This is a genomic window from Streptomyces sp. 8N706 (assembly GCF_052245415.1).
GTDB lineage: Bacteria > Actinomycetota > Actinomycetes > Streptomycetales > Streptomycetaceae > Streptomyces.
The window spans coordinates 111622-168173 of record NZ_JBQQBW010000002.1; the positions used below are offsets into that span (position 1 = coordinate 111622).

Sequence of the window (56552 nt, forward strand, 5' to 3'; positions counted from 1 at the left end):
CTGGGGCGAGATGACTTTGATCATCGCCTTCGCCCACTGTTGCTGGCGCAGAGTCTGCGGGTGGCAGCGCTTGGTCAGCGCGAGCAATTCGGCGTCCTTGGCCGCCTGCGCGGTCTGGGCCAGCAGTTCCCAGTCCAGGGAAGCCGCGGCGGCCTTCACATACGTCGTGCGGAGGCCGCGCAGGAGCAGCAGGCCGGCTTGGGCGCGGCGGCCGGCGAGTTCGCTGCTCTTCTCGCGCAGCCATGCGGCCGGGGACCACTCATCGTTGGGCTCGTGATCGAGGCGGAGGCCGTGGTCCGCGGCAGTCTCGGCGAGCTCGCGGACGTGCTGACGGGACCAGGCCGCGAGATCGCGGGCCACGTGGTGGACCTCGTGGTCGGACTTGTGCCTCTCGGACAGACGCAGCAGTTGCAGGGCGAGGGCGTTCTCGCTGCGGTGCACCTCGTACAGGATTATCCGGAGCTTCATCGGGCGCGTCCCGGAAAGGTTGGGGGCAGGTACTCCTCCGCTTCCCCGGCCGCGCCACCGCGGGTGGCAGGAGCGGCGTCGGCCGTGATGGGGGCCGACGCCGTGGTGGTGGGCGCGGGTGCCGGGGTGCCGGTGGCCTTGATGCGTCGCAGCCGGGCTGCGGCGGTCTTGAAGATCGGCTGTTTGGACGCCGGATCCCAGTCGGTGAGGGTCAGTTCGTTGGCTGCGCGTCCTTGGCTGCCGGGGCGGTATCCAGGGGCGGTGTCCCAGTAGCCGTAGTGGAAGGGCAGGAACAGCACCTCCTCGCGGATACCGCTGATGCGGGCCTTGGCCCGTACCGCGCCGCGCGGGGTGGTGATCTCCACGATGTCGCCCTCGCCAACACTGTGCGCGGCTGCATCACGGACGCTGACCTCCACCCATACCTCGGGGGCCGCATCCTGCAGTTGCGGGGCCCGCGCGGTCTTGGTCCGCGTATGGAAGTGGTACAGGGTGCGGCCTGTGATCAGCCAGTACGGGTACTCATCGCTGGGCGTCTCGTGGGGCGGCAGATAGTCGGCAGCCTTGATCACCGCCTTGCCCTCGGGATTCAGGGCCCGGTACTCGGTTTCCTCCAGCGGCGCCCCGGTGACCAGGTCTCGCCCGTAGCTCTCGCAGTCCTCGGGCTTGCTCCAGAACCTTCCCTCGGCATAGAGGCGTTCGGTGCCCTCCGGATGGTCCTCGTTGCACGGCCACTGGATGCCGCGGCCGCCACGCAGCTTGTCGTAGGTGATACCGGTGTAGTCGCAGGGACGGCCCCGGCTGCATTCCTTCCAGCCCTCGAAGGCTTCCTCGGGGCCGCTCCAGGGAACCAGTGGTCCCCCGTCCTTGTCGCGAAGGTCCAGCCGCCGGGCGTAGTCGCAGAAGATCTCCAGGTCGGAGCGGGCCTCCCCGGGCGGCTCGACGGCCTTCTCCGAGAGGTGGACGGTGCGGTCGGCGTTGGTGAAGGTGCCGGTCTTCTCACCCCAGATGGCCGCGGGCAGTACGACGTCGGCGAGTTGTGCGGTCTCGGTCAAGAACGCGTCCTGAACGACGAGGAAGAGGCGGTCCTGGGCCAGGATGGAGCGGATGCGGCTCAGCTCCGGCAGCGAGACCGCCGGGTTGGTGCCGCTGACCCAGAGCATGCCGATGGTTCCTTCCTCTGCGTAACGGAACATCTGCATGGCGTGGGTGGGCGGGGCGTAGTGCGGGATGTGCAGGGGGTCGACGTTCCACACCCGTGCCAGGTCCGCCACGTGCGCGTCGTTCTCCCAGTTGCGGAACCCGGGCATGTCACCATTGGCGCCGCATTCCCGGGTGTTCTGGGCGGTGGGCTGCCCGTTCATCTGCAGCACCCCGCATCCGGGACTGCCCAGCATGCCGCGCATCAGGTGCAGGTTGTTGACCTGTACAGCAGCGGCGGTGGCCTGGTGCGACTGGTAGAACCCCTGGAGAACCGTGGACAACAACCTCTCGGCGGTGCCCAGGACACGGGAGGCTTCGGTGATCTCCTCAGCGGGGACGCCGCAGATGTCAGCGACCTTCTCCGGGGTGTAGGGCTCCAACCGGTCCTTCAGTTCCTCGAAGCCCACCACGTGCCGGTCGATGTAGTCGCGGTCGGTCCAGCCGCGGTCGATGATCTGTCGCAGCAGCCCGTTCATCAAAGCCAGGTTGGTGCCGGGGCGCGGTGCCAGGTGCACGTCGGCCGCTTGCGCCACCACGGTGGGGCGGGGGTCGACGCAGACCAGCGTCGGCGGATTGGGGCCGGCCAGCCGGTCCAGTACCCGGGTCCACAGAACACTCTGGGTCTCGGCCATGTTGTGGCCGAACAGAGCAATGGTGTCGGCGTGGTCGATATCGGTGTACGAGCCGGGCTGCCCGTCGCAGGAGAAGGATTCCTTCAGGGCCTCTGCAGCGGTCGACGTGCACAGCCTGGTGTTGCCGTCCAGATGATGGGTGCCCAGACCGCCCCGGGCGATCAGAGCCAGGGTGTAATACTCCTCGGCGAAGAGCTGACCGGTGGTGTAGAAACCGATCGACGACGGCCCTCGTCCGTCCATCAGTTCCCGCGTCCGGGAGACCACCCGGCTCATCGCGGTGTCCCAGTCCGTCTCCACCAGCTTGCCGCCCTCCCGTACCAGCGGCCTGGTCAGCCGGTCCGTGGAGGCATTGGCCTGCCAGCCGAACAGGTCCTTGGGCCCCAGCCGCCCGTGGTTGACCCGGTCGCCGGCCCTGCCCCGTACCCCGACGATCCGCCCGTCCATGACAGCGATGTCCAAACCGTCCCCGTTGGAATGCATGACCGACGCCGACTGCACCCACCGGTCCACCCGCTCAGAGGTAAGGCCCTCCTCCAGCCGACTGTCCACCCGTACCGGCCACTCCTCCCCCCGCCCATAGGGGGTGCGCGTCCCCCACGGCTCCGCGATACGGTCGCTCCGGCCCATCACTGCCCTCCACTCCACGGCTGCGACCGTGCATGGGTGCCCCCGGATGGCGGGAACCACACCCCCGGTTCCTGGCCGACCGCCTCCGCTGTCGTGGCCTCGGACGCGCCTGATGGGCGCCCATGGGGACCGTGGCGTCATGTCTCGCAGTTCTATCGGGAACGGGATTCGCGTGTCCTCGAGCGGTTCTCCTTGCGGATCGCTTCCAGCAGTTCGGACTTGCTCATTCCTGACCGGCCGCTGATGTCCAGACGCTGGGCCAGTTCGTACAGGTGCTGCTTGGTCGCGTTCTCGTCAACGCCTTCACCACTGGGGGCCGGCTTGTGTCGCGGCGTTGCGGCGCGCGGGTCCGACGGGCCCTTACGGCCCCGTTCCTTCCGCTCCCAGTGGTCTGCAACCTTCTCGTATGTGTGCTTGAGCGCGCTGAAAGCGACCCGATGGGCCCGCTCGCCCTCCCCGTACTGCTCCACAGCCGAGTCATGGGCCTTGATCCAGGTGCGCTGCGCGTCCTCGGGTGAGCGCTCCAGCGTCGAAGGAAGCTCTTCGCGTCCTGGCATGGTCCACCTCCGATGCGATGCAGGACGGGTGCCCTGGCCGCTCCGGCCGAAACGGCCACCGCCCTGCGCTTGCTGGCACCCCCGCGTCGTTCCGGCCTGCGGACGCAGGCCGGGACGCAGGCCGGGGTGACGTTCTCCGTACCGGATCGCTAGATGCCGTCACACCGCTCAATCTCGCCTGCCTCCGCAGCCCGACGGCGCCGCCGCCGTCGGGCTGCGGAGGCCGGACAGGCTGAGGGGACGCCAGGCCCTCGGGCCCTGGCTCCCGGTTCAGGCCCTGGATTGCCGGCTGGGGTGCTGCGCTGATGAGGCGCCGGGGCGGCGCAGCGTGGCGATCACCTCGTTGTCGGAGACCTGGGCGAATTCTTCGTACCACTCTCCGACGGCCCGGAACGAGCCTGGCTGATGCAGGCAGACGAGGTCGTCGGCATCCGGCCTGACGGTCTCGGCGGATTGCAGAGCGCAGACCGGCACGGCCAGGATCAGGCGGGCCGGATTCTTGGCCCTCAGGTGGCGCAGGGCGGCGCGCGCGGTGACACCGGTGGCGAGCCCGTCGTCGACCAGGATCACGGTCCGGCCCTCGACATCGGGCGCGGGGCGTCCACCGCGGTACAGCTCTTCACGGCGGTGCAGCTCGGCCCTTTCCCGGGCAACATCGGCGGCAAGGTCGTCCTCCACCAGGCCGAGCATCTCCAGGGCCCGGCTGTCGTACACCGGGGGGTCCTCGCCTGCGATCGCCCCGATGCCCATTTCCGGATGGCCGGGTGCGCCGATCTTGCGGGCCACCAGCACGTCCAGTGGCGCGTTGAGAGCTCGGGCGACTTCCGCCGCGACGGGGACGCCCCCGCGCGGCAGTGCCAGAACGACCGGGTTGGCGATTTCGCCGTCGGCTGCCCATTCGAGAAGCCGGAGGCCGAGTTCCTCGCCTGCGTGCCGGTGGTCGTGGAAGCGCATAGGTGGTCCTCCTTGACATGCCTGGCCCGTGTTGCACACCGGTGGGCCAGGTCTCCTCCTCGCCTGTGCCGGCAGTGGCGGTGGAACGGGGTGAGGGCACTGATGCGATCGAGGAAGCAGCAGGCGTCATAGCGTTCACCGGGCGTGGTGGACACATGGTTGCCCCACTCCCGGCTCCGGACGGTGGACGACCCCGATCGCACGGTGGCCGCTTTCCTCCCACAGCCAGCGGCCCTGTTGATCGGCCCGGAACACGCGCCAGGCGCTGCCTCGTCGGGCAGCGCCCGGTGCAGCAGCTCCTCGAGGCCGACTTGCGGGCCGCCAGGGCCTGTATCGCGTCGGCGCGGCCTCGCCGGCGGTCGGAGGCGATCACAGCGCCTTTGTCGGGAGCCGAAACCGACCAGGACGACGCCGTCGGCGGTGTGGTGTTCCCCCACCAGATGCCAGAACCACTCACACGCCGCCACGGACGTCCTCCAAGGCACCCGGCTCCGCGAACAGGAGCGTGGCTCCAGGACCACATCCACCTGCTCCCTCTGTCCGGTCAGCAGATCCCTCAGCACACCACCGCCCAGGCCCGCGGAGGCATCGCCAAGTCGTCGGCGATCCGTCGGTGGGGTATAAAAAACCGCCTCCGAGGCCAGCACCGTCATCGTCTCCCTCCGGCCGTCCGTCGCAGTGCGAGTAGCCCTCCCACCGCCCGGTATGCACGCTGGTGGCCCGATGGGTTCCAGCCGCGGCCCTTCTCGTTGGGACGTGGCGGGCCCTTCGCGCTTCTCACAGTGATCAGCGACGACCAGGCGCAGGACAATGTCCCGGTCCGTGACCAGACCACGGAGCTGGTCACCCTCAGTAACAAGCACAGCGTCGATGTCTTCGTCGGCCATCTGCCTGGCAACGGCAACCACCGGTGCCTGCATCTCCACCGACACCGGGAGGTGCCGTCATGATCTGGCGAACTCGCTGCACCATCGTTCTCTCCTCGCCGTAATGAGGTAAGCGGGTGTCACTGGTGGCGCCCGCCACGCTGTACCCGGGTACGCCGTCCTCACGACCTCGAAACAGCTCGATCCGCCCGTATAGCGGCCGCCGAAGAGGAGGGGCCGGGGCTTCCACTCTGCTGCGGACCGGCCACAGGCAGCCCCTGACCGCGCCGGCCTTCGCCGCCATGGCACGCATCCACCACAGCGGGCGACGGTGTCGATCAGGCCGACGTTCGCCGCGCCCGGCCGGTCCCGCTCTCGCAAGGCGATCCGGCGAAGGTTGTTCCGGCCGACGAGGGCCCGGCCTGTTGGCGCTACTTGAACGTCCCCACTGCTGCCAGGGAGTTCCCGGACCTGCTCATGTCCCCGGACCGCACCAGGGTCCTTGCTCAGCGACGTGGCCGAAGTTTCCGGCCCGGCGCAGAATCGCCCGTTCCCCCGGGGGTATTCATCTGGCTCCAGATGCTGGCCAACTCCCATGGGGAACGGGGTACTTCGTGTACCGGCATGTGCTCACGCGGGCGAGTCAAGTGTTGTCGTGTGTCCTGTCAGTGCTGCTGGGCCTGTCGATGAACTACGCGACGAATGTCGAGAACCCGCCGTACGCCCTCGCCTTCCTGCAGCGGTGGTCGATCCCCGCCCTGGTGTTCACGGGCGGGGTCTTCATCGCCTTGAGCTGGTGGCTGAGCCAGTTGGACGATCCCATCACGACCCGAAAGCTGTCCTGGTCCGCGCCGATCTCTCCCTATCCCGGACTCGAAGCCTTCGACGAACGCTACAGCAGTGTCTTCTTCGGGCGGGACCAGGAGATCACCGCCCTCAGCCGCAGGATCAACCCTCCCTCCCGGGCACAGAGTTCCCCGACTCTGGTGCTCACCGGCCCCTCGGGGGCGGGCAAGTCCTCCCTCCTCCGGGCCGGTCTGCTCCCGCAACTTGCCCGGCGAGCCCAGTGGATCACCGTCGGCCCGTTCACACCGGACACCAACCCCTTCACCGGGCTGGCGCAGGCGTTGAGCATCCTGCTGCCGCGCACCACCTCGGCGGCGCTGGAGGCCGAGCTGCGCGACGGGGGCGCGGCCTCCTTGTGCCGCCATCTGGACGCGGTGCGCGCTCGGCACCGCGGAGGCCCACGGCCGGTGCTCATCGCCATCGACCAGGCGGAGGAGCTGCTGACCCTGGTCGCCGACGAGGAGCGGGACGCGCTGCTCGACCTGCTCGACGCGGCGCTGGCTGCCGACCAGCGGCTGAAGGTGCTGTTCGCCTTTCGCTCCGAGTTTCTGACGCGCCTTGGGTCGCTGCCGCAGGCCCACCTGTTCCGGGACACGTTCATCCTCGGACCGGTGCGCCGTAGGTCCTTGTTCACGGTGGTCGCCGAGCCGGCCGCACGGGCGGGGATCGCCTTCGAACCCGGGTTGGCGGATCTGATCGTCAATGAGGCGAGCGGCGGTGACGCGCTCCCGCTGCTTGCCTACACCCTGCACGCGCTGGCTCCCGAGCCGGGTCGTGGTCAGCAGATCACCGTTCAGGATTATGAGGCGATCGGCGGGGTGGCCGGGGCGCTGACCGAGCGGGCCGACCTCATCCTGGCCGACCTGACCGCAGCCGACCCCGACGCTCCGGTGCTGCCGACCCTGTTGAAGTTCGTGACCATCACCGAGGGCCAGCCCTCGCAGCGCCCGGTTCGGCGGGAGACGCTGGGGCCGAAGGAACAGGACGTCGTGGAGGCGTTTCTCGCCGAGCGACTGCTGGTCAGCGACGGTGACGGCAGCGAGCCGGTGCTGCGGGTGGCCCACGAGGCGCTGTTCCGGCAGTGGGATCCGCTCAAGCAGGCCATCGAGGTGGTCGCCGTGGATTTGGCGTTCGCATCCGATGTGGAGCGCTGGGGCGCCGAGTGGGCCGCGGCAGGCCGGCACGACTCGTACCTGCTGCGCGACGAGCGGCTGCGCCGCGCGTTGGCATGGATGACGCGGCAGCCCGACGTCGCGGCCGACCGACCGGTCGTGGCGGAGTTCCTGGAGGCCTCCCGTCGGGCCGATGAGGCTGCTATGCGCTGGCTGTCCGAGTCCGTCGCACAGCGGTCTCTCGCTGCTGTCGAGGACGATCCCGAATACGGTCTGCTGCTGGCCTTGGCCGCGCTCGAGGAGGCCGCGGACACCGACCTGGCACGGCTCGCGCTGGTCACCGCACTGGCCTCGACCCGGATGTGCATTCCGCTGACGGGCCACACGGATTTCGTTCAGCGGGTGGTGTGGTCGCCGGACGGTCAGCGCCTGGCCTCCGCCTGCTACGACGGCACGGTTCGGGTGTGGCGGGCTGGAGACGGATCGGTGAACCTGGTCATCGAGGCAGGCAGCGGCTTCGTGCACGGGGTCGCCTGGTCGCCGGACGGCCGGCAGTTGGTGACGGCGGGACACGACGGTACCGCCCGGATCTGGTCGTCCGACGACGGATCTCCCGGTGCGGTACTGACCGGCCACGCCGACAACATCCGCGGTGTGGCCTGGTCGCCGGACGGGAAACGCCTGGGCACCGCGTCGCAGGACGGCACGGTCCGCTTGTGGGACGCGGCGACGGCGCGGCAGATCGCCGTACTGACCGGCCACGAGGGCTTCGTCCACGGGGTGGCCTTCGCGCCGGGCAGCGATCGCCTGGCGACGAGCGGTCTGGACCGTGTGGTGCGCATCTGGGACGTGGCCGACGGGACCGAGCTGGGCACGCTGGAGGGGCACCAGGAACTGGTGCGTACCGTCACGTGGTCGCCCGACGGGCGGTTCCTGGCCAGCGCCGCGTACGACCACACGATCCGCGTGTGGGATGCCGCCACGGGTCAGGAGACCCTCGTCCTGCCGGTCTCCAAGGACCTGGTGCAGTCCGTCGCGTGGTCGCCGGACGGCACGCGGCTCGCCTCGGCGGCCAGCGACTGCACCGCGCGCGTGTGGGATGCGGCCACGGGGACCGAACTGCTGGCCCTGCACGGGCACCACAGCGTCGTGCGTGACGTCGCCTGGTCACCCGACGGCGCCCGGATCGCCACGGTCGCCAACAACGGCTCCGGCCGGATCTGGGATCTGATGCGCCCGGACGACGTGGTCGTGCTGCGCGGCCACGAGGCGCTGGTCGAGGCGGCCGCCTGGTCGTCCCAGGGGCGGCAGATCGCCACCGCCTCGTTCGACGGCACCGCCCGTGTGTGGGACGTCCAGGCGGGGACGGCGCTGCACACCTTGGAGGGGCACCGGGATCCGGTCCGGGACGTGGCGTGGTCGCCGGACGCCCAGTTGATCGCCACGGCCTCCAACGACCGCACGGTGCGCATCTGGTCCGCCGCGACGGGCCAAGCCCTGCACACCATCCAGGCACACCGCGACCGGATCGAGGGCATCGCCTGGTCCCCGGACGGCACGCGGGTCGCCACCACCTCCAACGACCGCACCGTGCGGGTGTGGGACACCCGCACCTGGTCGCTCCTGCGCACGCTGGTCGGCCACATGGACCTGGTCCATGACGTCTGCTGGTCACCGGACTCCACCCGGCTGGCCTCGGCCGGGGTACCCGACCGAACGGTGCGGGTCTGGGACGCGGACACCGGAGCGGAGCTGCACTGCCTGACCGGGCACGCCGACTTCGTCCAGGCGGTGGCCTGGTCCCCGGACGGCAGCCGTATCGCCTCCGTCTCCAACGACAAGACCCTGCGGATCTACGCCGCCGAGAACGGCACCGAGCTGCGCGCGATGGGTGGCCACGACGGCATCATCCGGGATGTGTGCTGGTCTCCGGACAGCCGCTTCACCGCCACCGCCTCCGCGGACGGCACCGCCCGGATCTGGGACGTCGACCAGGGCGTGGAGCTGCTGATCCTCGGAGTGCACTCGGGCGGAGTCGAGAGCGTGGCCTGGTCGCCGGACGGCGCACGGGTCGCCACGGCCGCCCAGGACAAGACCGTCCGCATCTGGTCGGTCGCCCCGGATCTGCGGACCCTGATCGACCGGGCGCACAGCCGGACCAGCCGTGCGCTCAGCAGAGAAGAACGCCGGCGCCATGGCCTGCCGTAGTGCCCCGCGATCCGGCCTGGTACGCCTCGTGGCGGCTGGGGTTCCGCCGCTGAACGGCTGTGAGGCGAGTTGCCCGTGGCCCCGGTGGTGCACCGCAGCCTCGACGTCGGTGACCAGCGCACCTGGTGGCCTGTGAGCAGCACGTACGCCGACAACGCGGGCCCAGCTGGAACGGAATCCGCGAGGGCGGATCGGTGAAGACGGAGGAGGACCCGCTGGACCTGATGACGGGGACGGCGGCGCGCCCGGGGGGATGGAGTCGATCCGCAACGTCGAGGAGGCGGTCGTCAAGGCTGGTGGCGCGGCCCTGCGATACGGCTGGTTCTACGGTCCGGGCGCCACGGATGACCTGGTCGAGCCGTGCGCAAGCGGCAGTTCCCGCTCGTCGGGCGCGGCACCGGCCACAGGTCGTGGATGCACCTCGATGACGCGGCGAGCGTCACCGTCCTGGCGTGGAGAGCATGAGGCGAGGGGCGGGTTCAACATGGTCGACGCCGCACCGTCGACCGCATGAGATTGCTTGTTCTATTTCTATGTCATGCTGGCACGCACGGGGATGTATGACCGCGTTGCCCTGTGTCGGCGATGGTTGAGCGTTGACAACGAATTCTGAGCCGCCGCGCCGCAGAATGAAGCATGAGCGACCGAGCCCAGCTGTTCAGACCGTGGCTGCGGACGATGACGGCGCGCGATCCTGACGAACCGCATCGGGGAGCGACCCCGCTCGAGCTGCTCTTCGACCTGTGCTTCGTCGTCGCCGTCGCGCAGGTCGGGGCGCAGCTCCATCATGCGGTGAGCGAGAACCATGCCGCGACCGGAGTCCTCAGCTATCTCGCCGTGTTCTTCGCCATCTGGTGGGCGTGGATGGGCTTCACCTGGTTCGCGTCGGCGTACGACGTGGACGACGTGCCGTACCGGCTGGCGACCTTCGTGCAGATCGCCGGGGTCCTCGTCCTTGCCTCCGGTGTACCGCGGGCTTTCGCCCAGCATGACTTCGTCCTTCCGGTCGTCGGCTACACCGTCATGCGCCTGGGCCTGGTGTCGCAGTGGCTTCGGGCCGCCCGGGCGCACCCGGAAGGCCGGGCGACGGCCATGCGCTTCGTGGTCGGCATCGTCGTGGTCCAGAGCGCCTGGATCGGCTGGCTGTTCATGCCGGTCGGCTCACGGATGCCGCTCTTCGCACTGCTGTCACTGTTCGATCTCGCCGTCCCGGTCTGGGCCGAGAGCGCCGGGCGGACGGCCTGGCATCCGCATCACATCGCCGAGCGGTACGGACTGTTCACGCTGATCGTCCTGGGCGAGTCGGTGCTGGCGGCGACCACGGCCGTGCAGCACGCCGTCGGCGCCGGCGAGGCGACCGGGGGTCTCTACACCGTGGCGGCGGGCGGTCTGCTCATCGTGCTGTCGCTGTGGTGGCTGTACTTCGCCAAGCCCGCCGAACGCTTCCTGAACTCCAACCGGGCCGCCTTCGTCTGGGGTTACGGCCACTACCTGGTCTTCGGCTCGGCAGCCGCGACCGGCGCGGGCCTGGCGGTCAACGTCGACCACGCCACGCACCACACTCAGATCTCGGGAGCTGCCGCGGGCGCGTCGGTCACGATTCCGGTGGCGGTCTTCCTGCTCGTGGTTTACCTGCTGCACATCCGCCCCCAGCACGCCTTCGCTCTGCACGCGCTGCTGGTGCCGGGCACCGCGGTGGTGGTCCTCGCCCTCACCTTCACCAGCGTTCCGGTGCTTGCCACCGGTCTGGCGGTGGCCGCGCTGGTCGCGGCGTCCGTGGCGGTTGCCCAGCGCCGAGAGCCGCACCCGTCCCCCGCCTCCCGGGCGGTGTGAATCCCCAGGGCGGACGGCCGCCCGAGCACGGCGGTCGTCGCCGGCTTTGAAGCCCCACAGCAGGAGCCCGGCTCCGGACGGCGTCGAGCCACCGCGGTGCGGTTCGCCGAGCGACCCTGCCAGTCGTGGCTTGCGTGGTGGCGGCGGCTGTCTCATAGTCCGAGGTATGGACGCGCGCGAGACGGCGCTGCGACAGGCATACGGCCATGCCGTCCGCTGGCTGGCGAGCCTGTCCGATCGCCGGGTTCCCGCCCGCGCTTCGGTCGAGGAGATCGTGCGCGCGCTCGGTGTCGAACTGCCCGACGGTCCGAGCGCTCCCGCCGACGTCGTCGACCTGCTGGTCACGGCCTGCGATCCGGGGCTCACCGCGTTTCCCAGCGGCCGTTTCTACGGGTTCGTGGTCGGGGGCACTGAACCGGCCGCGCTGGCCGCAGACTGGCTGGTCAGTGCCTGGGACCAGAACTGTGTGATGCGCGCCGTCTCGCCCGCGTACACGGCGGCGGAAGACATCGCCGGCGCGTGGTTGCTCCATCTGCTCGGCCTGCCGAGCGACAGCGCCGTCGGCTTCACCACAGGTGCCACGATGGCGAACTTCACCTGCCTCGCCGCCGGGCGCGACGCGGTGCTGCGGCGCACCGGCTGGAACGTCGCCCGCGACGGACTCTCAGGTGGGCCAGCTGTACACGTCATCGTCGGCGAGGACCGCCACATGACCGTCGACCTGGCGCTGCGTTACCTGGGACTCGGCAGACCCGAACTGGTCAGAGCGGACGATCAAGGACGCATCGAGCCCGAGGCCCTGCGGCACACCCTGGCGGCCGGCGGGCAGAGCCCCACGATCGTGATCCTCCAGGCCGGAGACATCCACTCCGGCGCCTTCGATCCCTTCGTCGAGACGATCCGTGCCGCTCGCGAGGCAGATGCATGGGTGCACATCGACGGCGCCTTCGGACTGTGGGCAGCCGCCTCCCCGGTTTACGCACACCTGACGGCGGGCTGCGCATACGCCGACTCCTGGGCGACGGATGCCCACAAGACCCTCAACGTCCCCTACGACTGCGGCCTCGCCATCGTGCGCGACCCGTCCGCGGTCCGGGCAGCGATGGGCCTGCACGGCGACTACCTCATCCAGGACGAACACGGCGACCCCATCGACAAGGTCCCCGAGCTCTCCCGGCGCGGCAGAGCCTTCACCGTGTGGGCCGCACTCAGGTCCCTCGGCCGATCGGGGGTGGCCGACCTCGTCGAGCGGCTGTGCCGCCACGCCTCCGCCTTCGCTACCGGCATCTCCGAGATCGAGGGCGCGGCCGTCCTCAACGACGTGGTATTCACCCAGGTCTGCGCCGAGTTCGGCAACGACGAACGCACGGAACGGGTGCTCACCCGGCTGCTCGACGATGGCACTGCGTGGATCAGCGGCTCCACCTGGCACGGCCGGCGCGTCATGCGGATCTCGGTGAGCAACTGGTCGACGACCGACGACGACGTGACGCGCACACTCGACGCGATCCGGCGCGCATCCATCAGCACCTGATGCGGAAGCCGCCATCCCGAGGCGGCCGCCCGAATCGACCAGGGAGCACGAACCGATCTGGACACCGGGAACGGGTGGCGAGCGTGGCCGGGTCTGTGGCCGGGCTCGTCGGCCCGGCGATGTCGGTCAGTCAAGGCCAGGTCCGGTCGTCCTCCGGACGGCTGGACCTGGCGGGACACCGACCTTGTGGCGCCGCGCCGACCTCCGGCGGCGTGCGTCGCCGACGCCCCGCCCAGGAGACCCGGACCGTACCCCACGGGGGCGCCCGGCCGGATATCGCCGCGGACGCGGGAAGGCCAGTGCTGTGGGCGCGACAGCCCGTGGGGCGAGGCCCCGTCGCCGAGGCGGTGTCCACGAAGGCGCACGCGGGAAGAACACCCCCGGCCTGCCCCTCCCAGGCCGATGCTTCCGCCGCCACGTCCGGGCGCACCTCAACTATCTTTGCTGATGCTCCACGCCCTGATCGCTCCCTTCGCTATTCTCGTGGCGAGTGTCAGAAAGTCCTGCTTGACGGCCTCCGGGGTCTTCTCCGGCGGGAAGAACGGTTCGATCCGCGCGTCCAGGGACTCGTCGGTGGACAGCAATTCCTTGTAGCGCTCGTAGACCTTGGCGATGTCCCGCCGGACCTCCTGCGAGCCGGACTTTCCGGGCCTGGCGAGAAGCCGGTTGTCATTGGTCGCCGCGATGGAGGCCACGTCCATCAGGAAGCAGTCCAGAAGATCGGTGACGTCCTGCACCTTGGCACCTGGCACGTTGTCGCGCACTTCCTGCCAGAGCAGAGTCGCCATTTCCAGGGTGACGTTCTTGTAGACCTCGTAGCGGGGGCTCCTCGGAATGACGCCGAGCACGTGGTCTGCCTGTGCCGCACCGTCCGTGTTCATCTGCTTGGTTTCTTCAAGACCCGGAACGGGGAAGGGCAATCCCTGGAAATTCGGCTCCTCCGTTCTGACGTCCTCCCTCGCATCTGCCACGGGATGTATGCCGAATTCATGACAGAGCATACCGGCGATGTAGCCGATGTCATAGTTCTCGAAGTAGTACGAGGCAAGGAGGACGGTTACGCTGTCTCCTCCACCGGATTTCACCTCGGCCGGAGACTCCGTCGTGCGCTTCTCCAGTACGATGGCGCAGCGACGATCGCCGAGAAACTTTTTGATGGCACCGTGCGAGGACAGCAACTCAAGAATGCGTGTTGCCTTGTCGACGTACTCCGGGTACTTCACCGCCACATTGGTGAACGCGATTCCTCCGCTCGCCAGGCGCGCCCGCTGGATGGGGAGTTCGGTGCGCTGCGCCGGTTCCCTTCCGCCTTCGCCGGCGAGACCCTGACGATTCTCATGGGGCACCGGCCCGGACATGGCGCGGATCGCGTTGGCCTCGGCAGCGCGCTCGAACCGGTCTTCAGGGTCGGATACCTTCAGCCCGCTGCCGTTGTCCGTACCCGTGACCGGCCCGGTGCGTTGCTGGATGACGTGGGTGAGCTCGTGGGCCAGGGTGCGTTTGTCTCCGCCATCGGCGCCGATGACGACATGGTTGCCGGAGGTGTAGGCGCGCGCCCCCAACTCGGCGGCTGACCTCCGGGCAGCGGCGTCCGTGTGGAGGCGGACGTCGGAGAAGTCGGCGCCCAGGCGCGCCTCCATCTCCTCCTTGACCGGTGCGTCCATCGGCCGGCCGGAACTCCGCAGGACGCCGTCGACGGAGGAGCGCTGTACGGGTGACGTCTCCTGGTGGCCGCAGCCGGCGCTGTGTTGGTGCCTGACCTGCTGGATCGTACGACTCACAGCCGTGTTGCCCGCGGTGCGCTGCAGGGACAGGAGGGTCTGCAAGGACATCCCCCCGGCTGCAGAGCCAACCTGAGGCACGGCAACCCGCGCCGCCGTACGGCTTGGCGTGTCTTTCCCGGACTTCTTGCCGGAATCTCTTGCTCGCATGGGAGAGGACCTTTCGGAAGAAGATGACTGACTGCCTGCATACACAGCTGACGAGGGGTCGGGCCAGGTACGCCAGGGCAGTGTCAGGTGCCCTGGCGGCCATCGGTCCACCCGGACGGCGAGGGTTTCCGCTGCCCACTCCAGGAATGCGGCCCCCGGACGCGCCCCGCGTTCCCGCACTTTGCCGGCCGTGCGCTCCAGCAGCCGGGCTGTCTGCTCTGGCCGCAGTTCGGCGGAGATGAGGCCCGGTGCTCGGGATGGAGAGCCTGGCCGGTGCCGTCGGCCGGCACCTGGTGGACTCGTCTGCGTCGGCGAAGAGGTTCAGCACGGCAAGACTCGCTCCGAACCGGTCCGGTGCAGCGCCGTGCCGGAGTCCGAACGACACCTCAGGGCGCCGCGCTGAGGCGCGGGTTGATCATCGACCTGGTCCAGAATCGGTGCGCGGAGCGGATGGAGGGCAGCAAAGGTGAATGGGGCCTCGAACTCCGTGCCGGAGGCGTGCAGGGAACGAACCGCCCGAGGGAGGCCCGGCCGATGGCTTCGCGTGCGAGTGCTCCACCCGTCAGGCGTCGAAGCGACGGCGGGAGGCCTCGATGTGACCGAGGTACTGGTGGGTCCAGCCGCACATTCCATCGACCGTCGCTCGTAGGGCTTGCCCCGGCTCGGTGAGGGTGTACTCGACCCGCGGTGGCACGGTGGGGTGCACGCTCCGCTCGACCAGGCCGTTGCGCTCCATCATGCGCAGGTTCTGGGTGAGCATCTTGTGGCTGATGCCCTCGACCTCATTCCGCAACTCGCCGAAGCGCAGGGTGCGCTCACCCAGAACCTCAATGATCAGGAGCGCCCACTTATTGGCGACGTCCGAAAATATTTCCCGCGCCAAAGAGTCCGCGCGCGTCAGGTCTGCTTCCTTGGGCGCGCCCCTGAACTGCTTGGTCACCATAAGGTTCCCCAGTCACTAAAAAGTGCGTTCTTTCGTGTCAGCGGCCACTCTCCTACGGTTCCTGAGTAACCACAAGAGACCAAGAGCGTCTTGGTTCAGCGGCAGCGAGCCCACGGGCTCTCATGACAAGGAGGCAGGCAGCATGGCCATCACCCTGGTAAACCCCAGCGGATTGCCGGAGATCGATGCCTACCGGCAGGTGTCGATCGCGACTGGGTCGAAGCTGGTCTTCATCGCCGGGCAGGTCGCCTGGGATGCCGAGGGGGTCACGGTCGGCGAAGGTGACCTCGCCGCGCAAGTCGAGCAGTGCTACCTCAACATCGGCACCGCCCTGGCCGAGGTCGGCGGCTCCTTCGACGACGTGGCGAAACTGACCGTCTACGTCGTCGACTGGACCCCCGACAAGATGCCCCTGTTCCTGGAGGGGGTCACTCGGGCGGCCGCGAAGCTGGGGGCCACCCCGGTCCCGCCGGGCACGCTGCTGGGCGTTGCGGCACTGGACGTACCCGACCATCTGGTCGAGATCGAAGCCACCGCGATCATCGACTGAACAGGCGTTGGCCCTGGGCTTGTTCTTGACCTCGGGCCTCGAACGGTGGCCGTATGGCGGTACTGGCCTGGTTGGCCGGGTTGGCCGGGCTGGCCGGAGCATCGCGCCCCGGCCAACCAGGCCAGCCCGGCCGGTCAGAGCTCAAGCCACCGTTGCGGTCACACAACGATCGCGACGGCTTCCAGTCGACGGGACTGGCCGGTAGTTCCGGCCACCTCACCGTTGCAGCGCGAGCCCTGCCAACCCACGTCCTGCAGATGCGCGTTGTAACAAACGCTTCCGGTTGACACTGCCACCGTGATGGCTTCCAGCCGCCGGGACTGACCAGTGGTTCCGGCCACCTCACCGTTGCAGCGCGAGCCCTGCCAACCCACGTCCTGCAGATGCGCGTTGTAACAAACGCTTCCGACGTCGGAGGAGACCGCGATCACGATGGCCTCCAGTCGGCGGGACTGGCCGGTGGTTCCGGCCACCTCACCGTTGCAGCGCGTGCCTTGCCAGCCGACGTCCTGTACGTGTGCGTTGTAACAGACGGCACGGGCGGCCGTGCCCGTGGCCCGCAGGCGGGCGGCTTCCTTTTGTGCCTCCGCTTGTACCTCGGCTTGTACCTCGGCCGTGGCAGCGGCCGTACCGGACGGATCCGCTTGCTCGGCCGCCGCGGTCGGTGCGGACAACCAGGTCAAGCCGAGCAGTAAGCTCATGATCGCGGACAGTCGCACAGTCCTAGCTTCCATCACGTCTCCTCGATCGTGGTTGAAGCGCAAGATCCTGCGGTGGCGCGTGGAACGGTGACGGAGCATGCCGGAGGCAGCCGGCAAGACCACGTCATGGGTGTGATCGACGAGCGTTTCGGCGACCGCCCGAGCCAGGTGTACGGCAGCGGCTCACCGCACGGCGAGTACCCCCTCCGCATGCCCGCGGTCCATGCGCCAACCCCCTCGCAGTGCGAGCGTCACGCAGTAGAGAAGGGTCTCTTGAAGCCCTCATTCAGGCACCGCTTCACGCTCGCACCGAAACCTTTCGCACCACGAACCGCAGGGGCAAGCTGGGTCTCGGTCATATTGCGACCAAGGGTCGCCCCACCACCGGGGCGGCACGCACGGTCAGGTGACAACCCGTCGATGACGCGGCGGGCCCGTCCAGACCGGTTGACCGCGCGACTCGGCAGCGTTGGTCCCGTCCACGATCCACAGCCTTCCGCGACGTCGACGACGACGCCCCCGCTCGCACAGGCGGCCTGACGGGCAGGGTCTTGCCGCAGGGCCGGCCAACGGGCCCACTCCGGGTGATGAGTGCGGCGTTGGAGCGAGGGGGCCGATGGAGCCGCCGCAGGACAACCCAGCGAGTGTCGGCAAACGGTCGTTGGCCCCCGGCATGACCGTGTGCGCGCTGATCGCCACGGTCGCGCTGCGGCTGACCGGGTAAGGCCGCACAGCCGGCCGTCAGGAGGAACAGTCCGACGGCCGGCTGACGGCTGCCCGCGTACGCGCGGCGCCCGTCGCGATCGCAGATCGCTGATACGTCTCAGATCCCGGCTTCGCCGGCGATTCGGCAGGCCTTGTCCACGAGCGCATCGATACGTGCCACGGTGGGGGTGCCTGTGATGCTCTTGTTCTTCGGTTCTTCGATCGCCCGCCTCATCACGCCCTCGGCAATGACGGCCACCTTCCACAGTCCCAGCACATGCCAGAACTTCAGTGCCGCCGGGTCCCGGCCTGTTTCGGTCAGGTACACCTGAGCGAGCTCGGAACGGTCCGGGAAGCCTTCGAGGACGGAGGCGGCGAAATCGCCTCCGGTCTCCTCATCTCCCGGTTCCGGCCAGTACGCCAGCAGGCTGCCCATGTCCGCCAACGGATCCCCCAATGTCGACAACTCCCAGTCGAGCACCGCGGTCACCTCCCCGCCGTCGTAGGAGGTGATGACGTTGCGCAGATGGAAGTCGCCGTGTACGAGCGTCAGTTCGCGCTGCTCCGGGACAGCTGCGGCAAGGCGCCGGGTGAGGTCCTCGAGGGCGGGCAGCTCGCGGGTCCTGGACTTCTCCCACTGGCCCGACCACCGCTTGAGCTGACGCTGCGCATACGGTTTGTGGCCGGCCAGACCGGTCAGCCCGGCCGTCTCGAGATCGACCGCGTGGATCTTCGCCAGCGTCCGCGGCAACGACATCCCGATCGCCCGGCGGCGCTCGGGCGTCAACGACCGCGCGATCGGCATCGTGTCGACGACCTGGCCGTCCACGAACTCCATGAGCAGCAGCGGGACGTCCGTCACGGCGGGATCATCGGTCAGCCCGAGCACCCGCGGGGTCGGGACGGCGGTGCCCTCCAGCGCGGTCAGGATCCGCGCCTCGCGGGCCACGTCGTGCGCCGACGCCAACAGGCGACCCAGCGGTGGGCGCCGCAGCACCCATCTGCGGCCGTCCTGGTCCCGTACGAGATAGGTCAGATTCGACTGGCCGAGCCCGATCCGGTGGAAGACGGGCGGCCCGGCGAAGTCGACGCCGAGGGTCTCGAGCCAGCGGCTCACCGCCCCGGCGTCGATTCCGACGATGTCCGCGCTAGACACCGATGCCGACTCCTTGTCTGAACGGGAGCGCGTCACCGAGCAGGTGCCCGCCGTCGATCACCATGGTCTCGCCGGTGACCCAACTCGCGGCGTCCGAGACGAGGAAGGCGACCGCCGAGGCGATGTCGGCAGGCTCCCCTATGCGCCCGAGCGCCGTCGAGGCAGACACGGCCTGCTCGTGCTCCTTCCACAGGGCCTCGGCCAGCTTCGTGCGCACCACACCCGGTGCCACCGCGTTGACGCGAACCTTCGGCGAGAGTTCCAGGGCCAGTTGCTTCGTGAGATGGATCAGTGCCGCCTTCGACGCGTTGTACAACCCGATGTTCGCCTCGAAGGCCATACCGCCGACCGACGCGGTGTTGACGACCGCCCCGCCGTGCTCGCCCATCCAGGCCCGCGTGGCCAGACCGGTCCACAGGACGGGAGCCCACAGGTTCACGTCGAAGGTCTTGGCGAACCGCCCGTGGTCCTGGTCGAGGACCGGTCCGAACGCCGGGTTGGTCCCCGCGTTGTTGACGAGGATGTCCAGACTTCCGAAGCGCTCGAGTGTCAGGTCCACACAGCGCTGGGCCGCCTCTTCGTCGACCGCGTGCGCACCGACCCCCAGCGCTGCGCCGCCCACCCGGGCCGCGGCGGCGTCTGCCGCCTCCTGGGACCGGGAGGTGAGGACGACGTTTCCGCCGGCCGCGGCGATGGCCTCGGCGATCGCCAGCCCGATACCGCGCGAGGCGCCGGTGATGACGGCGGTGCGACCGGTGAGATCGAGTCCTGCCATCTCAGCTCACCGCTGCCGTGGCCGCGTCGCGGTACTGCCGCAGCTCCTGCCTGGCGATGGCCCGCTTGTGCACCTCGTCGGGACCGTCCGCCAGCCGCAACGTCCGCAGATGCGCGTACATCATCGCCAGCGGGAAGTCATCGGTCACGCCAGCTCCCCCGTGTACCTGGATCGCACGGTCGACGACCTGCAACGCGATGTTCGGGGCGGCCACCTTGATGGCCGCGATCTCGGTGCGCGCCTCCTTGTTCCCGACCGTGTCCATCAGATACGCGGCCTTGAGCGTGAGCAGGCGGATCATCTCGATGTCGATGCGCGCTTCCGCGATCCAGTCCTGGACGTTGGACCGGTCGGCGACCGGACGACCGAACGTCACCCGTGACTGGGCGCGCCGGCACATCAGCTCCAGCGCCCGCTCGGCGGCGCCGATAGCCCGCATGCAGTGGTGGATACGACCGGGCCCGAGCCGGGCCTGGCTGATCGCGAAACCCTCCCCTTCGCCCTTGAGTACGTCCTTGGCCGGCACCCGCACGTCGGTGAAATCGATCTCGGCGTGCCCCTCACGGTCCTGGTAGCCGAACACCGGCAGCCCGCGCATGACCGTGATCCCGGGGGCGTCGATCGGGACGACCATCATCGACTGCTGCCGGTGCGGGGCAGCGGTGGGGTCCGTCTTCCCCATGACGATGAGCACCTTGCAGTTGCGGTGCAGGGCATTGGACGCGAACCACTTACGGCCGTTGAGCACGTACTCGTCACCGTCGCGGTCCATCCGCAACTCGATATTGGTGGCGTCGGAGCTGGCGACACGCGGCTCGGTCATCGCGAAGGCCGAGGCCATCGTCCCGTCGAGCAGGGGCCGCAGGTACTTCTCCTTGTGCTCGTCGGTGCCGAAGAGCGTGAGCACCTCCATGTTGCCGGTGTCGGGAGCGTTGCAGTTGCACGCCTCGGAGGCGATGTGGCTGCGCCCCATGATCTCGGCCAGCGGCGCGTACTCGAGGTTCGTGAGCCCCGGACCCCATTCCTTGTGCGGGTGGAAGAGGTTCCACAGTCCGCGCTTGCGCGCCTCCGCCTTGAGTTCCTCGATGATCGGCGGGTGGAAGTTCGGGTCACCCGAGGCGCACATCTGCTCGTGGTAGACCGCCTCGGCGGGGTAGATGTGCGAATCCATGAACTCGAGCAGATCCGCCTGGTACTTCTTGGCGCGGTCCGACGTGTCAAACAGGGACATCTGAGCTCCTGACGGGTAGGGAGGGAAAACTCGGGGGGCGCTTGTCGAGGTGACTGGCCACGCCTTCGACGAAATCGGCCCCGCGGAAGGCCTGGAGCATGGCGCCTTCCGCCCGGGTCACGGAATCGGCGTAGGTGCCGTCCGCGTCGTTGCGCAGTTGCTTCTTGATGGTGGCCATGGACGCCGGGGAGCAGCGCGTCGCCAGATCGGCGGCGTACGCGACAGCGGCATCGACCACACTGCCGGTGGGGACCAGGTGGTCGAGGAGTCCGATACGCAGTGCCTCCTCGGCGTCCACCATGCGACTGGACAACAGCAAGTCCGTTGCCCGGCTGTGCCCGACGAGCCGCGGCAACAGCCAGGAGATCCCGTACTCGGCGATCAGCCCGCGCTGCGCGAATGCCGTGGTGAACCGGGCCGAGGGCGAGCCGAAGCGAATGTCGCAGTAGAGCGCCTCCACCATGCCCAGGCCCGCGGCCACCCCGTTGACCGCACCGATCAGCGGTTTGCGCAGGGTCAGCGGCACGTCACGCGGCCGGCGCCGCGCCCTGTCCGCCTCGGAGACCTCGCCGACCGCCTGCAGCCGCTGGAGATCGGCGCCGGCGCAGAATCCGCGTCCCGCGCCGGTGACCACGACGGCGCGTACGTCCGGGTCGTCCTCGGCGGCGTCGAGCCGCGCGAAGTAGCGGTTCTCGAGCTCGTCGGTCCAGGCGTTCAGCTTGGCGGGCCGGTTGAAGGTGAGCACCAGCACGGGCCCGCGGTGTTCGGCGAGGACGAGCTCGCCCGGCGCGCCGGTCATGCCTGCGCCAGCAGGGAGCTCTGGTAGCGGCGCATCCCGCGCAGCCATCGGTCGTAGTCCGAGCCCTTCTGCCGGTACATGTCCAGAACGGCTTCGTGCGGCAGGATCAGGAACCGCTCGTCCTCGATCGCGGCGAGGACGGCGTCGGCGACCTCGGCCGGCTCGAGGACGTCACCCGCGGACGTGACGGCCTGCGTGGCCGCTCGCCCCAGGGCGTCTCCGGAGTCCTTCCCCAGGGACAGCATCCTGGTGTTCACCCCCATCGGGCACAGACAGCTGACGCGGACCCCGCGATCGCCATAGGTGACACTCAGCCATTCGGCGAAGCCGACGGCCGCGTGCTTGGTGACGGCGTACGTGGCGGAGCCGATCTGGGTGAGCAGCCCGGCCGCCGAGGCGGTGCTGACGAAGTAGCCCTCGCCGCGCTCGAGCCACCGCGGCACCAGCAGCCTCGCCGCACGGATGTGGGCTCGAAGGTTCACATCGATCGAGAGGTCCCAGTCCTGCTCGCCCGCGTCGAGGCCCGGTGCCCCGCCGATGCCCGCGTTCGCGAAGTAGAGGTCGACCGGACCGAACGCGCTCTCCGCCAGGTCGATCAACTGCTGGATCTGGGCGGTGTCCGACGCGTCCGCGCCGGCGCTGACAGTGCTTCCCGGATGGTCGGCGTTGGCTCTCTCCGATACCGCCCGCGCGGTGTCCGCGTCGAGGTCTGCGACGACGACCCGAGCACCCTCGCGGGCGAGCCGGGTGACCAGCGCGCCGCCGATGCCGCCACCGCCACCGGTGACGATGGCGACTCTTTGTGCAACGTTCACAGCGAACCCTCTCCGTGGCGGGGCGTGCGGTGCCAGGGCGCGGCCCCGAGATGAAGTGACCGTGGTCTGCACCCTGTATATTTGAATCTGAAGTCAAGTTCAACTCCCTGGTGCGCCACATCACGCGGAGAAGGCCCCGAGCAGGGCCTGTCGCGAGGGTGGATCAGGCTTCGGCCGGCGGGGAATGCCAGGGCGTGTGCGGGAAGTTGCGCATTTCATGGCTCGAGGACCCGCGCCTCGCCCCCTGTCCGACGAAGCTCTCTCCGACCTGCCGGGCGGGCATCGGTTAGGCGTCCTCGCCACCACCAAGCGCAGTGGTCACCCCACCTGACCACCATGCTCCATGGCTGGAACCCTGACGCGTGCGTCGTCCGGTCTCCACCACGGCGGACTGCATCATCAAGGTCAAACACCTGAAGCATGACCCGGCCCTGCAATGCCTGGTGGCGACGTGTGGTCGTTCGCTGTCGTCGAGGGCGAGGCAGAGGTCTCGGACATCACGACTGTTGCGGGTGATGCGGTCGGGCGGGAGCTGCTCGCGGTGGTCTGGGAGGCCGCGAAGCCCGAGGGCGAAGGGGCGCTTCTGGAGCAATGGGTCCACGAGCGCCGGCTGGTCGTCCGACTGAGCGCGCACCGACTGTATGGAACGGCGCTCGACGTCACCGGCCAGCACTCCAGCCGTAGGTGTGGATCCCGGTGGGCTGCCATCGAGAAGCAGCCGAGTACGGGAAAAAGTGAGCGGAGTGAGGACTCACTCATTGACGGAGTGAGTCCTCACTCCGTATTCTCGCGGTCATGACAGCACCTCAGGAGAACCAGACCACCCGCCGCCGCGCCCCCGGCATGTCGCCGGAGCAGCGCCGCGAAATGATCATCCAGACTGCGATCCCGCTGATCGCCGAGTACGGCGCCGCGGTGACGACCGCGAAGATCGCCCGCGCCGCGGGCATCGGCGAAGGCACGATCTTCCGGGTCTTCGCCGACAAGGACGAACTGCTGCAGGCCTGCATGGCCGAGGCGCTCTCCCCCGAGCACGCGGTCCGCGAGCTCGACGCGATCGACGTATCCCAGCCGCTGCCCGACCGGCTCGCGGAGGCGGCCGAGGCGCTGCAGGCGCATATGTCCAGGATGGGCGCGATCGCCGGCTCGCTGGGGCATCGCGGCGGCAAGCACCCCGGCACGGTGCGCGGCGCGGGCCGCCACGAGTCGACGACCCGTATCCGCGCGGCCCTCGCGGAGCTGCTGGAGCCCGACAAGGCCGCCCTGCGCCGACCGCCGGAGCAGATCGCGGCCCTCTTCTTCGGACTGCTCTTCACCCAGCCGCGTACGGAGGACGAGCCCGACCTGACCCCGCAGGAGCTGGTGGAGGTCTTCCTGCACGGGGCGCTCTCGGGGGGCGCCAAGTGAGCGCGCGGAGAAGGCGCCTGGGGGTTACGGCCCTGGCCGTCCTGGCCCCCGTCCTGGTGTGGCTGGTCGCGGACCCACTGCTGGGACACCGGCTGCGGATCGCCGACGGCGAGCAGACGCTCGACATCGGCGCCGTGCCCGTGGCGGTCGTCGCACTGCTCGCGTCGCTCTCCGGCTGGGCACTGCTGGCCGCCCTGGAGCGGTTCGGGGCGCGGCGCGCCCGCGCCATCTGGACCGGGGTGGCCGGCGCCGTACTGGCCGTGTCCTTCCTGCCGTTCATCGGCGACGGCATGGACGGCGGCACCCGGGTCTCCCTCGCTCTGATGGACCTGGCGGTGGCGGCGGTGCTGATCCCGGGACTGGGCGGCAGGTCCCCCGGGGCGGGACCCGGTGCCGCCAGGGGGTGACCGCCGGCACCAAGTACGCCGCGAACAGCGCCAGATGGAGGCAGCCCTGCTAGGGCGTGTTTCGAAAGTCCCTCCCCCAGACTCCGTCCGGGTGGGGGTGCCCCCGGCCGAAGGCCGGGGGAGTGCCCCCAGGTCCGCGACGCCTGGCACGCACTCCCCCAGCTGCCGCTGGGTGGGGGTCCCCCCGGCCGAAGGCTGGGGGAGTGCCCCCACGCTGCGTTGTCGGGCTCGTCCGAGTACTCCCCTGGCCTTCGGCATGGGGGCCCCCAGTACGAGGACGACCTCCCCCAGCCTCCGGCCGGGGGTACCCCCACCGCCTTGCGATCGCACGCACCTGGGGGCACCGCCCAGCGGTAGCTGGGGGAGCCGCGACCCCCGCCCTTCGGGCGGACGGCGCAACTTTCGAAACACGCCCTAGCACAGCCACACCATGAAGATCCACAACTACGGCTGGAGTACTAGGGTGTGAAGGCTCGCGCAAGCCGGTCTTCGTCGCCGACGCCGCGGCCAGGGTCGCCGAACATGCGTAGTCGCCGGGGCTCCATCCCGGCCGGCGCCCCTGCCGGATCAGCGGTGGGCGGCGAACCGCAGGGCGTTCGCCCAGAGTCGGGTGACCGTGGACACGAGCTCCTCGAAGTCCACCGGCGTACCGTCCTCTCGCCTCTCGCCGAGCACGAAGGCGCTGTAGGCCATGAGGCTGACCATGCCCGACAGCGCACGAGAGGCCATCATCGGATCGATCTCACGGTCCGCGACACCCCTCGCCTGCAGGTCCGCGATGCCGCGGGCGTTGCGGCGGATGAACGCATCCGTGCGCCGGCTTCGGAACTCACGGAACTCCGGCTCCACTTGCGCGACTTGCTCCAGCAGTCCCATCAGCTTCGCGTTCCGTCTGTATGCCTCGAGATACGCGCGATTGCTCGCCTCGAGGACCGCATACGGATCGTCAGTGCCCTGCACCCGGCCCATGCCGGGGTGCATCATGTCCTCCTGCGCCTCCAGCAGGACGGCGGCAAGCACCTCTTCCTTGTTGGCGAAGTAGGTGTAGAAGGATCCCGCCGCGCATCGGGCCTCTTTGGCGATGTCGGCCAGACGGGTGTCGAGGTAGCCGTCCCGTTCGAACACCTTCCGCGCCGCCTTCACCAAAGCCGCGCGGGTCCGCGCTCCGCGCTTCGTCGTCGGCGGCTCGCGAAGTGGCGAGAGGGGCGCCATCGGAGGTGCCTTCTCGCTGTCCTCGGGCGCAGTGGTGTCCATCCCCGAAGTCTACTTGAATCTGACGCCAGCATCACGAATGGGCAAGGTGCGCCCGCTCGGGGTATTCCGGACCGGGTTCCCGACCCGTCCGTGGAGCAAGTGAAGCGGCCGGAGTCCAGTCGCCGGACCACATGGGGATGCAGCGCCGTGACCATCCGTACCGTGGACGGTCACCGACGCGTACCCCGAGGGCGCGCGGCCGTGGCACTGGCGGACGCCACGGGTTCCGCGACGCCGAGGAGGCGACGGCGACGCCGGCTCCCGCGAGCGGCGCGGCGCCGGTCGCACCGAGTCGCCGTACCTGCCGAGTGGGGCACTCAGTGGTGGGATACGGCTGCGGCGCAACACCGTCACATGCGCTGAAGCCGGCTCTTCGCCTCGGCGTACTCACCGGCGAGGCGCTCGACGACCGCTGCGGCAGGAAGTACCGCCCCGACCGCGCCGACGCCCTGACCGGCGCCCCAGACGTCCCGCCAGGCCTTCGCCCCTTTGATGTTCTGGTTTCCGAAGTCCATGGCGGACGGATCGGAGCCGGGCAGTGCGGCCGGATCGAGCCCGGCGGCCTCGATGCTGCCGCGGAGGTAGTTGCCGTGCACGCCGGTGAACAGGTTGGAGTACACGATGTCCGCAGCGGTGGAGTCCACGATCATCTGCTTGTACTGGTCCTCCGCGTTCGCCTCGTCGGTGGCGATGAACGCCGAACCCACGTAGGCGAGGTCCGCGCCGGCGGCCTGCGCCGCGAGGATCGAGCGGCCGTGGGCGATGGAGCCCGACAGCAGAAGGGGGCCGTCGAACCAGTCGCGAATCTCCTGGACGAGCGCGAAGGGTGATTGCGTGCCGGCGTGCCCGCCCGCGCCCGCGGCCACGGCGATCAGGCCGTCCGCGCCCTTCTCCACCGCCTTGCGCGCGAACCGGTCGCTGATGACGTCGTGCAGCACGATGCCGCCGTAGGAGTGGACCGCATCGTTGACATCGGCCCGGGCGCCGAGAGAGGTGATGACGATCGGCACCTTGAACTCCACGACGGTCGCGAGGTCCTCCTCCAGACGTGAGTTGGTCTTGTGCACGATGAGATTGACCGCGAACGGCGCGGACGGCGCCTCGGGACGGTCGGCGTCGTGCTTGGCCAACTCCTCCGTTATGCGCTGCAGCCATTCGCGCAGCGCCGACTGGGGCCGCGCGTTCAGCGCGGGGAAGGAACCCACGATGCCGGAGGCCGACTGGGCGATGACCAGCTCCGGATTGGACACGATGAACATCGGCGATGCGACCACGGGCAGGCGAAGCCGGTCCTGCAGGATGGAAGGCAGGGTCATGAGCAACAGGCGTCTTTCTTCTGCGGGGGACACATCTCGTCGGTCGACGGATGTTCAGTGGCGGCGGGCGGGTACGTCGTCGGGCGCGGGCTCGCGGGTCAGCTCCGTACGGTCGATGGAACGCTTGAGGATCTTCCCGCTCGGGCCCTTGGGCAGCGCGTCGACGAACCGGATGATGCGCGGGACCTTGTAGGCGGACAGTCGCTCTCGTGTCCAGCTCGACACCTCAGCGGCACCGAGTTCCGAACCGGGCCGGGCCGCGACGAGCGCGGCGACCTCCTCGCCGTAGTGGTCGTCGGGAACGCCGATCACGGCTGCCTCGATGATGTCCGGGTGCTCGTAGAGAACTTCCTCGACCTCACCGGGATAGACGTTGTAGCCACCGCGGATGATCAGGTCCTTGATCCGGTCGACGATGCGCAGGTCGCCCTCCGGGTCGGTTTCGCCCAGGTCGCCGGTCCGGAACCAGCCGTCGGGCGAGATTGCCGCGGCGGTGTCCGCGGGGCGGTTCCAGTAGCCCCGCATCACCGTGGGCCCCTTGATGTGGACCTCGCCGACGGTACCCGGCGGGCACTCGTTGCCGTCGATGTCACGCACCTGGACCTGCAGCCGCGGGACCGCCCGCCCGGTGTACCCGGTCTTGCCGCCGCGGTCGATGTCGTTGAAGGTACCGAACGCCGTGGTCTCGGTGAGCCCATAGCCTTCGAGGATGGTGCAGCCGAACCGGGTTTCGAAGGCCCGGGCGATCTCCCCGGGCAGCGACGCGCCCCCGGAGACGGCGACGCGGAGTTGGGCGAAGTCCGCCGGATTCGCATCACCCGCCGCGTGCAGCATCGCGTTCCACATGGTCGGTACGCCGGCCATGATGGTGAGCCGGTCGCGGCGCAGCATCTCCAGCATCGACGCCGGGTCGAATCGGGCCAGCAACGACATCGAGCCGCCCACGGTCAAGGTCGCCATCATGACCGACGCCTGGCCGAACACGTGGAACAGCGGGAGTCCGGTACCGGTACGGTCGGCGCTCGATCCGCGGCTGCACTCGGCGCCGATCTCCCCGGCGGACAACAGGTTCCCGACCGTGAGCTGGGCGCCCTTCGGCCGCCCTGTCGTACCCGAGGTGTACAGGATGGCCGCGGTCTCGTCGCGGTCCCGGTCGGCGACCGGGACGGGGGCGGCATCGGTGACCGTCGCGCCCGGGGACAGCGTCCAGGAGGGCACCTTGATCGCCGAGGCCGCCTCCGCGACGGCCGGGCCGAGGGCGTGCCATACGATCGCCAACGAGCACCCGGCGTCGCCGAGGACGTACTCGGCTTCGGCCCGGGTGGACATCGTGTTGACCGGCACCACGACGCAGCCCGCGGCCTGGATCCCGAGGTAGGCCACCACGAACTCGGGCACCGACGGCGCCGCCAGCAGCACCCGGTCCCCGGGAGACAGGCCCGCGGCGGCCAAGGCGCCCGCGTACCGTACGCTCGCGTCGCGCAGTTGCCGGTAGGTCCACTGATCCGCGCTGCCGCGCAGCGCGATGTTGTCGGGAGTTGCGGCCGCGTGGCGGCGGACCGGGTCGAAAACACTGGCCATGGGCGGTGCCTTCCGGGGATGTGAACAGGTGATGCGGTGCGGATGTCACCCTCGCCCGTCAGTAGAATTGAATCCGGACTCGAATTCAAGTCTTTGGACGGCGGAAGTGGCCGGAGGTGCGCACCGCCCAGGCATCCCGCCCGTGGACGACGACGACCACCGTCGCGAACCGCGTACGGCAGCTCGACCGGAAGGATCCGGCCGGCGGCAGGACTTGAGGAGGGTGCAGGCGCCCGGCCGCCTGGCGCGCGGAGACGGTACGGGGACAGAAGGGCATGAGCACCGCACAGGGCGGGCGCCGACACTGCCGCTCGGCCCGCGTGCCGTGCCGATCCGGGGCATGACCGGCCTCCCCCGACTGGTCGGCCGGTCGATCGGTCAGGCGGTGATTTCGAAGCGTTCGGCGAGTTGGCGGCGGGTGTCGGCGGCACCGGTGTGCAGCACGCCCCCGATTCCGATCCGCGCCGCTCCGTCGAGGTTCTGCCGCAGATCGTCGATCATGACTGCCTCCTCGGGGGCGACACCCAGGCGTTCACACGCGATCGCGTAGATCCGCCGGGAGGGTTTGCGGATCCCGACCTGGGCGGAGATGACGACCGCGTCGGCCACAGCGGCGAGATCGACGCCGTCGTAGGTTCCGGTCCCGAACGAATTGGATACCAGCGCAACGGGATACCCGGCGGCGCGGAGATCACCGAGCAGGGCGAGCACATCCTGATCGATCGACATTCCCGCTTGCATCCGGGCCGTGAGCCCCTCCGCCTGCACGTCGGCGCCGTGGGCGCGGAGACGCTCGGCGAATCCTCGCTCGAAGGCTTCGGCATCGATACGGCCGGACTCGTGGTCGGCCAGAAGGGTGCGCGATGGCTGATCCCGGCTGAGGAGGTCCAGCGGCAGGCGCGGGTCGCCGCCGAGCGAGGCGCCGAAGTCGGTGAAAGCCCGCAACACACTGGAGGTGATGACCCCACCGAAGTCCACGAGGACCGCGGTTCGGGCCTTTTCCACCACGTTCGACACAGTACCCACACCCTCTCTCACGGCCGGCTTTTCACCGGCCTCATGCAACGGCAGCCATGTCCCGCCGGCCTCATCGCGCGGCCTCGCGGAAGCCCGCGGAAGAATGGGGGCGGGCGGGCCCCTTTTCGTCGACTCCGCGACCCCGACGGCCGGGTCCCGGCCTCGTGGAGAGGCAGGGACCGCGGAGGAATCGGAGGACGGGCGGGTGCCGCGACCACCGGCCGGCCCTTGCCTGCGCCGCCGGCCGGGACGCGGACCTCAAACGACCTCGAACAGCCCGGCTGCGCCCATTCCGCCGCCGACACACATCGAGATCACCACATACCGGACACCGCGGCGCTTGCCCTCGATCAGGGCGTGCCCCACCAGGCGGGCACCGGTCATTCCGTACGGATGGCCGACCGAGATTCCGCCGCCATTGACGTTGAACCGCTCCGGGTCGACGTCCAGTTGGTCACGGCAGTACAGCGCCTGGGAAGCGAATGCCTCGTTGAGTTCCCACAGACCGATGTCGTCGATGGTGAGGTCGTGCTGCTTCAGCAGCTTCGGAATGGCGAACACCGGGCCGATCCCCATCTCGTCCGGCCCGCAACCGGCAACGGCCATGCCCCGGTATACGCCCAGCGGCTCCAGGCCGCGGCGCTCGGCTTCCTTCGACTCCATCAACACCGACGCCGAAGCGCCGTCCGACAACTGCGAGGAGTTGCCCGCCGTCACGCTGGAATGCGCGGTCACCTGACCGTCCGGCAGTACCGGCGCCAACCCGGCCAGGCCCTCGAGCGTGGTCGACGCGCGGTTGCCCTCGTCCCGGGTCAGGGTCACGGCCTCGTCCCGCACCTCCCCGGACTGCTTGTCCAGGACCTTCTTGACGCTGTCGAGCGCGACGATCTCCTGGTCGAACCGTCCGGCCTCCTGCGCCGCCGCGGTGCGCTGCTGTGACAGCAGCGCGAACTCGTCCTGGCGTTCCCGGCTCACGCCGTAGCGTTCGGCGACGATCTCCGCCGTCTGCAACATCGGCATGTAGATACTCGGCTTGTGCTCGACCAGCCAGGGATCCGCCATGCGGTGGGTGTTCATGTGGTCGTTCTGCACCAGGGAGATCGACTCGACACCGCCGCCGACAGCGACCTGCATCCCGTCGCCGACGATCTGCTTGGCGGCCGTCGCGATCGCCATCAGGCCCGACGAGCACTGCCGGTCGATCGTCATACCCGACACGGTGTCCGGAAGTCCGGCACGGAGAGCGGCCTGGCGGGCGACGTTGCCACCGGAGGACCCCTGCTGGAGCGCGCAGCCGAAGATCACGTCCTCGACCTCACCTCCCTCGAGCCCGGCGCGCTGCACCGCGTGCGAGAGGGCGTGGGCGGCAAGTTCCTGCGCCTGGGTGTCGTTGAACGCGCCGCGGTACGCCTTCCCGATCGGCGTCCGTGCCGTCGAAACGATGACTGCTTCCCTCATGTCGCCTCACTGCTTCCTGTCGGTCCGGTTCGTCCGGGAGCTTCAGGGCTGGAATCCCGAGCTCCGTGAGCCGGGCTCGATGCTGGTCGGCCTTGCCGTATGCCACCTGGAGCGCTGTGAGCGGTCAGTGACCGCCTCCTCCTTCACCGATGACGTGCGCCACGGCCGCAGGGTGACGGAGCCGGCCTCCCGATCGGTTATAGTTGAATTCGGCGTCAGGTTCAACTAAGCCCCCGGATGCTCGGGGAAGTGTGGGGCCGCAGGCCGCGGCACCGAGAGCGCCGGGGCCGAGGTCCCTGATCGGGAGGTGCAGCCCATGGCGGTGCCCCGCGGGCCGGAATCAGCCACGCCTGGCGCGGCGCCCGGCCAAAACGCGGCGCGCGGCTGCGGTTGCCGAAATGCCCGTCCTCCCGGCCTTGACAATCCATGTCCACGACTGAAAGCTGACCGACCAGTCGGTATGAAGGGGCGGATCGTGACCCAACTGAGCATCTCCACTGCTGCGGGCGTGTTCGACGCGATCGTGGCGGGTCCCCCCGACGGCCGCCCGGTGCTGTTGCTGCACGGCTTCCCGCAGACGGGGCTGGTGTGGCAACGGCAGATCGCGGCGTTGGCCACGCACGGCTACCGGGTGGTGGCACCCGACCAGCGCGGGTACTCCCCCGGCGCCCGCCCCGAACGGCCCGAGGACTACCGCATCGGCGTCCTGGTCGACGATGTGGTCGCGATCACGGAGGAACTGGGCTGGGCGTCGTTCGACCTGGTCGGCCATGACTGGGGAGGCGCGGTGGCGTGGTGGACCGCCGATGCCCACCCCGGCCGCCTACGGACCCTGACGGTTGTCTCGACCCCGCACCCCGGCGCTCTGGCCACCACCCTGCGCACCGACCAGGACCAGCGCGAACGATCGCACTACATGATCGACTGGCGCGAATCGCCCGCGACCGAAGAGCGCATGCTCGCAAGCGATGCCGAGGAGCTTCGCGCCGCTTACGCCGGAAAGATCCCGCAGGACAGTGTCGAGGCCTACGTGCGGCACCTGTCCCAGCCGGGCGCTCTCACCGCGGCGCTGAACTGGTACCGGGCCGGCCGCCCCGACGGCGCGATCGGCGTCATCGACGTACCCACGCTGTACGTCTGGAGCACGGAGGACAGCGCTTTCGGCCCGGCGGCCGCGCAGGAGACCGGGCAGTGGGTCAACGGGCCGTACCGGTTCGAGACCCTCCAGGGCATCAGCCATTGGGTCCCCGAGGAGGCGCCCGAGACGCTGAGCCACCTGCTGCTCGAACATCTGCGAGCGCACGGCGAGTACGGAACCACAGCGAATACCCCCACTGTCGACTCTCAGAAGAGGTGACCCCATGAAGACAGCACGATCAGCCTGGCGCCGGCTCGAGCCCGTACACGCCATGATCTACTTCGTCCCCGAGGGAAGGCGACGGTACGCGGACCTCGGACTCAGCGGACGCGCCGGGTACTTCGCCTCCCGGAGCGCCGCCTTCGGCCGAGCATCCGCCGAGCTGGTCATCTCGACCTTCTACAACTTCAACCCCGATTTCGTACGGAAGGCGGTCGACGGGGCCTGGGACGCGGCGACGCCGCAGCAGGTACTGGACGCACGGCACGCCGCCGCGAGCGAGGCCCTGCGACGGGCCGGGATCCACGAACTCCCCGCTCTGGACGAGGTCCTGGCGCTGACCCGCAGGGCCGCCGAGGCGGCCTGCGAACACGCGCAGGGCCGCCCGCTGTTCGCCGCGCATGCCGCGCTGCCCTGGCCGGAGGAACCGGTACTGCAGTTGTGGCACGCCCAGACGCTGCTCCGGGAGTTCCGTGGAGACGGCCATGTCGCGTGTCTGCTGAGCGAGGGCGTCGGGGCCTTGGAGTCCCTGGTTCTGCACGCTGCCACCGGTGAGGTTCCCGTCGACTTCCTCAAGGGAAGCCGCGCGTGGCCCGAGGAGGAGTGGGCCGGCACCGCGGAGCGCCTGCGCACGCGAGGTCTCCTGGACGGCGACTCCCTCAGCCCGGAGGGCGTACGCCTGCGCCAGCACATCGAGGACCGCACCGACCACCTGGCCCTTCCCGCCTACGCTGCCCTGGGTGACGCGGACTGCGAACGTCTCGCCGAACTCGCGAGGCCCTTCGGCCGCGCGGTCGTCGACGCCGGCCTCCTCAAGGTCGGCTGACCGAGCCCCTCCCACCCCGTCCGCTCCGTGGTGGTCTGCTCGAACTGCGCGGCCATGGCCAACGGGAGGGCCATGGCCGCCGACATCGATCCGGCAGCGGATCAGGTCGCAGCGGTTCTCCGGACCACCGACGGCGGGCGCTCACGACGCCGGCTCCGACAGTGGCGCGACGGCGAGGTCGATGGTGGCAGACCAGCCGCGGACGCGGCGTCGGCGATCCGGCCCGGCGTCCTTCCGCGAGCCCGGCCCCCCATGGTGGAAGGGGGGCCGCCCAGGAGCCCTGGCATCCTGGCCACCGGGAGCGGCGTACCTACTGTGCGAGGAAGGCCAGCAGCGCCGCGTTGACCTCCTCCGCATGCGTCCACAGGAGGCCGTGAGGCGCTCCGTCGATCTCGACGTACCGCGCGTTCGGCAGCAGTGCGTGGAACGGACGGCCGGTGGCGTCGATGGGCAGGATGTTGTCGGCATCGCCGTGCAGGATCAGCGCGGGGACGTCGATTTTCGGGATGTCGGCGCGGAAGTCGGTGACCCAGGTCGGCACGGCTGCCCTGGAGGCGTACCAGGATGAACCCGCCGCGACGTTCCAACTGTTCCGGAGGGCCTCCGGGGACAGCCGGGTCCCCAGCGTGTCGTCGGTGTTGTAGAAGTTCTTGTAGAAGTCCGTGAAGTAGGCGTACCGGTCTGCGGTGACCGCGGCCAGGATGTCGTCGAAAACTTGCTGGGGAACGCCCGTCGGGTTGTCCTCGGTCTTGAGCAGGAACGGTTGGAGCGAGGCGAGGAACGCCGCTTTCGCGATCCGCTGCGAACCATAGGTCCCGAGGTAGCGGGCGACTTCGCCGGTACCCATCGAAAAGCCCACGAGAACGATGTCGGCGAGGTCGAGCGTGTCGAGTACGACCTTGAGGTCGGCGGCGAAGGTGTCGTAGTCGTACCCGGTGGTGGGCTGGCTGGACCGGCCGAAGCCGCGGCGGTCGTAGGTGATGACGCGGTATCCGGCTTCGAGGAGGGCCGCGCTCTGCTTTTCCCACGAATGGCCGTCGAGCGGGTAACCGTGGATGAGGACGACCGGCTGTCCCTGACCGTGGTCCTCGTAGTAGAGGTCGATGCCGGCGCTGTTCTCGGTACCGACGTGAATGTACGGCATGACTTGCTCCTGGCAGATCGAAGGAATCGTCAAAGGGCTGTGCGCTGATCGGGGATGCTGGAGAACACGGGCTGGGCCCGTGCGTGCCCGGCGCCGTGTCCTAGGCCGGGATCTCGAATCCGAGCGAGTGGAGTGCGGCTCCTGCGGCTTGCTGGTCCTGTTCGAAGGTACCGCCTGAAATACCCAGGCCGCCGATGACGCTGCCGTCCTCGATGAAGGAGTAGCCGCCGCCGACCGCCATCAGGCGGGGGTGGTGCGCGAGGGGCGCGACATTCTGATCTGACACGTAGGAGTTCGGGTGGCGACACGGTAGGACGCCGCGGTCCATGCCGTGTCGACCGCGACCTCGGCGGCCAGGAAGGTGGCGTCATCCGTGCGCTCGAGCGCTTTGAGATGACCGCCGGTGTCGGTGACGGCTACCGCGGAGCCGATCTCGTCGGCGGCCGTACGTACTGCGTCGATCAGCGCGGCGGGAAGCACGCACGTGAATCCACCGCCGGGTCGGGCCCGTCAGCATCACTCTTCTTCGATGTACCCGGTGTCAGGATCGACCTGCCTCAGGAAATCGCGGATGGATTCTTCCAGTTCAGGCACCGTCATGTGGGTGGCCCCATGAAGCGCGCAAGTGAACCCGTAGTCGGGGTTCGGGCCTGTCAGCCAGGTGAAATCGTAGGTGGCGGGACTACCGGCGCGCTCCTTCACATGGAATTGCTCTCCGTCAACGGTCAGCGTTGTCGACGTCAGTCTCGTTCGTGGATCCATGGCATCGAACATGCCAGGCCAGGCCGCGGACCACATCTCTGTGGGGGGACGGGGGCAGGCAACCGGCCGGGGGACCGGGCCGGCTCCGCAGCCCAGCAGGGCCGGCCCCGGCGTCAGGACCGGTCGGCCTCGGCCCGCAGGACGTTGTAGTCCGCGAAGGCCGACTCGACGTCAGCGCGGGTCAGGCCGTAACGGGACAGGTCGTAGACGTGGGGGCGGGTGCCCTTGGGGCGGGCGGTGACCGCAGGGAGCCGGGCGGCTTCGGCCTCGGTCCACCGGGCACCGACGGCGTCGTAGAGCTTCGGGGCGCCCGTGGCCGGGTCGGACCCGAGCCAGGAGTACGGGACGTCCACCAGCGCCCCCCGGGGAATCGCCGCACGGGCAGCGAGGCCACGCGTCACGGCGCGGCTCAGCAGTTCGAGCCAGGTGGCGCCGATGCCGTGGAGGTCCATGCGGCGGACGCTGATGGTCATGCCGTGCTCGATCAGGCTGCAGAACGACGCCATGACGGTGACCGGGTCGCGGTGGGTCCACACGATCGTGGCGTCGGGGAAGACGGTGCGCAGCGCGTCGAGATTCTCGACGTGCATGGGGGACTTCAGCATCCAGCGGCGGCGCGGGCGGCCGTACTGGAGGACCTGGAAGACCTGTTTGAGGTGGCGGTAGTCGGGGACGAAGTCCCTCTGGTAGTGCCAGGCCTGGTACTCGGGTATGCGGGCCTGGGACAGTGGCATCAGGGCGTGCGGCAGGGCGAAGGTGCACTCCTCGGGGCCCTCGGCGACGATGCGGTGGATGTCCTGGAAGCGCGGGGCGAGCAGGTTGGTTCCCTGGACCATCCGTCGCGCGGGCGCGATGGCCTTGCGCCGCTGCCCGGGCGGTACGTCCAGGTCGGGCGTGAGCAGCTCCCACAACAGGGGGCAGCGGTGCTCGTCCGAGAGGGACAGCACGCCGTGGGTGAGCGTGGTCGCGGTGCGCGGCAGCCCCACCACGAACACCGGATTCTCGATGGGCTCCCGCTCGATGGCGGGGTGCTCGGCGACCAGCCGCCGGATCCGGGCCCGGTTGGTGAGATGCCTGCGGACGTGAGTCTGCGCGGACTGCCAACCGAGCGGAGTGAGGTTCTCGTCCCCCGCCCAGTGGCGCAGCAGGAACCGGAAGTCATCGACGAAGCGCTGGTCCCCGTCCGCCTGCCCGGTCATGGCGACGAGCCGGTCGAAGACCCGGTCGGGGTTGCGACGGGAGCCGAAGCCCGGCCGGAGCAGCAGATTGGCCAGGGTGAGGGCGAGAGGGGCGGAGGACACGGGGCGGGTTCCTTTCGGAGGCGGGGCGGATGGGGATGTACCTCATCGAACTGGCTTGCTGCGCCCAAGAGCTGACAAAGGCTGCCCACCTTGCCGACCCGGCAACCTTCCCCCCGGCCGGAGGCAACCCGGGAACACAACCGTTCCCGACGGACGAGGCCCCGATGATCAGACCGAGCCCCGCTTCGGACCCGCCACCGCCACCCCGGAAGGCTCCACCCCGGCAGGCTCCTCTTCGCCGGTGTCACACGGTCTGAGTGTCCTCCTGGAGGCGGGGGAAGAGCGGCTGCGCGGCAGGCAGATTCCCTTCGACGGGTGTCACCTGTTGTGCGATCCGCGCGGCGCCATCGGGGATGAAGCACCGTAGTTCGTCGGCCAGCACGCGGCAGACACGCCCGGCCCGGGCGCGTTTGACTTCACCGCCCTCAGCACCGGCCAACTGCGGTTCCGGGCCACGGGCGATCCGGCGGAACGCGCGAGCGGGAAACTGACCCTGGGCGTCATCCGGGACGAGCTGGTCCGGATCGTGACGCAGCGGGCGGCCGAGGATTCGAACCTGCACTACCTCGACGGCCGCGACCTCTACGGTGAGGCGGACTCGGCCGAGCTTCCGCTGCCCGACCAGCTCCACCCGGATGCCGCCACCCACCGCCGTATCGGCGAACACTTCGCCAAGCTGGCCTTCACCGCCAAGGGCGCTTTCGAGGGTCCGCCGGGTGGCGTTGCCGGTGCGGGCGTGCGGCGGGACCGAAGTGCCGTCGCGCCGTCGCGGGCCGACTGACGTCCCAAAGCGTGTCAGGTGGCGCCCGGCCGCTCGCTTCCGCACGGCTGTCGCCGCCCTCCCGGGCAGCCTCACCCTGGCCGCCACTCCGCGCCGAATCGACAACTGTCCGACGACAGCCGGACCTTCCGGCTCCCGCACGCTCCTGCCGATCCCTGTGAGCACCACGCTCGGAACGGGGTTTCGCGGGAGGACCCGAGCGCGATCGGGGGGTGACGAACACCGGCGCCTCCCACAGATCGGCCGGCACCATGGCGGCCGAAGGGGTTGGTCGAGGCGGTGTCTCACCCCGGGTCGTCCCGCGCAGAGTGCGCCTGTTCTCACACGGTCGGCGTTTCCACGAGGCTGCACATCGTGGTCTGAGATGCTGACGCCGTGTCGCACACGAGAATCGCCCCGGAACCCATAACCGCCGACCCGCCCGGCTCCACAGAAAGTCCGCTGCTCACGCAGTCATGGCTCGACCTGGCCTTTCTGCATTGGGCCGTCGACCCCGCGGACGTCGCGCCGCTCCTGCCGGCCAGGGCCGTACCCGACACCCTCGACGGGGTCACCTACGTCGGCCTCGTCGCCTTCCGCATGCACCGGGTGGGCTGGTTCCGCCTCCCCGGCATTCCCTACCTCGGCACCTTTCCCGAGACCAATGTCCGCCTCTACTCGGTGGACGCCCATGGACGGCGCGGCGTGGTCTTCCGCTCGCTGGACGCCTCCCGGCTGATACCCGTGGCCATCGCGCGTACCGCCTTCCGGCTGCCGTATCTGTGGTCCCGGATGGCCATTGAGCACCACAACGACACGATCACGTACACCAGTACGCGACGGTGGCCGGGGCCGCGGGGGGCGCACTGCCGGATCACCATAGAGGTCGGTGAGAGCGTCGTGGATCCCACGGAACTCGAACACTTCCTGACCGCCCGTTGGGGCATGCACAACGCCTTCTTCGGGCGGCAGCTGTACCTCCCGAACACCCATCCGCGTTGGCCGCTGCACCGGGCCGAGCTGGTCCAGTGCGACGAGAACCTGATCGTGGCGGCAGGACTCCCGGCGCCGGCCGGAGACCCGGTGAGTGTCCTGTACTCCCCGGGCGTCCCTGTCCGTTTCGGACGGCCCAGCCGCCCGCGCGGTATCCCGACGCCGTGACCGCCACGGTCTCCGCCCGGGTGCACGGTGCCACTGCTCGTGGACCGGACACCTACGTCCATCCGGACCCAGGCCCGCCCACCTCAGGTCCGTCCGTCCCCCGGCCCCTCCGCCAGAGGCCCCTCCGCCGCGGACTCAGCCGTCGCGGGCCCGCCCGCTCCGGACGCCCCCGCCCGCAGCCCGTCCATCACGAGGTCCAGCAGTCGGGTCGCGCGCGGCTGCCAGTCGCTGTGCGGGTCGATCTGCCAGAGCCCGGCAATGGCCAGCAGGAAGTCGTCGGGGGTCAGCCCCGGGCGGATGGTGCCGGCCTCCTGGTTCGCGTTCAGCAGGAGCGTGACCGCGTGGGTCACCGGGCCGTGACCCAGCTGGGCCAGGCTGCCGCACGCGCTGGTGGTCTTGCGCAGCGCGTCGGCCAGGCCTGCCTTGGCCATGGCGTACTGGGCCAGGCGGTCCATCCACTCCCTCAGGGCCTGGTCCGGTGGGCGGGTTCGGAGCAACTGGGCGGCCGTGTCGGCGACCTGCTGCATCTCGTAGCGGTAGACCTCCAGGACGAGGGCCTCGCGGTTGGGGAAGTTGCGGTAGAACGTCCCCTGCCCGACGCCCGCCTTCTTCGCGATCGCGCTCAGGGGGGCGTCCGCGGCCCGCGTCAGCTCGGCCAGCGCGACGTCCAGGATGCGCTCGCGATTCCGTTGCGCGTCCGAGCGCAGAGCCACGTTCTTCTCTTCCCGCACTCGTCCTCCTCCCGGAATCACGGCCAAGCCCGACCTTGCCAACCGGACACCTGTCCGCTAAATTCGACGACTAACGGACAGCTGTCCGCTTAGGTCCACCATAGCGGCAGATCCGGCCAGTGTGGCCGACCGGTACCCATCGTCACTGGTTCATTCACCCGCATCCCCCTCTCCTTCCCGGACTGTCTGCCGGGATCGTCTCGTTCCACGCGCATCAGCAATGAGAGAGAAGGCTGATCATGGCCCCATCGAGGTCCAGCGCCATCACCCTGACCATCAACGGCGAGAAGTACACACTGCCCGTCGACCATCGCACCACCCTGCTCGACGCCCTGCGCGAGCACCTTGATCTGACCGGTACCAAAAAGGGCTGTGACCAGGGCCAATGCGGCGCCTGTACGGTGCTGCTCGATGGGCGCCGGGCCGTTTCCTGCCTTCAGCTCGCAGTCGCGGCCGAGGGGCGCGCGATCACCACCATCGAAGGCGTGGCCGATGGCGAGCGGCTGCATCCGGTGCAGCAGGCCTTTCTCGACCTCGACGGCTATCAGTGCGGGTACTGCACACCGGGGCAGATCTGTTCGGCCCTGGCGGTGATCGAGGAACACGCGGCGGGCTGGCCGAGCGCCGTGACCGGCGATGTCCGGCCCGAAGCGGGAGTGCCTGCGCTCACCGCCGAGGAGATCCGCGAGCGGATGAGCGGCAACCTGTGCCGCTGTGGCGCCTATGTGTCGATCGTGCAGGCGGTCGCACAAGCGGCAGAGGCGGCCGAGGCCAAGGAGGCGGTGGCGTGAGGGAATTCGGCTACGAACGCGCCTTCGACGTCTCCGGCGCGGTCGCCCTGCTCGGCGCCGACCCCGACGCCCGCTTCCTCGGTGGCGGCACCAACCTCGTCGACCTGATGAAGGCCGGCGTGGAAAGGCCCGCGCTTCTGGTCGACGTACGTGAACTTCCCCTCGACGGGATCGAGTTCACTCCCGACGGTGGGCTGCGCATCGGCGCGACCGTCACCAACAGCGATCTCGCGGCCCATCCCGACGTACGGCGTCATTACCCGGCGTTGGCGCAGGCCGTACTGGCCGGCGCCTCGGGACAGCTGCGCAACATGGCCACGGTCGGCGGGAATCTGCTCCAGCGGACTCGCTGCGGCTACTTCACCGACCTCAGCAAACCGTGCAACAAGCGCGCCCCCGGCAGTGGTTGCCCCGCCCTCCCGGGCGAGCACCGCAACCATGCGATCCTCGGCGCCTCCGAGCACTGCGTCGCCACCCATCCCTCGGACATGGCGGTCGCGCTCGCCGCCTTCGACGCCGTCATTTCGTATGAAACGGCGGACGGGCCGGGCGAGTTGCCGTTTCCCGAGTTCTATCTGCCCGTGGGCGACACCCCGCACATCGAGACCGCCCTTCCGCCCGGCGCCCTGATCACCGGCGTCACGCTGCCGCCGGCCCCGGTGGCCGCCCGCTCGCGGTACCGGAAGGTGCGCGAGCGCGCCTCGTACGCGTTCGCGATCGGCTCGATCGCCGCCGCGCTCGACGTCCAGGACGATGTCGTACGCGAAGCGCGCCTCGCGTTCGGGGCGGTCGCGTCCCGGCCGTGGCGGGCGCGGGCGGCCGAGCAGGTGCTGATCGGCGGCCCGGCGAGCGCGGAGGCGTTCGCCGCCGCCGCGGATGCCGAACTGGCGGCCGCCGAGGCACTTCCCGAGAACGGATACAAAGTGACGTTGATGCGCAACCTCGTCGTGGCCGTGCTGACCGAACTCACCGAGGAGGCGACCCGATGACGACGCCACCCACGACGAGCGGAATCGCCACTGTGCCGGGAGCCGTCGGCTCCGCCCGCACCCGCATAGAGGGCCGCGACAAGGTCACCGGGGCAGCCCGGTACGCCGGAGAGATCCCCTTCGCCGAACTCGCCCACGGCTGGCTCGTGGTGTCGACCGTGGCCCGTGGCCGTATCCGCTCCGTGGAGGACGCACCCGTCCTGGCCATGCCCGGCGTCCTCACCGTGCTGCACCACGGCAACGCGCCGCGCATCGACACCGACTACGTGGGCATGCTGGGGCGGCCGAACCCGGTCGTCGGGCTCTTCCAGCACGACCGTGTGCCCTTCGTGGGCTGGCCGGTGGCGTTGGTCGTGGCCGAGACGTCCGAGCAGGCGAGGGAGGCCGCCGCGGCACTGGTGGTGCGATACGACGAGGAGCCGCACGACGTCGCCTTCTTCGCCGGACGTCCCGGTGCGTACACGCCGGAGGACAGCCCGATGGTCCAGGCCGAGACGGAGAAGGGGGACGTAGAGGCCCAACTCGGCGCCTCCGCCGTCGTCGTGGACGAGGAGTACACCACCCCGGAGGAGCACCACAACCCGATGGAGCCGCATGCGGCGACGGCTCGCTGGGACGGCGGCCGGCTCGACGTGCTCGACTCCAACCAGGGCAGCACCTGGGTGGCGAGCGAACTCGCGCAGCTCTTCTCCCTCGACCCGGCCTCCGTACGGGTGCGGTCCGAACACGTCGGCGGCGCCTTCGGAGCGAAGGGTCTGAACCCGCACCAAGTGGCCGCGGTGATGGCCACGACCGTCCTCCACCGCCCGGTCCGCGTCGTACTCACCCGCGGACAGATGTTCTCCCTCATCGGTTTCCGCAGCCCCACGGCGCAGCGGCTCAGGCTCGGCGCCGACGCCGACGGCCGGCTGCGCGCGTTCGACCATCAGGCGCTGAGTCTTACGTCGACCGTGCATGAATTCATCGAGTCGAGCGCCATGCCGGGGCGCGTCATGTACGACGCCGAGGCGCATCATACCGGTCACCGGCTCGTACGGCTCGACGTGCCGACTCCGACCTGGATGCGCGCACCGGGCGAGGCACCGGGATCCTTCGCCGTCGAATCGGCCCTCGACGAACTGGCCGAGAAGTGTGGCATGGACCCCATCGCGCTGCGCGCACGCAACGAACCGGAGACGGGTCCCGTGTCCGGGCTGCCGTTCAGCAGTCGCAAGGTGCTCGCCTGCTTCGAGGAGGGTGCCCGCAGGTTCGGCTGGGCGGACCGGGACCCGCGTCCCGGCCTGCGCCGTGAGGGGCGCTGGCTGCTCGGGACCGGAACGGCGGCGGCCACCTTCCCCTCGGGAGTCGGCCCGTCCACGGCGGCCGTGACCGCGGAGCCGGACGGAATCTTCACCGTGCGGATCAACGCGGCGGACATCGGGACCGGGGCACGGACCGCGATGGCCCTGGTCGCCGCGGACGCGCTGGAGGTGGATCCGGACCGCATCCGTGTGCGTATCGCGGACAGCGATCTCGGCCCGGCGATGTTCGCCGGCGGCTCGATGGGCACGCGTTCCTGGGCGTGGGCGGTGAGGGTCGCGGCGGCCGAACTGCGGGAGCGGCTGGCCCTGGGAGGCGGCATTCCGCCGGAGGGGATCACCGCCCGGTCGAATACCGCGGAGGCCATCGGCGCCCTCGCAAAGAAGGAACGGCACTCCTTCGGAGCACAGTTCGCCGAGGTCGCGGTGGATGTCACCACCGGTGAGGTGCGCGTGCGACGGCTGCTCGGCATCTACGCCGCGGGCACCATCGTCAACCCGCTCACCGCCCGCAGCCAGTTCATCGGCGGAATGACGTGGGGGCTGTCCATGGCCCTCCATGAGGAGGCGGTCCGGGACCAGGCCTCCGGCGGCCATGTCGGCGCCGACCTCGCCGGCTATCACGTCGCCGCGCACGCCGACGTGCCGCTCATCGAGGCGGACTGGGTGGACGACCCCGACCCGGACGACCCGGTCGGGATCAAGGGCATCGGCGAGATCGGCATCGTGGGCGTCGCCGCCGCGATCGCCAACGCGGTGTGGCACGCTACCGGCGTGCGCCACCGGGATCTGCCGATCCGTCCGGACCGCGTCCTGCGGGCGGCGGACGAAACCCGGCGCCGGGGAGCGGAGGGAGCCCGGAGTGCTTGACCTTGCCCAGGAGTTGAACCGCTGGTTCGAGGAGGGCCGGGACTTCGCCGTCGCCACCGTCGTCGCCGTTGACGGCAGTGCGCCGCGCGGTCCCGGCGCCGCCCTGGCCGTCGACAGCCACGGCACCGCCATCGGTTCCGTCTCCGGCGGTTGCGTGGAAGGGGCGGTGTACGACCTGTGCGTCCAGGCGCTCCAGGACGGCCGGACGGTGCGCGAACGGTTCGGATACAGCGACGAGGACGCCTTCGCGGTGGGACTCACCTGCGGCGGCGTCCTCGACGTCCTGGTCACGCCGGTGCGCGCGGACGCACCGGTGTTCCGGTCCGGGGTGTCGGCCGCGGACCGGGGAGATGCGGCGGCACTCGCCCGGGTGGCCCGGGGCCCGGGCGAACTGCTCGGCAGGGCGCTGCTCGTGCACCCCGACGGATCGTACGAGGGCAGCCTCGACGGGCCTCCGGAACTGGACCGGACAGCGGCGGCGGAGGCCCGCGCCATGCTGGACACCGGCCGCACCGGCACCGTCCGGATCGCGGAGGACGGGTCGCGCTGCCCGGGCGGCGTGACGCTGTTCGTGGAGTCGAGGGTGCCGCCGCCCCGGATGATCGTCTTCGGCGCCGTGGACTTCGCGACGGCGCTCGTACGGGCGGGCAAGTTCCTCGGCTTTCACGTGACCGTGTGCGACGCCCGGCCGGTCTTCGCCACCCGGGTCCGCTTCCCCGAGGCCGACGACCTCGTCGTCGACTGGCCGCACCGCTACCTCCGGCGCACCGCGACCGACGAACGAACCGTCCTGTGCGTACTCACCCATGACGCCAAGTTCGACGTTCCTCTGCTGGAGACGGCCCTGCGGCTGCCGGTCGCGTTCGTCGGCGCGATGGGCTCGCGCCGCACCCACGAGGACCGGAACCGGCGCCTGCGGGAAGTCGGCGTCACCGATAGCGAGTTGGCCCGCCTGCGCTCCCCGATCGGCCTCGACCTCGGCGCCCGCACCCCTGAGGAGACCGCCCTGTCCATCGCGGCGGAGATCGTCGCGGCGCGCCGGGGCGGGACGGGGTTTCCGCTGACCGGTTCGGAGACGCCCATTCACCATGACACGGACGGGAGGGAGGAGGGCGAGGCACGCTCCCGAACGGCGGCGTGACCGGCTCGGCTGCGAGGCCGTGACAGGTCGCGATGTGCCACGGGCCGGGCAGCCCGGGGCAGTCGGCCGCCGACCGCACTCGGTCAGCGGCCGCTGATCAGTCGCACCCTCCCGGCCGCAGAGGGTGCCGACAGAACGGTGGGAGACGGCCGGGCACGCGGCAGGCGAGCAGTACGAAAGCGACGCCGGACGCGCGTTCATGAGCGGCCAGACCGACCTGCGCCCCGTCCTGCTGCTGCCGGCTGGCGGTGGCGCACCGTCCATGGGGTCGGGTAGGAAGGCGCCGGGGGCGGTGCCGAGCCGCCATGGCTCCCCCGGCCCCGGGTATCAGCCCGGGTCGGCACCCGCAGCGGCTTGCCCGTCGCCCGGCCCTTGATCAGTCCTCGGCAGCCAATCTTCCCTGTAGCGGGCGAGAGCCCAGGACTTTGGCGGTGAAGCTCGCCAATTGGGCCCGCAGTTCTTCGCGGGGCACGTCCTTCTGGCCGACCAGGTGTTCGACGAGGTCGGCTCGGGTGGCAGCGAGCAGTGCATGGGCGGTGAAGTCGCTGTCGGCGAGATCGGGAATCTGCTCCAGTACGACGTGGAGCAGGGTGTGCCATCGCTCGTAGTGCTCTGCCTGGTAGGGGCTGTCGCTCCCGGTTCCCTCCAGGGCCAGCGCAAGGTGGCGGTTGTCGAGCTTGAAGCACAGGACGGCGTCGAGCAGGGCGGGTACGCGCTGAAGCGGCGGAGTGGCGGGCCCCAGCGGTGGCGGGCCCTCCTCGACGGCGTTCCTGACCGGTTCGAGTCGTGTTTCATACAGCGCGCGGATCAGCCCGGTGCGGTCGCCGAAGGCACGGAAAAGCGTTCCCTTGCCGACGCCGGCCGCTGCCGCGATGTCGGCCATGGTGACGTCCTCGGGGCTCTCACAGTGGGCGAAGAGCCTGTCGGCGGCCGCAAGCACGGCGGCCCGGTTACGGGCTGCGTCCTTGCGCGGTTTGCGCTCGGTCATGCGAGTCTCCCCATTTGCAATACGGACCCGTGGTCCGTATTTTTAATCTAAACGGACCTCGGGTCCGAATCGTACGGGACGGAGAAACTCATGCCCGCAAACACCTCACCGGCAGATCTGTACCACCACAGCCTGCAACTGCTGCTGGACAAGGACATCCCCGCCTGGGTCGGCCTGTGGGCCGAGGACGGCATCCTGGAGTTCCCCTTCGCCCCCCAGGGGTGGCCCGAGCGGCTGGAAGGCAAGGAGGCCATCGCCGCCTACATGCGCCACTACCCCGACCACATCGACCTGTATGACTTCCCCGACGTGCGGATCCACCGGACCACCGAGCCCGAGACCATCGTGGTCGAGATGCGCGGCGTGGGCCGCATGGTGGAGACCGACGGCCCCTTCGACATGTCCTACATCGCCGTCGTGGCCGTTCAGGACGGGCGTTTCACCTCCTACCGCGACTACTGGAACCCCCTCGCCGTCCAGGAACCCGGCGCCGACTTCACGGGGAGCACCCGATGACCGCCACCGGCACGACGCTGGTCATCGGCGCCACCGGCACCACCGGCAGCCGTACCGCTGCGCAGCTGATCGCTGCCGGCCACCGCGTCAAGGCCGCCAGCCGTCGCGCCGCCCCCGTCCCGGACGCGGAACCGGTCCGCTTCGACTGGTACGACCCCTCCACCTTCGGCGACGCCCTCGTCGCGGTCGACCGCCTCTACCTCGTTCCACCCCTGGGCGACTCGGACCCGGTCGCGGTCATGCTGCCCTTTCTCCAACAGGCCCGCGCCGTCGGCGTACACCGCGCGGTGCTGCTCAGCTCCTCGGCCATCCCCGAGGGAGGCCCAGCGGTGGGTGCGGTGCACCGGGTCCTGCCCGGCCTGTTCGACCAGTGGGCGGTGCTGCGGCCCTCCTGGTTCATGCAGAACTTCACCGGCACGCACGCCCATGCCCTCAGCATCCGTGAAGACGGCATCATCCTGACCGCGGCCGGGAGCGGCCGTGTCGGCTTTGTCGACGCCGACGACATCGCCGCCGTCGCCGTGCGTGCCCTGACCGACGGCCGTGCACCCAATACCGATCTGGTTCTGACGGGACCGGAGGCGCTCAGCTACGACGATATCGCCGCGACCATCACGGAGGTCACCGGCCGGCCAGTGGTCCACCGCCCCCTGACCTATGAACAGCTACGTGACCGCCTCACAGCACTGATGCCGCTGGAGTTCGCCGCGATGCTGGCCGGCATGGACCGTGCCATAGCCGAGGGAGCCGAGGACCGCACCACCGACGCCGTCCAGCGGCTCACCGGCCGCCCGCCGCACAGCTTCCGCGTAGTCGCCGAACGGGAGATGGCACGCAGCAGATGACATTCGACGGCACCACGTTCGGGTGTGAGGCCCTTCAACCTGGGACTCGTACCTGCGGAGCAGCGCAGGTGCCCGGCTCCTGAAACACCGAGCTCCGGACGGGCGCCGGGAAGAGCGATCCGCTCACCGCCGGGAACGTCAACGGCACCGGATCCGGTCCGGTACTCACCGCGCGGAACGACTGACGTGCCGGGCCGCTCCTGCGGCCCGGCTCATTCCTCCCCGCCATCGTCATCGTCGTCCAGCTCGACCGCGTCCGTCCCGCGCGAGGGGCCGCAGCTGCTCAGCCGTTCTCACCGGCGACAACGCGCACACTGGCGTGCGCCCGGCGCAGTTTCTTCAGCGGCTGGTACTCGGGGGAGTCCCAGAAATCGCGGACAGCGGCCTTGTCGGGAAACTCGTGGATGACCAGCGTGGCGGGAGTCCAGTCGCCTTCGAGGACCAGCGGCGTGTCGTCAAGGACGACATTGCGGGCGCCGGCCCTCTCGATGAGCGGGGTGACGGCGTCGACGTACTGCTGGAACCCCTCGGGGTCGGTGACGTCGAGGTCGATGACGACGTAGGCACTCATGCCGTGTCCTTTCGCTTGGTTGGTTCCTGATCGATACCGACCGTATGCCGCGGTACTTGGGCGCCCCTATGCGTAGAACTCCTCAGAACATGCGCGATCGTCCTGCAACTCGTCCGTCCGCTAGGTTGCTTCACATGGATGTCTTCAGCGATGTCGTCGCCACCATGAAGGCCGGCCGCCCGAAGCTGTCCCGCTCCCAGCGCTCGGGCCGGTGGGGCAGCCGGTTCGGGCCATACCCCGGGGCAGGCTTCCATGTGGTGCTGGCAGGAGGATGCTGGCTCATCACTTCCTCCGACGCTCCGGTCCGGCTCGCCACGGGCGATGTCGTCTTCCTTCCGCACGGAGCGATGCACGGCATGAGCGACAGCCCTGACCGCCCTCTGGAGAACCTGCCCCTCGATCGGACGACGGGTCAGTTGTCCGATGTGGTGGGCCACAGCGCGAGCGGTGATGCACACGCCTCCGTTCCAGCGGCCGACACACTCCTGCTGTGCGGCGCGTACCGACTGGAGCGCGGACAGGCACACCCCTTCCTGCGCGCGCTGCCCGAAGTGATCCACCTTCCTGCCAGGCTGGGCAGGAACCCCGCCCTTCGCTCCGCCGTCGACCTGCTCAGCGCCGACGTCACCGAGGGCCGCCCGGGCACGGATGCGGCGCTGCCGGCCCTGCTGGAACTGCTCTTGATCTATCTCCTGCGCGCCTGGCTGGACGACCAGGCCCTCCACCGACCGGACGCCGGCTGGTGTGCAGCGCTCAGCGACCCGGCCGTCGCCGCCGCGCTGAACCACATGCATCGCGATCCGGCGCGCTCCTGGACGGTCCGCGAACTGGCCGGGGAAGTCGGGCTCTCCCGGACGGTGTTCGCCGCACGCTTCACCTCTTATGTCGGCCAGTCACCCATGGCCTACCTCACGTGGTGGCGCCTGAGCACCGCAGCGCGTCTCCTGCGGGACAACGACGCGCCGCTCATCTCCATCGCCCGTCAGGTGGGGTACGGCTCCGAGTTCGCCTTCGCCCATGCTTTCAAGCGTCAATTCGGAAGGCCACCGGGCAGGTTCCGCAAGGACCATGCCGCCCTTGCGGCGACTGACGAGACCGGCACCGAGCCAACTCCGCTTCCATAGACTCCCCGCCTGATCGATGTCACGAGCCGTCGCCCCGCCGGTGACACTCGTGCTCGGGAGTCCGACCAGCGCGGTCCACCAGGTGCCCGTAGGGCCGCGTTCATCAGACGCCTGGGGTGGCCGTTGAACTCGACCGGCCAGAACATCTTCGCCAGGTCCGTGGTCGGACTGAGCCGCGGCAAAAATCAACGCGCGTATGCCTGTGACGTCCGTGCAGAGTTCCTCCTCGCGCACTGGTGCTGTCGTGGGCCGCCGGACACCGAGCTACGGCACCTCGGGCCGTCTTCCGGAGAACGGATGTCGGGGAGAAGTGCGTCCGGGCCGCCGCGCGGCATGAGCCGGCCACCCCCTTCGGGCTCGGGCCGGGCAGGGTGTCCGGACAGCCCGTCCGTGTCGCTGTCCGTGCCGGTCGAGGGCCCGCACCGTACGTCCCGGGGGCGCATGGCCGCCACCGTGCCGTCCTCGGCGTTGCGCGGAACCAGCCGATCACGGGCGAGGCCGGCGTCCCGGCCCGATGGCTGTCCCCGGCTCGGCGCTCGGGCGAGGGAAGGGGGCGGCCGAGCGCCACCGCGTGGGGGTGGTCATTCGCCACGCCAAATGTTGTCGAAAGCCGCCCCCTCGATGGCTCGCCGCTGCCGTACGGCGGCCAGTTCCGTCAACGCGTCATTGACGGTGGCCAGCACGGTCGCCACCGCGTCGTCGACCGCGCCCGGCGAGTCTCCAGTCCGCGTGTCGCGGATCCCGGCGGCCGCCGCAAGGGCGGCGAGGATGGGCTCATCCGATGTCCAGCGGTCTGCCGCCTGGCGGCGAGCGGGCGAGTCGGCCAGCACCGGCTCACCGGTCCGGAAGGGCAGCCAGTGGCGGCGGTGCCGAGTGAGCTGCCCTTCCGCCTCAAGGGCGGCCTGATAGGCCGTGGTCAGCCCGCGGCCTCTGCGCCACAGCCAGTCGCCGACCGACTCGTACGGCGTATCTCGGACAAGCGACGACGCGGATTGTTCCAACAGGCGATCGGCCAATGCCGGCGGGTCACCCGGCACGAGGTGATCGCCGTCCAGTCGGACGGCCTGCGCACTCAGGAGATCGATCAGTTCGGCTGCCGCGAGCGCGAGCGACAGGTCGCCCTGCTCAAGAGGACGACTGGACTCCACGTCCATGGCAACGATCAACAGGTCCCGCGGTGTGGTCATGGCTGGCTCCACGTCAGAAGAATCAGCGCCTTGCGCACCGCCGGCCCTTTCCCGGGCTCGGACTTCGCGGGACGCGGCCAGGCCACCGTAGAAGATTTTACTGACCAGCCCGAATCCGATGCACCCTTCCAGATGGGCGGCATGTGATCACGCTACGACCGGACGGGCCGATCCGCAGGCCGGGCAGGACACGCTCGGGCCACCGCCGACCTGAGCCCACCAGGGGCGCGCCGACGGCAGGAGCGCGCGGACCACCGCACCAGCATATGCGCCCCGCGGGGGACGGGTATGCCTTCAGATGACCTTTGTCACGCAGCGCAGCAGAACGCTTACGCGTGCGGGGTCCGCAGGGCCGGCCCTTCACCAGCAACGTGAGCGGCAAGCTGTGCATGCTCGCGCCGCGCCGGGCCCCGGCGAAGAACCTCGCTCCCACCCTGCCGGTGCGGCAGCCCAGCGAAGCGGTCCGCGACGTTCACCGACACCGGCTCATATCGGCTCAGCGTCACCTGGGACGGCGTCGCATGACTTCCCCGTCAAGTTCTCGTGACCGACGTCGGGTGGCCTCGTCCGGAGAGACGATGAGAGGATGCGAAGTCGAACACGCCCGCAACGATGGCAGCAACTCCTGCGCAGCGGTGGGGCGTCGACGGCGACCGGTGTCGAGCCGGTCTCCGTAAAGGGGAGGGGATTTCGTTGCGTATGCGGCTGGTAGGGGGTGCCGCCGTGGCGGTCGTCGGTGCCATCGCGGCGCGGGCGGCGGCTGCCAGGATCGAGCGTCACCCCGATCCCGTTCCCTATGCGCGGCTCCGCCGTGAGCCCGAGGGCGAGGAGCTGTTCGTGTCCCGCCCCGACGGGACGGTTCTGCGCGCCGTCGTCGCGGGTGAGGGACCACCGGTGGTGCTTGCGCACGGCTACGGCGCCTCGCTCCTGGAGTGGAATCTGGTGCAGGGCGCCTTGGTGGCGGCCGGCCATCGTGTCATCGCCTTCGACCAGCGCGGTCATGGGCGTTCGACGCTCGGCTCGGACGGCACCGGCTCCGGCCCCATGGCTCAGGACTACCTGGCGGTGTTGGAGCACTTCGACGTACGGGGCGGGGTTCTGGTCGGGCATTCCATGGGTGGGTTTCTCGCCATCCGTGCACTGCTCGACCACCCCGACGTCGCCGCGCGCCTGCGCGGTCTGGTGCTGTTCGCGACCTGGGCGGGCCGGATCTACGACGGAGCGCCGCACAACCGGCTGCAGATCCCCCTGCTGAAGACCGGAATACTCCAGCAGTTGGCACGCACCCGCACCGGCGGAATTCTCATGGGATCCGTCCAGTGCGGCAAACGCCCGTCACCAGCGATGATCGCGGTCTTCCTCGACGTGTTCCTCCGTCAGGCCCACAGGCCCCTGCTGCCGGTCCTGCGGAGTTTCGCCCGCGAGGACCGCTACCCGCGGTTGAAGGAGATCACGGTTCCCACCGTTGTCATGGTCGGATCGGCGGACAGGACCACCCCGCGCAGTCACGCCCGGCGCCTGGCCGCGGGGATATCAGGTGCGCGGCTGATCACCGTGCCGGACGCCGGGCACATGCTCAACTGGGAAAGCCCCGACACCCTCGTAGAGGCCGTCATCTCCTTGCACAAGTCCGATTGAGGTGTAACGGCTTGTCCGCCGTCGGCCCGGCGTCGCGATCGTAGACCTTGCGCCGCAGAGTTTCGTGGGGCGCTCGGGTCAACTCCGGTACGGCACCGAGGGAACCGTTCGTTGACCGAGGAGTTCGGCGCCGAAGGCATGGCCGGCACGGCACGGCCCGGGCGAGCAACGGGGCACCGAACCCGGGCAGTTCCCCCTGAGGGAGTCGTACGGACACACGCTCGGCCCGTTCGTCGAACCGGACGACACGCTGACCGGCGCCGCACCGGCCATGGCCGAGCTCGCCTCCCGGCCGTTCATCGCTGGTTCCACATGGCTGAGCCGGAGCGGAACGGCTTGATTGATGATGGCCGATAGCAGGGTGTGTTCCGACCGCCGATGCGGCTTAGGTTGAGGGGTTGGACAGCCAGGTCGGTCGGAGGGGGACGGGTGTACGACTACATCATCGTGGGTGCCGGGTCGGCGGGGTGCGTGCTGGCGGCCCGACTCACCGAGGACGCGGACACACGCGTCCTGCTCATCGAGGCCGGGCCGGTGGACGATGCCCAGGAAATCCACGTTCCGGCCGCGTTCAGCAAGCTCTTCCAGACGAAGTACGACTGGAGTTACCTCACCGACTGCGAACCGGGGCTGGACGGCCGCCGCCGCTACCTGCCCCGGGGCCGGATGCTCGGCGGCTCGTCGTCGATGAACGCGATGATCTACATACGCGGCAACCGACGCGACTACGACGCCTGGGCGGCGGCCGGCGCCGACGGGTGGAGCTGGCAGGATGTCCTGCCCTACTTCCTGCGCGCCGAGGACTTCTCGGGCACCCCGTCACCGTGGCACTCCACCGGCGGACCTCTCACGGTCAGCGAGGGCCGTTCCCGGCATGCGTTGGCGGCCGCCTATGTGGCGGCCGCCCAGGAGGCCGGCCACCCCTACACCACCGACTTCAACGGTCCGGAACAGGACGGCGTCGGCTACTACCACCTCACTCAGCGCGACGGTCTGCGCTGCAGCACGGCTGTCGCCTATCTGCGGCCGGCGCTGTCCCGGCCGAACCTCGAGGTGCTCACCGGCACCCAATGCACCCGCGTCCTGCTCGACGGCGACCGCGCGACGGGCGTCGAGGTCGACCGGAACGGCGAAACGCTGCAACTGCGCGCAGAACGGGAAGTGGTGCTGTCGGCCGGTGCGTACAACTCCCCGCACCTCCTCATGCTCTCGGGCATCGGAACAGCCGGTGAACTGGCGGCCCACGGCGTCACACCCCGTGTCGACCTCCCGGTGGGAGAGAACCTGCAGGACCATCCGCACGTCGGCCTGTGCTATCTGACCGACACCGAGTCGCTGATGACCGCCGAAACCCCGGACAACGTGCGCCTGCTTCAGACAGAGGGTTGCGGCCCGCTCAGCTCGAACGTCGGCGAGGCCGGCGGATTTCACCGCACCCGTGAGGACCTGGACGCCCCCGACATCCAGGTGCACGCCGCCCCGGTGATGTTCCACGAGGAGGGCATCAGCCCCGTCACCGACCATGCCTTCATGTTCGGCGCGGTCCTGCTCGCCCCCACCAGCCGGGGCAAGGTCTCCCTGCGGTCGGCCGTGCCCAGCGCCAAACCGCATATCCTGCACAACTACCTGACCACCGCGGACGATCGGGCCACGATGACCCGGGCGCTCAGGATGCTGCTCGACATCGCCGACCAGCCCAGCCTGCGCAAGCACCGCCGAGCCGATTTCCGCGTCCCCCGCTCCACGGACGACACCGGCCTGCTCGACTTCGCCCGGCGCGAGTTGCAGACGCTCTACCATCCGGCGGGCACCTGCTCCATCGGCCCCGTCGTGGACTCCCGGCTCAGGGTGCACGGCGTGAACGGCCTGCGGGTGGTGGACGCCTCGGTGATGCCCACCGTGGTGCGAGGCAACACCAACGCCCCCACCATCATGATCGCGGAAAAGGCCGCGGACATGATCCGCGGCCTCCCGGCACCGGCCTGACGCTGCGCCGCGGCCTGCCCCTCCAGCTCGACCGCATTGCCCTGCCCGTCGAGCGGCCCCGGCAGGTGGACCTGTCCCCGAACGACGCTGAGCAGGAGCGGTGCCGTGGAGTCGGTTCGGGGGACGCGCGGCGGGCGGTGTTTTCGGGACATGAGCACCTCAGCGCAGGGGCATCAGCCGCGTCAGGGCCGTGTCCACCAGCGCGGTGGCATAGTCGGCCTCCAGCAGGCCGGGGCGGAAGAGGATGCGGTACATCATCGGCGCCACGACGTGGTCCATGACCACGTCGAGGGCGGGTACCGGCTCGTCGCGTTCGCCGGCGCGGGCGAGGATGACGCCGACCTGTTCGGCGGCATAGGCGGAGCACTGCCCGGAATTGCTGCCGTCCGGGTCACCGGCGAGCGCGTCGCGAATGTAGGCACGGCCCGCCGCCGAGGACATCTCCTCCAGGAACTGGACGGCCCAGGCCTCCAGGTCGGCGCGCAGACTTCCCAGGTCGGCGGGGGCCGTTTCCGGGCGGAGCCGCTCCACCGCCACATCGGACAGGAGTTCCTGCATGTCGCCCCACCTGCGGTAGATCGTCGAGGGGGTGACTCCGGCCCTTTTGGCGACGAGCGGAACCGTCAGCGCTCCCCGGCCGAGTTCGCCCTCGAGTTCGCGGACGGCCTGGTGCACCGACTGCTGGACGCGGGCGCTTCGCCCTCCTGGACGGGGCCTGGGCTGTGAGCTCATGCCGAATACCTTAACGCTAAACATTTGCTTCAAGGCGATGAGGCTGCCCCGCCCGCCTGGTGACGGCGGGGCTCCGGTTCTCAGGGCCGCGTGGCCCCGCGGGCCGAAAGGGAGCGTCAGCTTTGGAGGTGGGTGGCGAGGGGAGCGGGGCCGCGGACCTCTTCGTAGGCGTCGGCGACGCGCAGCACGGTGGCTTCGCCGAGGGGGCGGCCGATCAGCTGCATGCCGATCGGCAGGCCTGCGGTATCGAAGCCGGTGGGCAGGGACAGGGCGGGGAGGCCGGTGATGTTGGCGGGGGCGGACAGGCGCACGTAGGCGTCGGAGACGGTTTCCACGGTTCCGTCCGCCCACTGGAAGACCTCCTGGCCGGCCCGGGCCGCGGTGGCCGGGACGGTGGGGGCGGCGATGACGTCGACCTCCTGAAAGAGGCGTTTCCACTCCTCGCGCATGAGAGTGCGGGCGCGCTGGGCCCGCAGATAGTCAGTGGCGGGGACGAGGGCGCCCGCCTCGAGCAGGACTCGCACGTCCGGGCCGTACAGGTCGGGAGTGGTGTGCAGGTGCTGCTCGTGGTAGGCGGTCGCCTCCGGGACCATGAGCCCCCACTGGGTGGCCTGGATGTACTCGGCCATCGGTATCTCCACATCCACCAGGCGGGCGCCGAGGTCGGCCAGGCTTGCCAGGGCCTTGCGCACGGCGGCTTCCACCTGGGGGTCCACGCGGTCGAAGTAGTAGGTGACGGGGACGCCGACGCGCAGGCCGTCCAGGCCCGCTCCGGGGCGGGAGACGTACGCCTCATAGGGGTGGTGGTCGAGGCTGGCGGGGTCGCCGGGGTGGTGCCCGACGAGGGCGTCCAGCACCAGGCCGGCGTCCTGGACGGTCCGCGTGACGGGGCCGACATGATCCAGGGACCAGGACAGCGAGGCGACCCCGTGGCGGGGCACCAGGCCGTACGTGGGCTTGAGCCCGACCACGCCCGTCAGCGCGGAGGGGACCCGGATGGAGCCGCCGGTGTCGGTCCCCACGGAGAAAGTCGCCGCAGCCGCCGCCACCGCGGCGGCCGAGCCGCCACTGGAGCCGCCGGGCACGTGGCCCAGGTGCCAGGGATTACGGGTCTGGGGGGTGGTCAGGCCGTACGCGAACTCATGGGTGTGGACCTTGCCCACCAGGACGGCGCCGGCATCCTTCAGCCGGGCGGCCACCACGCTGTCCCCGGCGGGTACGCGGTGGGAACGGACGGCGGAGCTGGACGTGGTGGCCACGCCCGCAGTGTCGATGAGGTCCTTCAGCGCCATGGGGATGCCGTGCAGCGGACCACGGCGGCGGCCCGCGGCGATCTCCCGCTCGGCCTCGGCGGCCTGGGCGCGTGCCGCTTCCGCGGCCACGGTGACGTAGGCATTGAGGTACGGATCGACCGCGTCGATGCGGTCCAGGACCGAGTCGGTCAGTTCCACCGGCGACAGGCTCCTGTCGGCGATGGCGGCGGACGCCCGGGTGAGGGACAGCTCGTTGGGGATCATCAGGCTCACCGGTCCTGGACGCGGTAAGCGGTGGCCGGTGGGACCTCCGCGAAATCGAGCTCCCGCAGGCGGCTGATGACGGTGAGGATGTGGTGGGCCGTCGCGGCCACCACAGCATGCCGATCGCTGTCCAGCGACAGTCCCGCGCGTAGCGCCGACTCCGCAGCCTCCTCCGGCGACAACTGAGGAACAGACATGGTCACGATCCTTTCCGGGCGGCAGCGCAACCGCGCTCGCTCGTGTCTGCGGGAGGCCGGACGCCACCCAAGAGGCTAAATATTTGCGTTAGCGCCACGGTAGACCACGACAAGCGCTATCGCAAACATTGAGCTTTAAGCGTCCCCGGAGGCAGTTCGCAGGCGCCTAAACGCTCACCTTTTGTGTTAAGCGGCGATCAAGGTTACGGTTAACGCAATATCTGAGCGTTAACGACGTCGGCGGCTCCAGCGCGCGACGGGAACGGTTCGGCGCTCATCCACTCCCCCACCGCACACGCGCCCGCCCCACGGAAAGGGACTCATATGATCTCCCGGAACACCGCCTCATCGCCCCTGCCACAGAACCCGGCTCCGGCCTGGGCCGTGGGGGACATCGTCGTCCGCCGCATCGACGAGGTGGCGCTGCCGCCGCAGACCGGCCCCTGGCTCCTGCCCGGCGCAACACCCGCGGTGGTCGCCGAGTCCCCCTGGCTGCAGCCCGACTTCGCCGACGCCGACCGGGTCCTTCGCCTGGCCAGCCACACCTTCGCCCTGGAGGCGGGCGGGCTGCGGATTCTGGTGGACACGGGCATCGGCAACGGCAAGGACCGCGCCAACCCCGCCTGGCACCAGCTGCGTACCGACTACCTGGACCGCCTGGAGCAGGCCGGCTTCTCCCCCGAGACGATCGACCTCGTCATCCTCACTCACCTGCACACCGACCATGTCGGCTGGAACACCCGTGCCCACGAGGGCACTTGGGTGCCCACCTTTCCCAACGCGCGCTACCTCGCCGACCGCACCGAATGGGCCTACTGGGCGGCCGTGGACATGGAAGAGGCCCGTCGGCAGATGTTCCGCGACTCCATTCACCCGATCAATGCCCACGGCCTGCTCGACCTGGTCGACGTCCCCGGCGACGGCCTGCGGATCGCGCCCGGCATCACCCTCGTTCCCACCCCCGGACACACCCCCGGCCAGGTCGCCGTCCAGCTGAGCAGTCGGGGCAGCACCGCCCTGATCACCGGCGACTGCATCCACCACCCCGTCCAGCTCGCCGAGCCCGCCATCCACAGCCACGTCGACATCGACCCCGCCCAGGCCGAGGCGACCCGCCGCGGCCTGCTCGCCGCCCTCGCCGACACCGACACCCTCCTGCTCGGCAGCCACTTCCCTCCGCCCACCGCGGGCTTCGTACGCAGCCACCGCACCACCTTCCGCCTCGACCCCG

At 69.8% G+C, this 56552-nt stretch carries 47 protein-coding genes and 5 pseudogenes (2 of these 52 only partly in view); 21 read left to right on the plus strand and 31 right to left on the minus strand.

The genetic code is table 11. The features are described from left to right. The 6 genes and pseudogenes from ACTWQE_RS01625 to ACTWQE_RS01650 form a co-directional block, all read right to left on the minus strand. On the minus strand, window positions 1-468 hold the 5' portion of the coding sequence (locus tag ACTWQE_RS01625) for a hypothetical protein (RefSeq protein WP_443326941.1). The gene continues 15 nt to the left of window position 1, outside the view; the window shows 468 of its 483 coding nt (coding positions 1-468); its start codon is at window positions 466-468; the stop codon falls past the left edge of the window. After that, complete coding sequence (locus ACTWQE_RS01630) at window positions 465-2933, minus strand: molybdopterin oxidoreductase family protein (RefSeq protein WP_443327000.1); 2469 nt, start codon at window positions 2931-2933, stop codon at window positions 465-467. Before ACTWQE_RS01630 ends, ACTWQE_RS01625 begins: the two co-directional genes overlap by 4 nt. Window positions 2934-3085: 152 nt before the next feature. After that, a complete protein-coding gene (locus tag ACTWQE_RS01635; RefSeq protein ID WP_443326942.1) occupies window positions 3086-3490 on the minus strand; it encodes a ChaB family protein in 405 nt (134 codons plus the stop codon). A 270-nt stretch (window positions 3491-3760) separates the two neighbouring features. Beyond that, the gene (locus tag ACTWQE_RS01640; RefSeq protein ID WP_443326943.1) at window positions 3761-4444 is read right to left on the minus strand and encodes a phosphoribosyltransferase; all 684 of its coding nucleotides are present in this window, start codon (window positions 4442-4444) and stop codon (window positions 3761-3763) included. Window positions 4445-5301: 857 nt separating this feature from the next. Then, window positions 5302-5364: pseudogene (locus ACTWQE_RS01645) on the minus strand (hypothetical protein); the annotation flags it as partial. A gap of 267 nt (window positions 5365-5631) precedes the next feature. Beyond that, a pseudogene (locus tag ACTWQE_RS01650) lies at window positions 5632-5733 on the minus strand (kinase); the annotation flags it as partial. Window positions 5734-5960: 227 nt separating this feature from the next. Between ACTWQE_RS01650 and ACTWQE_RS01655 the strand changes: the two are divergent. The 3 genes from ACTWQE_RS01655 (at window position 5961) to ACTWQE_RS01665 (ending at window position 12843) form a co-directional block, all read left to right on the plus strand. Beyond that, window positions 5961-9476 (plus strand): nSTAND1 domain-containing NTPase, encoded by a 3516-nt coding sequence (locus ACTWQE_RS01655; protein ID WP_443326944.1) that lies wholly within the window; start codon window positions 5961-5963, stop codon window positions 9474-9476. 636 nt (window positions 9477-10112) lie between these two features. Then, window positions 10113-11309 carry a low temperature requirement protein A gene (locus ACTWQE_RS01660; protein WP_443326945.1) on the plus strand — a complete coding sequence of 399 codons (1197 nt, stop codon included), beginning with the start codon at window positions 10113-10115 and terminating at the stop codon, window positions 11307-11309. 166 nt (window positions 11310-11475) lie between these two features. Beyond that, entirely contained in the window at window positions 11476-12843 is a 1368-nt protein-coding gene (locus ACTWQE_RS01665; RefSeq protein WP_443326946.1) for a pyridoxal phosphate-dependent decarboxylase family protein, read from the plus strand. A 431-nt stretch (window positions 12844-13274) separates the two neighbouring features. On the opposite strand, the gene ACTWQE_RS01670 is transcribed toward ACTWQE_RS01665, so the two are convergent. Together ACTWQE_RS01670 and ACTWQE_RS01675 are read right to left on the minus strand one after the other, a co-directional pair. Next, window positions 13275-14507: an eCIS core domain-containing protein gene (locus ACTWQE_RS01670; RefSeq protein WP_443326947.1), complete on the minus strand. Its 1233-nt coding sequence runs from the start codon at window positions 14505-14507 to the stop codon at window positions 13275-13277. A gap of 829 nt (window positions 14508-15336) precedes the next feature. Continuing rightward, complete coding sequence (locus ACTWQE_RS01675; RefSeq protein WP_443326948.1) at window positions 15337-15717, minus strand: winged helix-turn-helix transcriptional regulator; 381 nt, start codon at window positions 15715-15717, stop codon at window positions 15337-15339. A gap of 142 nt (window positions 15718-15859) precedes the next feature. Here ACTWQE_RS01675 and ACTWQE_RS01680 point away from each other — a divergent pair, with 142 nt between their 5' ends. Further along, window positions 15860-16267, plus strand: coding sequence for a RidA family protein (locus tag ACTWQE_RS01680; protein ID WP_443326949.1), 408 nt, complete (start codon window positions 15860-15862; stop codon window positions 16265-16267). A 158-nt stretch (window positions 16268-16425) separates the two neighbouring features. Here ACTWQE_RS01680 and ACTWQE_RS01685 read toward each other — a convergent pair whose 3' ends face one another. The 6 genes from ACTWQE_RS01685 to ACTWQE_RS01710 all read right to left on the minus strand — a co-directional run bounded on the left by ACTWQE_RS01685 (window position 16426) and on the right by ACTWQE_RS01710 (window position 22449). Then, the gene (locus tag ACTWQE_RS01685) at window positions 16426-16986 is read right to left on the minus strand and encodes a hypothetical protein (RefSeq protein WP_443326950.1); all 561 of its coding nucleotides are present in this window, start codon (window positions 16984-16986) and stop codon (window positions 16426-16428) included. Window positions 16987-17791: 805 nt separating this feature from the next. Further along, window positions 17792-18829 carry a phosphotransferase family protein gene (locus ACTWQE_RS01690; RefSeq protein WP_443326951.1) on the minus strand — a complete coding sequence of 346 codons (1038 nt, stop codon included), beginning with the start codon at window positions 18827-18829 and terminating at the stop codon, window positions 17792-17794. Then, window positions 18822-19604 carry an SDR family oxidoreductase gene (locus tag ACTWQE_RS01695; RefSeq protein WP_443326952.1) on the minus strand — a complete coding sequence of 261 codons (783 nt, stop codon included), beginning with the start codon at window positions 19602-19604 and terminating at the stop codon, window positions 18822-18824. The genes ACTWQE_RS01690 and ACTWQE_RS01695 overlap by 8 nt, the downstream gene beginning before the upstream one ends. A gap of 1 nt (window position 19605) precedes the next feature. Further along, the gene (locus ACTWQE_RS01700) at window positions 19606-20835 is read right to left on the minus strand and encodes an acyl-CoA dehydrogenase family protein (RefSeq protein WP_443326953.1); all 1230 of its coding nucleotides are present in this window, start codon (window positions 20833-20835) and stop codon (window positions 19606-19608) included. After that, complete coding sequence (locus ACTWQE_RS01705) at window positions 20822-21634, minus strand: enoyl-CoA hydratase-related protein (RefSeq protein WP_443326954.1); 813 nt, start codon at window positions 21632-21634, stop codon at window positions 20822-20824. The genes ACTWQE_RS01700 and ACTWQE_RS01705 overlap by 14 nt, the downstream gene beginning before the upstream one ends. Next, window positions 21631-22449, minus strand: a complete 819-nt coding sequence (locus ACTWQE_RS01710) for an SDR family oxidoreductase (RefSeq protein ID WP_443326955.1) — start codon at window positions 22447-22449, stop codon at window positions 21631-21633. Before ACTWQE_RS01710 ends, ACTWQE_RS01705 begins: the two co-directional genes overlap by 4 nt. Window positions 22450-22666: 217 nt before the next feature. Between ACTWQE_RS01710 and ACTWQE_RS01715 the strand changes: the two are divergent. The 3 genes and pseudogenes from ACTWQE_RS01715 to ACTWQE_RS01725 form a co-directional block, all read left to right on the plus strand. Beyond that, window positions 22667-23116 (plus strand): annotated as a pseudogene (locus tag ACTWQE_RS01715) (PPOX class F420-dependent oxidoreductase); the annotation flags it as partial. A 128-nt stretch (window positions 23117-23244) separates the two neighbouring features. Then, window positions 23245-23856, plus strand: coding sequence for a TetR/AcrR family transcriptional regulator (locus ACTWQE_RS01720; protein WP_443326956.1), 612 nt, complete (start codon window positions 23245-23247; stop codon window positions 23854-23856). Further along, window positions 23853-24263 (plus strand): DUF6069 family protein, encoded by a 411-nt coding sequence (locus ACTWQE_RS01725; protein WP_443326957.1) that lies wholly within the window; start codon window positions 23853-23855, stop codon window positions 24261-24263. Before ACTWQE_RS01720 ends, ACTWQE_RS01725 begins: the two co-directional genes overlap by 4 nt. A 567-nt stretch (window positions 24264-24830) precedes the next feature. Here ACTWQE_RS01725 and ACTWQE_RS01730 read toward each other — a convergent pair. The 5 genes from ACTWQE_RS01730 to ACTWQE_RS01750 form a co-directional block, all read right to left on the minus strand. Continuing rightward, on the minus strand, window positions 24831-25517 hold the full coding sequence (locus ACTWQE_RS01730; protein ID WP_443326958.1) for a TetR/AcrR family transcriptional regulator: 687 nt from the start codon (window positions 25515-25517) through the stop codon (window positions 24831-24833). A gap of 350 nt (window positions 25518-25867) precedes the next feature. Next, complete coding sequence (locus tag ACTWQE_RS01735; RefSeq protein WP_443326959.1) at window positions 25868-26833, minus strand: NAD(P)H-dependent flavin oxidoreductase; 966 nt, start codon at window positions 26831-26833, stop codon at window positions 25868-25870. Between the two features lie 54 nt (window positions 26834-26887). After that, window positions 26888-28414, minus strand: coding sequence for a class I adenylate-forming enzyme family protein (locus tag ACTWQE_RS01740; protein ID WP_443326960.1), 1527 nt, complete (start codon window positions 28412-28414; stop codon window positions 26888-26890). A gap of 378 nt (window positions 28415-28792) precedes the next feature. Further along, the gene (locus ACTWQE_RS01745) at window positions 28793-29422 is read right to left on the minus strand and encodes an HAD family hydrolase (RefSeq protein ID WP_443326961.1); all 630 of its coding nucleotides are present in this window, start codon (window positions 29420-29422) and stop codon (window positions 28793-28795) included. A 267-nt stretch (window positions 29423-29689) separates the two neighbouring features. Next, complete coding sequence (locus ACTWQE_RS01750) at window positions 29690-30889, minus strand: acetyl-CoA C-acyltransferase (protein WP_443326962.1); 1200 nt, start codon at window positions 30887-30889, stop codon at window positions 29690-29692. A 472-nt stretch (window positions 30890-31361) separates the two neighbouring features. Between ACTWQE_RS01750 and ACTWQE_RS01755 the strand changes: the two genes are divergently transcribed. Further along, a complete protein-coding gene (locus tag ACTWQE_RS01755) occupies window positions 31362-32246 on the plus strand; it encodes an alpha/beta fold hydrolase (RefSeq protein WP_443327001.1) in 885 nt (294 codons plus the stop codon). A 4-nt stretch (window positions 32247-32250) separates the two neighbouring features. Beyond that, entirely contained in the window at window positions 32251-33072 is an 822-nt protein-coding gene (locus tag ACTWQE_RS01760; RefSeq protein ID WP_443326963.1) for an SCO6745 family protein, read from the plus strand. 310 nt (window positions 33073-33382) lie between these two features. Here the strand turns inward: ACTWQE_RS01760 and ACTWQE_RS01765 are convergent, their stop codons facing one another. The 5 genes from ACTWQE_RS01765 to ACTWQE_RS01785 all read right to left on the minus strand — a co-directional run bounded on the left by ACTWQE_RS01765 (window position 33383) and on the right by ACTWQE_RS01785 (window position 36279). Further along, a complete protein-coding gene (locus tag ACTWQE_RS01765) occupies window positions 33383-34216 on the minus strand; it encodes an alpha/beta fold hydrolase (protein ID WP_443326964.1) in 834 nt (277 codons plus the stop codon). A 100-nt stretch (window positions 34217-34316) separates the two neighbouring features. Next, window positions 34317-34457: a heme-binding protein gene (locus ACTWQE_RS01770; protein ID WP_443326965.1), complete on the minus strand. Its 141-nt coding sequence runs from the start codon at window positions 34455-34457 to the stop codon at window positions 34317-34319. Then, the gene (locus tag ACTWQE_RS01775; protein WP_443326966.1) at window positions 34457-34696 is read right to left on the minus strand and encodes a heme-binding protein; all 240 of its coding nucleotides are present in this window, start codon (window positions 34694-34696) and stop codon (window positions 34457-34459) included. Before ACTWQE_RS01775 ends, ACTWQE_RS01770 begins: the two co-directional genes overlap by 1 nt. 36 nt (window positions 34697-34732) lie before the next feature. Further along, window positions 34733-34978 (minus strand): hypothetical protein, encoded by a 246-nt coding sequence (locus ACTWQE_RS01780; RefSeq protein ID WP_443326967.1) that lies wholly within the window; start codon window positions 34976-34978, stop codon window positions 34733-34735. Between the two features lie 113 nt (window positions 34979-35091). Then, window positions 35092-36279: a sulfotransferase family protein gene (locus ACTWQE_RS01785; protein ID WP_443326968.1), complete on the minus strand. Its 1188-nt coding sequence runs from the start codon at window positions 36277-36279 to the stop codon at window positions 35092-35094. 388 nt (window positions 36280-36667) lie between these two features. Between ACTWQE_RS01785 and ACTWQE_RS01790 the strand changes: the two are divergent. Continuing rightward, window positions 36668-37060: pseudogene (locus ACTWQE_RS01790) on the plus strand (hypothetical protein); the annotation flags it as partial. Between the two features lie 375 nt (window positions 37061-37435). Then, window positions 37436-38200: a YqjF family protein gene (locus ACTWQE_RS01795; protein ID WP_443326969.1), complete on the plus strand. Its 765-nt coding sequence runs from the start codon at window positions 37436-37438 to the stop codon at window positions 38198-38200. A gap of 83 nt (window positions 38201-38283) precedes the next feature. On the opposite strand, the gene ACTWQE_RS01800 is transcribed toward ACTWQE_RS01795, so the two are convergent. After that, window positions 38284-38931 (minus strand): TetR/AcrR family transcriptional regulator, encoded by a 648-nt coding sequence (locus ACTWQE_RS01800; protein WP_443326970.1) that lies wholly within the window; start codon window positions 38929-38931, stop codon window positions 38284-38286. 239 nt (window positions 38932-39170) lie between these two features. Here ACTWQE_RS01800 and ACTWQE_RS01805 point away from each other — a divergent pair, with 239 nt between their 5' ends. From ACTWQE_RS01805 to ACTWQE_RS01820, 4 genes are read left to right on the plus strand one after another with little or no spacing between them, the layout of a single operon-like run. Further along, the gene (locus ACTWQE_RS01805) at window positions 39171-39722 is read left to right on the plus strand and encodes a 2Fe-2S iron-sulfur cluster-binding protein (RefSeq protein WP_443326971.1); all 552 of its coding nucleotides are present in this window, start codon (window positions 39171-39173) and stop codon (window positions 39720-39722) included. Next, a complete protein-coding gene (locus ACTWQE_RS01810) occupies window positions 39719-40711 on the plus strand; it encodes an FAD binding domain-containing protein (RefSeq protein WP_443326972.1) in 993 nt (330 codons plus the stop codon). The genes ACTWQE_RS01805 and ACTWQE_RS01810 overlap by 4 nt, the downstream gene beginning before the upstream one ends. Further along, window positions 40708-42879, plus strand: coding sequence for a xanthine dehydrogenase family protein molybdopterin-binding subunit (locus ACTWQE_RS01815; protein WP_443326973.1), 2172 nt, complete (start codon window positions 40708-40710; stop codon window positions 42877-42879). Before ACTWQE_RS01810 ends, ACTWQE_RS01815 begins: the two co-directional genes overlap by 4 nt. Continuing rightward, window positions 42872-44020 (plus strand): XdhC family protein, encoded by a 1149-nt coding sequence (locus ACTWQE_RS01820; protein ID WP_443326974.1) that lies wholly within the window; start codon window positions 42872-42874, stop codon window positions 44018-44020. Before ACTWQE_RS01815 ends, ACTWQE_RS01820 begins: the two co-directional genes overlap by 8 nt. Before the next feature lie 376 nt (window positions 44021-44396). Here ACTWQE_RS01820 and ACTWQE_RS01825 read toward each other — a convergent pair whose 3' ends face one another. Further along, complete coding sequence (locus ACTWQE_RS01825) at window positions 44397-45008, minus strand: TetR/AcrR family transcriptional regulator (protein WP_443326975.1); 612 nt, start codon at window positions 45006-45008, stop codon at window positions 44397-44399. Between the two features lie 90 nt (window positions 45009-45098). On the opposite strand from ACTWQE_RS01825, the gene ACTWQE_RS01830 reads away from it, so the two are divergent. Then, window positions 45099-45524: a nuclear transport factor 2 family protein gene (locus tag ACTWQE_RS01830; protein ID WP_443326976.1), complete on the plus strand. Its 426-nt coding sequence runs from the start codon at window positions 45099-45101 to the stop codon at window positions 45522-45524. Then, a complete protein-coding gene (locus ACTWQE_RS01835) occupies window positions 45521-46369 on the plus strand; it encodes an NmrA family NAD(P)-binding protein (RefSeq protein ID WP_443326977.1) in 849 nt (282 codons plus the stop codon). The genes ACTWQE_RS01830 and ACTWQE_RS01835 overlap by 4 nt, the downstream gene beginning before the upstream one ends. 283 nt (window positions 46370-46652) lie before the next feature. Here the strand turns inward: ACTWQE_RS01835 and ACTWQE_RS01840 are convergent, their stop codons facing one another. Continuing rightward, window positions 46653-46940, minus strand: a complete 288-nt coding sequence (locus ACTWQE_RS01840; protein ID WP_443326978.1) for a DUF1330 domain-containing protein — start codon at window positions 46938-46940, stop codon at window positions 46653-46655. Window positions 46941-47074: 134 nt separating this feature from the next. On the opposite strand from ACTWQE_RS01840, the gene ACTWQE_RS01845 reads away from it, so the two are divergent. Next, window positions 47075-48064: an AraC family transcriptional regulator gene (locus ACTWQE_RS01845; protein WP_443326979.1), complete on the plus strand. Its 990-nt coding sequence runs from the start codon at window positions 47075-47077 to the stop codon at window positions 48062-48064. Between the two features lie 581 nt (window positions 48065-48645). Here ACTWQE_RS01845 and ACTWQE_RS01850 read toward each other — a convergent pair. Beyond that, window positions 48646-49236, minus strand: a pseudogene (locus ACTWQE_RS01850) (GPP34 family phosphoprotein); the annotation flags it as partial. A 714-nt stretch (window positions 49237-49950) separates the two neighbouring features. Between ACTWQE_RS01850 and ACTWQE_RS01855 the strand changes: the two are divergent. Continuing rightward, window positions 49951-50889: an alpha/beta fold hydrolase gene (locus ACTWQE_RS01855; RefSeq protein ID WP_443326980.1), complete on the plus strand. Its 939-nt coding sequence runs from the start codon at window positions 49951-49953 to the stop codon at window positions 50887-50889. A 429-nt stretch (window positions 50890-51318) separates the two neighbouring features. Continuing rightward, complete coding sequence (locus tag ACTWQE_RS01860) at window positions 51319-52875, plus strand: GMC family oxidoreductase (RefSeq protein WP_443326981.1); 1557 nt, start codon at window positions 51319-51321, stop codon at window positions 52873-52875. Window positions 52876-53034: 159 nt separating this feature from the next. Here ACTWQE_RS01860 and ACTWQE_RS01865 read toward each other — a convergent pair whose 3' ends face one another. The 3 genes from ACTWQE_RS01865 to ACTWQE_RS01875 all read right to left on the minus strand — a co-directional run bounded on the left by ACTWQE_RS01865 (window position 53035) and on the right by ACTWQE_RS01875 (window position 55321). Beyond that, complete coding sequence (locus ACTWQE_RS01865; RefSeq protein ID WP_443326982.1) at window positions 53035-53607, minus strand: TetR/AcrR family transcriptional regulator; 573 nt, start codon at window positions 53605-53607, stop codon at window positions 53035-53037. 116 nt (window positions 53608-53723) lie between these two features. Continuing rightward, a complete protein-coding gene (locus ACTWQE_RS01870) occupies window positions 53724-55124 on the minus strand; it encodes an amidase (protein WP_443326983.1) in 1401 nt (466 codons plus the stop codon). A gap of 5 nt (window positions 55125-55129) precedes the next feature. Then, complete coding sequence (locus ACTWQE_RS01875; protein WP_443326984.1) at window positions 55130-55321, minus strand: hypothetical protein; 192 nt, start codon at window positions 55319-55321, stop codon at window positions 55130-55132. Window positions 55322-55645: 324 nt separating this feature from the next. Here ACTWQE_RS01875 and ACTWQE_RS01880 point away from each other — a divergent pair, with 324 nt between their 5' ends. Next, window positions 55646-56552, plus strand: partial view of an MBL fold metallo-hydrolase gene (locus ACTWQE_RS01880; RefSeq protein ID WP_443326985.1) — the 5' portion only. The gene runs 20 nt beyond the window's last position; 907 of the gene's 927 nt are visible here — the first part of the coding sequence; its start codon is at window positions 55646-55648; its stop codon lies beyond the right edge, outside the window.

What these genes read in the sequence shown, in the direction of transcription:
- ACTWQE_RS01630 (WP_443327000.1), bottom strand. Translation starts at nt 2,933, where the DNA reads ATGGGCCGGAGCGACCGTATCGCGGAGCCGTGGGGGACGCGCACCCCC.
- ACTWQE_RS01635 (WP_443326942.1), bottom strand. Translation starts at nt 3,490, where the DNA reads ATGCCAGGACGCGAAGAGCTTCCTTCGACGCTGGAGCGCTCACCCGAG.
- ACTWQE_RS01640 (WP_443326943.1), bottom strand. Translation starts at nt 4,444, where the DNA reads ATGCGCTTCCACGACCACCGGCACGCAGGCGAGGAACTCGGCCTCCGG.
- ACTWQE_RS01660 (WP_443326945.1), top strand. Translation starts at nt 10,113, where the DNA reads ATGAGCGACCGAGCCCAGCTGTTCAGACCGTGGCTGCGGACGATGACG.
- ACTWQE_RS01665 (WP_443326946.1), top strand. Translation starts at nt 11,476, where the DNA reads ATGGACGCGCGCGAGACGGCGCTGCGACAGGCATACGGCCATGCCGTC.
- ACTWQE_RS01670 (WP_443326947.1), bottom strand. Translation starts at nt 14,507, where the DNA reads ATGGACGCACCGGTCAAGGAGGAGATGGAGGCGCGCCTGGGCGCCGAC.
- ACTWQE_RS01675 (WP_443326948.1), bottom strand. Translation starts at nt 15,717, where the DNA reads ATGGTGACCAAGCAGTTCAGGGGCGCGCCCAAGGAAGCAGACCTGACG.
- ACTWQE_RS01680 (WP_443326949.1), top strand. Translation starts at nt 15,860, where the DNA reads ATGGCCATCACCCTGGTAAACCCCAGCGGATTGCCGGAGATCGATGCC.
- ACTWQE_RS01695 (WP_443326952.1), bottom strand. Translation starts at nt 19,604, where the DNA reads ATGGCAGGACTCGATCTCACCGGTCGCACCGCCGTCATCACCGGCGCC.
- ACTWQE_RS01700 (WP_443326953.1), bottom strand. Translation starts at nt 20,835, where the DNA reads ATGTCCCTGTTTGACACGTCGGACCGCGCCAAGAAGTACCAGGCGGAT.
- ACTWQE_RS01705 (WP_443326954.1), bottom strand. Translation starts at nt 21,634, where the DNA reads ATGACCGGCGCGCCGGGCGAGCTCGTCCTCGCCGAACACCGCGGGCCC.
- ACTWQE_RS01720 (WP_443326956.1), top strand. Translation starts at nt 23,245, where the DNA reads ATGACAGCACCTCAGGAGAACCAGACCACCCGCCGCCGCGCCCCCGGC.
- ACTWQE_RS01730 (WP_443326958.1), bottom strand. Translation starts at nt 25,517, where the DNA reads ATGGACACCACTGCGCCCGAGGACAGCGAGAAGGCACCTCCGATGGCG.
- ACTWQE_RS01735 (WP_443326959.1), bottom strand. Translation starts at nt 26,833, where the DNA reads ATGACCCTGCCTTCCATCCTGCAGGACCGGCTTCGCCTGCCCGTGGTC.
- ACTWQE_RS01740 (WP_443326960.1), bottom strand. Translation starts at nt 28,414, where the DNA reads ATGGCCAGTGTTTTCGACCCGGTCCGCCGCCACGCGGCCGCAACTCCC.
- ACTWQE_RS01750 (WP_443326962.1), bottom strand. Translation starts at nt 30,889, where the DNA reads ATGAGGGAAGCAGTCATCGTTTCGACGGCACGGACGCCGATCGGGAAG.
- ACTWQE_RS01760 (WP_443326963.1), top strand. Translation starts at nt 32,251, where the DNA reads ATGAAGACAGCACGATCAGCCTGGCGCCGGCTCGAGCCCGTACACGCC.
- ACTWQE_RS01765 (WP_443326964.1), bottom strand. Translation starts at nt 34,216, where the DNA reads ATGCCGTACATTCACGTCGGTACCGAGAACAGCGCCGGCATCGACCTC.
- ACTWQE_RS01770 (WP_443326965.1), bottom strand. Translation starts at nt 34,457, where the DNA reads ATGGCGGTCGGCGGCGGCTACTCCTTCATCGAGGACGGCAGCGTCATC.
- ACTWQE_RS01780 (WP_443326967.1), bottom strand. Translation starts at nt 34,978, where the DNA reads ATGGATCCACGAACGAGACTGACGTCGACAACGCTGACCGTTGACGGA.
- ACTWQE_RS01805 (WP_443326971.1), top strand. Translation starts at nt 39,171, where the DNA reads ATGGCCCCATCGAGGTCCAGCGCCATCACCCTGACCATCAACGGCGAG.
- ACTWQE_RS01815 (WP_443326973.1), top strand. Translation starts at nt 40,708, where the DNA reads ATGACGACGCCACCCACGACGAGCGGAATCGCCACTGTGCCGGGAGCC.
- ACTWQE_RS01825 (WP_443326975.1), bottom strand. Translation starts at nt 45,008, where the DNA reads ATGACCGAGCGCAAACCGCGCAAGGACGCAGCCCGTAACCGGGCCGCC.
- ACTWQE_RS01830 (WP_443326976.1), top strand. Translation starts at nt 45,099, where the DNA reads ATGCCCGCAAACACCTCACCGGCAGATCTGTACCACCACAGCCTGCAA.
- ACTWQE_RS01835 (WP_443326977.1), top strand. Translation starts at nt 45,521, where the DNA reads ATGACCGCCACCGGCACGACGCTGGTCATCGGCGCCACCGGCACCACC.
- ACTWQE_RS01840 (WP_443326978.1), bottom strand. Translation starts at nt 46,940, where the DNA reads ATGAGTGCCTACGTCGTCATCGACCTCGACGTCACCGACCCCGAGGGG.
- ACTWQE_RS01845 (WP_443326979.1), top strand. Translation starts at nt 47,075, where the DNA reads ATGGATGTCTTCAGCGATGTCGTCGCCACCATGAAGGCCGGCCGCCCG.
- ACTWQE_RS01855 (WP_443326980.1), top strand. Translation starts at nt 49,951, where the DNA reads ATGCGGCTGGTAGGGGGTGCCGCCGTGGCGGTCGTCGGTGCCATCGCG.
- ACTWQE_RS01865 (WP_443326982.1), bottom strand. Translation starts at nt 53,607, where the DNA reads ATGAGCTCACAGCCCAGGCCCCGTCCAGGAGGGCGAAGCGCCCGCGTC.
- ACTWQE_RS01870 (WP_443326983.1), bottom strand. Translation starts at nt 55,124, where the DNA reads ATGATCCCCAACGAGCTGTCCCTCACCCGGGCGTCCGCCGCCATCGCC.
- ACTWQE_RS01875 (WP_443326984.1), bottom strand. Translation starts at nt 55,321, where the DNA reads ATGTCTGTTCCTCAGTTGTCGCCGGAGGAGGCTGCGGAGTCGGCGCTA.